This is a genomic window from Collinsella aerofaciens (assembly GCF_015560135.1).
Taxonomy (GTDB): Bacteria; Actinomycetota; Coriobacteriia; order Coriobacteriales; family Coriobacteriaceae; genus Collinsella; species Collinsella aerofaciens_AN.
Genome location: NZ_JADMRH010000011.1, coordinates 1 through 57,671, shown reverse-complemented (window position 1 = coordinate 57,671; position 57,671 = coordinate 1). Strand labels below are relative to the sequence as shown.

46 protein-coding genes and 1 tRNA gene (1 of these 47 running past the window's edge) are annotated in these 57,671 nt (G+C 61.0%); 29 read left to right on the top strand and 18 right to left on the bottom strand.

Going from position 1 to position 57,671, the window contains the following annotated elements; translation table 11 throughout:
- The 3 genes from I2H19_RS06180 to I2H19_RS06170 all read right to left on the bottom strand — a co-directional run.
- Positions 1 to 2,677 carry the 5' portion of a DEAD/DEAH box helicase gene (locus tag I2H19_RS06180; RefSeq protein WP_195621999.1) on the bottom strand. The gene continues 5 nt to the left of window position 1, outside the view, so the window shows 2,677 of its 2,682 coding nt (coding positions 1-2,677); it begins with the start codon at positions 2,675 to 2,677; its stop codon lies off the left edge, out of view.
- A 109-nt stretch (positions 2,678 to 2,786) separates the two neighbouring features.
- Entirely contained in the window at positions 2,787 to 3,626 is an 840-nt protein-coding gene (trmB, locus tag I2H19_RS06175; RefSeq protein WP_195621996.1) for a tRNA (guanine(46)-N(7))-methyltransferase TrmB, read from the bottom strand.
- A 118-nt stretch (positions 3,627 to 3,744) separates the two neighbouring features.
- Positions 3,745 to 4,617, bottom strand: a complete 873-nt coding sequence (locus I2H19_RS06170; RefSeq protein WP_195621993.1) for a methyltransferase domain-containing protein — start codon at positions 4,615 to 4,617, stop codon at positions 3,745 to 3,747.
- A gap of 267 nt (positions 4,618 to 4,884) precedes the next feature.
- On the opposite strand from I2H19_RS06170, the gene I2H19_RS06165 reads away from it, so the two are divergent.
- The 4 genes from I2H19_RS06165 to I2H19_RS06150 all read left to right on the top strand — a co-directional run bounded on the left by I2H19_RS06165 (position 4,885) and on the right by I2H19_RS06150 (position 9,389).
- Positions 4,885 to 5,607 carry a helix-turn-helix domain-containing protein gene (locus I2H19_RS06165; protein WP_195621991.1) on the top strand — a complete coding sequence of 241 codons (723 nt, stop codon included), beginning with the start codon at positions 4,885 to 4,887 and terminating at the stop codon, positions 5,605 to 5,607.
- Positions 5,607 to 6,506, top strand: a complete 900-nt coding sequence (locus tag I2H19_RS06160) for a DUF4097 family beta strand repeat-containing protein (protein WP_229089808.1) — start codon at positions 5,607 to 5,609, stop codon at positions 6,504 to 6,506. The genes I2H19_RS06165 and I2H19_RS06160 overlap by 1 nt, the downstream gene beginning before the upstream one ends.
- Positions 6,507 to 6,602: 96 nt before the next feature.
- On the top strand, positions 6,603 to 8,510 hold the full coding sequence (locus tag I2H19_RS06155; protein WP_195621986.1) for an elongator complex protein 3: 1,908 nt from the start codon (positions 6,603 to 6,605) through the stop codon (positions 8,508 to 8,510).
- The gene (locus I2H19_RS06150; RefSeq protein ID WP_195621983.1) at positions 8,511 to 9,389 is read left to right on the top strand and encodes a spermidine synthase; all 879 of its coding nucleotides are present in this window, start codon (positions 8,511 to 8,513) and stop codon (positions 9,387 to 9,389) included.
- Between the two features lie 26 nt (positions 9,390 to 9,415).
- Here I2H19_RS06150 and I2H19_RS06145 read toward each other — a convergent pair whose 3' ends face one another.
- The 9 genes from I2H19_RS06145 to I2H19_RS06105 form a co-directional block, all read right to left on the bottom strand.
- Entirely contained in the window at positions 9,416 to 11,857 is a 2,442-nt protein-coding gene (locus tag I2H19_RS06145) for a DEAD/DEAH box helicase (RefSeq protein WP_195621981.1), read from the bottom strand.
- A 116-nt stretch (positions 11,858 to 11,973) separates the two neighbouring features.
- Entirely contained in the window at positions 11,974 to 13,278 is a 1,305-nt protein-coding gene (locus I2H19_RS06140) for an ATP-binding protein (protein WP_195621979.1), read from the bottom strand.
- Positions 13,271 to 15,031 carry a TerB N-terminal domain-containing protein gene (locus I2H19_RS06135; protein ID WP_249934404.1) on the bottom strand — a complete coding sequence of 587 codons (1,761 nt, stop codon included), beginning with the start codon at positions 15,029 to 15,031 and terminating at the stop codon, positions 13,271 to 13,273. Before I2H19_RS06135 ends, I2H19_RS06140 begins: the two co-directional genes overlap by 8 nt.
- Positions 15,032 to 15,119: 88 nt before the next feature.
- Positions 15,120 to 15,905 carry a DUF554 domain-containing protein gene (locus I2H19_RS06130; RefSeq protein WP_229089807.1) on the bottom strand — a complete coding sequence of 262 codons (786 nt, stop codon included), beginning with the start codon at positions 15,903 to 15,905 and terminating at the stop codon, positions 15,120 to 15,122.
- Positions 15,906 to 15,954: 49 nt separating this feature from the next.
- Positions 15,955 to 17,385 (bottom strand): hypothetical protein, encoded by a 1,431-nt coding sequence (locus I2H19_RS06125; protein ID WP_195621978.1) that lies wholly within the window; start codon positions 17,383 to 17,385, stop codon positions 15,955 to 15,957.
- An 18-nt stretch (positions 17,386 to 17,403) separates the two neighbouring features.
- Entirely contained in the window at positions 17,404 to 17,619 is a 216-nt protein-coding gene (locus I2H19_RS06120; protein WP_138340698.1) for a hypothetical protein, read from the bottom strand.
- A 49-nt stretch (positions 17,620 to 17,668) separates the two neighbouring features.
- On the bottom strand, positions 17,669 to 18,268 hold the full coding sequence (locus I2H19_RS06115; RefSeq protein WP_022095047.1) for a hypothetical protein: 600 nt from the start codon (positions 18,266 to 18,268) through the stop codon (positions 17,669 to 17,671).
- Positions 18,269 to 18,359: 91 nt separating this feature from the next.
- Positions 18,360 to 18,869, bottom strand: coding sequence for a hypothetical protein (locus I2H19_RS06110; RefSeq protein WP_195621977.1), 510 nt, complete (start codon positions 18,867 to 18,869; stop codon positions 18,360 to 18,362).
- Complete coding sequence (locus tag I2H19_RS06105) at positions 18,866 to 19,162, bottom strand: hypothetical protein (protein ID WP_118376795.1); 297 nt, start codon at positions 19,160 to 19,162, stop codon at positions 18,866 to 18,868. Before I2H19_RS06105 ends, I2H19_RS06110 begins: the two co-directional genes overlap by 4 nt.
- Positions 19,163 to 19,508: 346 nt before the next feature.
- On the opposite strand from I2H19_RS06105, the gene I2H19_RS10075 reads away from it, so the two are divergent.
- Genes I2H19_RS10075 through I2H19_RS06090 form a run of 3 tightly spaced genes read left to right on the top strand, consistent with a single transcriptional unit; the run spans position 19,509 to position 23,134 of the window.
- Positions 19,509 to 21,110, top strand: coding sequence for an FAD-binding oxidoreductase (locus I2H19_RS10075; RefSeq protein WP_138340706.1), 1,602 nt, complete (start codon positions 19,509 to 19,511; stop codon positions 21,108 to 21,110).
- Positions 21,111 to 21,112: 2 nt separating this feature from the next.
- A complete protein-coding gene (locus I2H19_RS06095; protein WP_195621976.1) occupies positions 21,113 to 21,928 on the top strand; it encodes an electron transfer flavoprotein subunit beta/FixA family protein in 816 nt (271 codons plus the stop codon).
- Positions 21,929 to 23,134, top strand: a complete 1,206-nt coding sequence (locus tag I2H19_RS06090; protein ID WP_195621975.1) for an electron transfer flavoprotein subunit alpha — start codon at positions 21,929 to 21,931, stop codon at positions 23,132 to 23,134.
- Here the strand turns inward: I2H19_RS06090 and I2H19_RS06085 are convergent.
- Positions 23,131 to 23,943 carry an HD domain-containing protein gene (locus I2H19_RS06085; RefSeq protein ID WP_195621974.1) on the bottom strand — a complete coding sequence of 271 codons (813 nt, stop codon included), beginning with the start codon at positions 23,941 to 23,943 and terminating at the stop codon, positions 23,131 to 23,133. The genes I2H19_RS06090 and I2H19_RS06085 overlap by 4 nt on opposite strands.
- Positions 23,944 to 24,070: 127 nt before the next feature.
- On the opposite strand from I2H19_RS06085, the gene I2H19_RS06080 reads away from it, so the two are divergent.
- From I2H19_RS06080 to I2H19_RS10070, 4 genes are all read left to right on the top strand, one after another.
- A complete protein-coding gene (locus I2H19_RS06080) occupies positions 24,071 to 24,763 on the top strand; it encodes an AzlC family ABC transporter permease (protein WP_195621973.1) in 693 nt (230 codons plus the stop codon).
- Complete coding sequence (locus I2H19_RS06075) at positions 24,753 to 25,076, top strand: AzlD domain-containing protein (RefSeq protein ID WP_195621972.1); 324 nt, start codon at positions 24,753 to 24,755, stop codon at positions 25,074 to 25,076. The genes I2H19_RS06080 and I2H19_RS06075 overlap by 11 nt, the downstream gene beginning before the upstream one ends.
- Positions 25,077 to 25,226: 150 nt before the next feature.
- Complete coding sequence (locus I2H19_RS06070; protein WP_195621971.1) at positions 25,227 to 26,249, top strand: 2-keto-3-deoxygluconate permease; 1,023 nt, start codon at positions 25,227 to 25,229, stop codon at positions 26,247 to 26,249.
- 188 nt (positions 26,250 to 26,437) lie between these two features.
- Entirely contained in the window at positions 26,438 to 27,580 is a 1,143-nt protein-coding gene (locus tag I2H19_RS10070) for a GGDEF domain-containing protein (RefSeq protein ID WP_195621969.1), read from the top strand.
- 190 nt (positions 27,581 to 27,770) lie between these two features.
- On the opposite strand, the gene I2H19_RS06060 is transcribed toward I2H19_RS10070, so the two are convergent.
- Both I2H19_RS06060 and I2H19_RS06055 read right to left on the bottom strand, forming a co-directional pair.
- On the bottom strand, positions 27,771 to 28,706 hold the full coding sequence (locus I2H19_RS06060) for a DMT family transporter (protein ID WP_195621958.1): 936 nt from the start codon (positions 28,704 to 28,706) through the stop codon (positions 27,771 to 27,773).
- A 99-nt stretch (positions 28,707 to 28,805) separates the two neighbouring features.
- Positions 28,806 to 32,552 (bottom strand): phosphoribosylformylglycinamidine synthase, encoded by a 3,747-nt coding sequence (locus I2H19_RS06055; protein WP_195621956.1) that lies wholly within the window; start codon positions 32,550 to 32,552, stop codon positions 28,806 to 28,808.
- Positions 32,553 to 32,736: 184 nt separating this feature from the next.
- Here I2H19_RS06055 and I2H19_RS06050 point away from each other — a divergent pair, with 184 nt between their 5' ends.
- The gene (locus I2H19_RS06050; RefSeq protein WP_195621954.1) at positions 32,737 to 34,299 is read left to right on the top strand and encodes a cation:proton antiporter domain-containing protein; all 1,563 of its coding nucleotides are present in this window, start codon (positions 32,737 to 32,739) and stop codon (positions 34,297 to 34,299) included.
- A gap of 284 nt (positions 34,300 to 34,583) precedes the next feature.
- On the opposite strand, the gene I2H19_RS06045 is transcribed toward I2H19_RS06050, so the two are convergent.
- Entirely contained in the window at positions 34,584 to 35,333 is a 750-nt protein-coding gene (locus I2H19_RS06045; protein WP_195621952.1) for an SDR family NAD(P)-dependent oxidoreductase, read from the bottom strand.
- 225 nt (positions 35,334 to 35,558) lie between these two features.
- Positions 35,559 to 36,902: a homoserine dehydrogenase gene (locus I2H19_RS06040; RefSeq protein WP_195621950.1), complete on the bottom strand. Its 1,344-nt coding sequence runs from the start codon at positions 36,900 to 36,902 to the stop codon at positions 35,559 to 35,561.
- Between the two features lie 248 nt (positions 36,903 to 37,150).
- Here I2H19_RS06040 and I2H19_RS06035 point away from each other — a divergent pair, with 248 nt between their 5' ends.
- The 8 genes from I2H19_RS06035 to I2H19_RS06000 all read left to right on the top strand — a co-directional run bounded on the left by I2H19_RS06035 (position 37,151) and on the right by I2H19_RS06000 (position 45,106).
- Entirely contained in the window at positions 37,151 to 38,317 is a 1,167-nt protein-coding gene (locus I2H19_RS06035; RefSeq protein ID WP_195621948.1) for a substrate-binding domain-containing protein, read from the top strand.
- Between the two features lie 271 nt (positions 38,318 to 38,588).
- Positions 38,589 to 39,776, top strand: a complete 1,188-nt coding sequence (locus I2H19_RS06030; RefSeq protein WP_195621946.1) for an ABC transporter substrate-binding protein — start codon at positions 38,589 to 38,591, stop codon at positions 39,774 to 39,776.
- A 139-nt stretch (positions 39,777 to 39,915) separates the two neighbouring features.
- Complete coding sequence (locus I2H19_RS06025; RefSeq protein WP_040358647.1) at positions 39,916 to 40,797, top strand: branched-chain amino acid ABC transporter permease; 882 nt, start codon at positions 39,916 to 39,918, stop codon at positions 40,795 to 40,797.
- Between the two features lie 9 nt (positions 40,798 to 40,806).
- Entirely contained in the window at positions 40,807 to 41,886 is a 1,080-nt protein-coding gene (locus I2H19_RS06020; RefSeq protein WP_195622016.1) for a branched-chain amino acid ABC transporter permease, read from the top strand.
- A complete protein-coding gene (locus I2H19_RS06015; protein ID WP_006234439.1) occupies positions 41,876 to 42,736 on the top strand; it encodes an ABC transporter ATP-binding protein in 861 nt (286 codons plus the stop codon). Before I2H19_RS06020 ends, I2H19_RS06015 begins: the two co-directional genes overlap by 11 nt.
- Positions 42,737 to 43,450 (top strand): ABC transporter ATP-binding protein, encoded by a 714-nt coding sequence (locus tag I2H19_RS06010; RefSeq protein ID WP_006234438.1) that lies wholly within the window; start codon positions 42,737 to 42,739, stop codon positions 43,448 to 43,450. It begins immediately after the preceding gene.
- A gap of 174 nt (positions 43,451 to 43,624) precedes the next feature.
- Positions 43,625 to 44,302: a copper homeostasis protein CutC gene (locus I2H19_RS06005; RefSeq protein ID WP_195621945.1), complete on the top strand. Its 678-nt coding sequence runs from the start codon at positions 43,625 to 43,627 to the stop codon at positions 44,300 to 44,302.
- A gap of 3 nt (positions 44,303 to 44,305) precedes the next feature.
- Positions 44,306 to 45,106, top strand: coding sequence for a DUF4931 domain-containing protein (locus I2H19_RS06000; protein WP_195621944.1), 801 nt, complete (start codon positions 44,306 to 44,308; stop codon positions 45,104 to 45,106).
- Between the two features lie 27 nt (positions 45,107 to 45,133).
- On the opposite strand, the gene I2H19_RS05995 is transcribed toward I2H19_RS06000, so the two are convergent.
- Positions 45,134 to 46,132 carry a bile acid:sodium symporter family protein gene (locus tag I2H19_RS05995; RefSeq protein ID WP_195621943.1) on the bottom strand — a complete coding sequence of 333 codons (999 nt, stop codon included), beginning with the start codon at positions 46,130 to 46,132 and terminating at the stop codon, positions 45,134 to 45,136.
- A 274-nt stretch (positions 46,133 to 46,406) separates the two neighbouring features.
- Here I2H19_RS05995 and recJ point away from each other — a divergent pair, with 274 nt between their 5' ends.
- The 9 genes from recJ to rplT all read left to right on the top strand — a co-directional run bounded on the left by recJ (position 46,407) and on the right by rplT (position 57,346).
- Positions 46,407 to 49,694, top strand: coding sequence for a single-stranded-DNA-specific exonuclease RecJ (gene recJ / locus I2H19_RS05990; RefSeq protein ID WP_195621942.1), 3,288 nt, complete (start codon positions 46,407 to 46,409; stop codon positions 49,692 to 49,694).
- A gap of 15 nt (positions 49,695 to 49,709) precedes the next feature.
- Positions 49,710 to 52,070 (top strand): RelA/SpoT family protein, encoded by a 2,361-nt coding sequence (locus I2H19_RS05985; protein ID WP_195621938.1) that lies wholly within the window; start codon positions 49,710 to 49,712, stop codon positions 52,068 to 52,070.
- A gap of 88 nt (positions 52,071 to 52,158) precedes the next feature.
- Positions 52,159 to 52,842 carry an MBL fold metallo-hydrolase gene (locus I2H19_RS05980; RefSeq protein ID WP_324252737.1) on the top strand — a complete coding sequence of 228 codons (684 nt, stop codon included), beginning with the start codon at positions 52,159 to 52,161 and terminating at the stop codon, positions 52,840 to 52,842.
- Between the two features lie 194 nt (positions 52,843 to 53,036).
- Positions 53,037 to 53,903, top strand: coding sequence for a class II fructose-1,6-bisphosphate aldolase (gene fba / locus I2H19_RS05975; RefSeq protein ID WP_117766024.1), 867 nt, complete (start codon positions 53,037 to 53,039; stop codon positions 53,901 to 53,903).
- Positions 53,904 to 54,155: 252 nt separating this feature from the next.
- Entirely contained in the window at positions 54,156 to 55,589 is a 1,434-nt protein-coding gene (locus I2H19_RS05970; RefSeq protein ID WP_195621934.1) for a transglutaminase-like domain-containing protein, read from the top strand.
- A 39-nt stretch (positions 55,590 to 55,628) separates the two neighbouring features.
- Positions 55,629 to 55,715 (top strand) — tRNA-Leu (locus I2H19_RS05965).
- Between the two features lie 431 nt (positions 55,716 to 56,146).
- Positions 56,147 to 56,716 (top strand): translation initiation factor IF-3, encoded by a 570-nt coding sequence (infC, locus tag I2H19_RS05960; protein WP_195621933.1) that lies wholly within the window; start codon positions 56,147 to 56,149, stop codon positions 56,714 to 56,716.
- Between the two features lie 32 nt (positions 56,717 to 56,748).
- A complete protein-coding gene (gene rpmI, locus I2H19_RS05955; protein ID WP_006234422.1) occupies positions 56,749 to 56,940 on the top strand; it encodes a 50S ribosomal protein L35 in 192 nt (63 codons plus the stop codon).
- A gap of 46 nt (positions 56,941 to 56,986) precedes the next feature.
- Positions 56,987 to 57,346, top strand: a complete 360-nt coding sequence (rplT, locus tag I2H19_RS05950) for a 50S ribosomal protein L20 (RefSeq protein ID WP_006234421.1) — start codon at positions 56,987 to 56,989, stop codon at positions 57,344 to 57,346.
- Positions 57,347 to 57,671: the final 325 nt, after the last annotated feature.

Genomic DNA, 57,671 nt, shown 5'->3' with positions numbered 1-57,671 from the left:
CCTCGAGCAAATCCTCGATAAAGCCGACGCGGTAGTTCTTGAAGATGACCTCGCCGCCGTCTTGCGTGGCGTCCAGGTCGACATCGCCCATGATGCCAAAGTCGTGATCGCCATCCTCATCGGCAAAGATCTGATGCACGTGCCACACGTGATCGGTCTTTTCGTCGCTCTCGTCGATGGTAAACATCGCCGAGCTGCGGGCGTCGCCGTTGGTGAGAATCTCCTCGTGCTGCTCGTGATAGGCATCGAGCGCCTTTTGCCAGCGCACCTCGCTCATGCCCCAGTCCTCGTCGAGCTCGCCCAAGTCGCGCAAGTGTCCACGGGCGGCAAGGGTCACGCGGCGGAAGAGTGCGTTGCGCACCAGCAGGGTGCAACCGCGGCGGTCCGCCACGACCTCGTCGATGCCCTGGGGTGGTGCGGCGTCGAGTGCGGCCGGGTTGCCGGCGTTCTCCCACTCGTCAACCAGGCTCGAGTCGACCGAGCGCACCACAAAGCCCAGCCACGAAATGATGTCGCGCAAGCGCTCGTCGCGCTTTTCGATCGGTACGGTGCGATCGAGCGAGCGGTAGGCCTCAGCCAGGTAGCGCAGCAGAATGCCCTCGGAGCGGGCGATGCCGAGCTTTTGGATATAGCCCTTAAAGTCGCTCGCGCTCTCGAGCATGTCGCGCAGGACGCTCTTGGGCGAGAGCTGGTAGTCGTTGGCCCAAGGTACTTCCTGGCAATACTTATCAAAGGCTGCATCGAGCAAGTCTTCGAGCGGTTTTTCGTAGGTGACATCCTGGATGCGCTCCAGGCGCTCCTCATACTCGACGCCGTCTGCTTTCATCTCGGCCATGGCGCGATCACGTGCTGCGCGCTCCTGTGCGCGCAGCACCTGCTTGGGGTCCTCGAGTGTTGCCTCGACCATCGAGATGAGGTCCATGGTGTAGGTCTCGCTCTCGGGGTCGAGCAGCTCCAGCGCGGCGAGCAAAAACGGCGAAAGCGGCTGGTCGAGCGCAAAGTCCTCGGGCAGATCGACCGTCAGCGCGTAATCGATATCCGGTGCGGCGTCAGCCGGAGCGTCGGGCGCGGGCGGCACCTCGGTACGCACGACGACGCCGGAGTCGATGAGTGTGGCGAAAATCTCATCGGCACGAACCTCGAGCTTCGCCTTTTCCTCGGGCGTTTGCAGGCTTGTCTCGATGAGGTCGTGCACGCGGGCGCGAGCGTCACCGCCCTGCTCGACCACGCTAATCACCATGGAGTGCGTGATGCGAAGACGCGGTTTGAGCGTCTCGGGCTGCGTCTCGATCAGGCGCTCAAAGGTCTGCTTGTTCCAGGTGACAAAGCCCTCGGGAGCTTTCTTCTTTTTAATCTTGCGGAGCTTTTTGGGGTCGTCGCCTGCCTTGGCCATGAGCTTGGCGTTCTCGATCTCGTGCTCCGGGGCCTCGGCGATGACCATGCCCTCGGTGTCAAAGCCCGAGCGACCGGCGCGGCCGGCGATCTGATGGAACTCACGGGCGCGCAGACGACGCATCTTGTAGCCGTCGAACTTGGTGAGTGCGGTGAGCACCACGGTGTGGATGGGCACGTTGATGCCGACGCCGAGCGTGTCGGTGCCGCAGATGACGGGCAGCAACCCCTGCTGCGCCAGGCGCTCGACCAGCAAGCGATAGCGCGGCAGCATGCCGGCGTGGTGCACGCCGACGCCGCAGCCGAGCAGGCGCTTGAGGATCTTGCCGAAGGCCGTCGAGAAGCTCGTGCCCTTGGCAGCCTCCTTAATAGCCTCGCGCTGCTCCTTGCTGGCAATGCCAAAGTTGGCGAGTGACTGTGCCGTTGCGAGTGCGGCGTCTTGGCCAAAGTGCACGATGTAGAGCGGTGCCTCGCCGCGGCGCATCGCGAGCTCAACGGTGCCCTCGAGCGAGGTCGTCACATAGTCGTAGCTCAGCGGTACGGGACGCGGGGCGTCGACGACGAGGTCGCAGGTGGCGCCGGTGTGTTCCTCGAGCGAGGCTGCAATAGCGGTGACATCGCCAAGCGTGGCGCTCATGAGCATGAATTGTGTGTGGGGCAGGGTGAGCAGCGGTACCTGCCATGCCCAGCCGCGGTCGGGGTCGGCGAAGTAGTGGAACTCATCCATGGCGACGCAGCCCACATCGGCATCCTCACCCTCGCGCAGCGCGTCGTTGGCAAGGATCTCGGCTGTGCAGCAAATGACGGGTGCCTTGGTGTTGATATGCGTGTCGCCGGTGATCATGCCGACGTTATCGCGGCCGAGCACCTGCACCAGGTCAAAAAACTTCTCGCTAACCAGAGCCTTGATGGGGGCCGTGTAGTAGCAACGCTTGCCTTGCGCCATGCCCATAAAGAGCATGCCCAGCGCGACAAGCGATTTGCCCGAGCCGGTCGGCGTGCCCAAAATGACATGATCGCCGGCGGCAAGATCCATGAGGGCTTCTTCTTGGTGGTCCCACAGCTCGATGCCGCGGTCGCTCGTCCATTCGAAGAAGCGCTCGAAGGCCTGATCGGGCGTGAGCCATGGCTCGGGCTCGCTGCCGTCCTCGGGCTCCCACCAGGTGGGGGAGAGCGCTCCGAGCGAGCCGAACTCGGCCTCGGTGCCTGTGCCGCCCGAGAACGAGCTGGCGGCGCCGGCGCCGGAGACGGTGCTGGCGGCGGTATCTGTCGTGGTCTGTGCCATGTGGTTTGCTTTCTCTCGCGATTGTCCGCCAACTATTATGGCGTAGCGGCGGCGCGGGGCGCCAGCGCGAAAGAAAATGCAGGAAATGGGCGTGTGATGCTAGCGATCGTTAGCGTTCTTGCGGCAGGCGCTTCTTACCCTTGCGGGCGCGGTTCTTAAAGTTCTCAACGGCTTCTTCCATGCCGAGGGGCACGTAGGTGAGTTCATCGAGATCGTCGGGCAGATAGCAGGCGAGGCTCTGCTCCTGCGCCCGGCCTGCCGCGAGCTGCTCTTCGGTGGGCTCCGCACCGGGTGTGGCGCAGATGCCATAGACGACAGCGCCCATCTCGCGCGTTCGGCACTCGTATTCGGTCTCGGGATGCTCGGGATGGTCGCGGCGGACGTCGTCACTTACCCAAAGCGTGTCGTAGCCGGCCGCGGCAAACTGACCCAGGGCGTAGTCGCGCAGTGGTTTACTGTCGGTGCGCAGTGCGACGGTGGCGCCGGCAGCAAAGAGCGGACGGTAGAGCATCAGATGGTCGACATGGACAAGTCGCTTTTTGGCGTACTTGGCCTTGGGCTGCGGCGTGGGAAAGTTGATAGTGATGGCATCGAGCTCGCCTGCGGCGAACAGCTGCGGCAGCGATGCGGCGCCTCGGGGCAGCACGAGCGCGTTGGGCAGTTCCTGCTCGCAGATCTTCTGAGCGGCATAGGCGATGCAGATGGGCTCCTGGTCCATACCGATAAAGAGGGTATCGGGCTCACGGCGAGCGCGCTCAACCAGGTAAGTTCCTTTGCCGCAGCCTAGGTCGAGATGAAGGCGGCCGAAGGGCTTGCCGCCAGCCGGCGTGCATGCCTCACACCAGTGTCCGGCATAGTTCTCGGGGTTCGTCTCGATCGCATCGGCGTAGCGCTCCAGGCGCTCCTCGAGCACAAAGTTCTTAGGCGTGCGAACGTGGACGGCTCCCATGAGGCTCCTTGGTCATAAGTATGGAACGCATGGCTGCACGTTCCGGCAATGGGTTGGAAGAGGGCGGGCGCAATGTGCCCGAAAGTTGCGGTGCGGCTCGGCGGCGAGTCGTCGATGCCTACAGGCGCTTAAGAATCACATAGCGGTTGAGGTCGCCGCTGCGACCGTCGGCATGGAAACGCTCGAGCTCGCGCACGGGGACCTCGCCGCTCTTGTAGAACGTACGGACGCCGCGCACCAGGTCGGTGATCTGCTGATCGTCAAAGTGATGGCAATAGCGGTAGGCGTGGCGGTCGTTTTGCCAGCCAATGAGGTGGTCGCCGGCTTCAAACTGCGCGGAATCGTAACCCTCAAACGGCGGGGTGAGTTCGGCACGGGCTTCGGCTCGAACGGCCTTGCGCGCCATGCGCTCATCGTTCATAAACTCCCAAAAGCTGATGACGATGATGCCGCCCGGGCGCGTCTGCCGCACCAGGGCGTCGAGCACGCGTACGCGGTACTCGCACGACGGCACGTGGTGCATAAAGCCAAAGCAGACCGAGATGTCGGCGAGCGGGGCGTCGAAAAGCACGTCGGGTGTTTCGGCGGGGTTGAGCTTCATGAGGGCGTCGAGCACGTCGAGTTCCTGGAAGTGCAGGTTGGGAATGCGAAGCGCGTGGCCATGTGCATCGATGGCCAGGTCTTGGCACGAGTCGACGCCATAGAACTCAAACGGGCAGCTGGCATCTGCCGAGGGGTTTGCGCCGTCGACACCCTTGGCGGCAAGTGCGCCGCCGGCTGCAAAGTTCTCGAATCGCATATTGCCGCAGGCGAGATCGAAGACGCGGACGGGGTGCTCGATCGTGGCGACGTCGAGCTGCCCGAGCGCGATGTCCATGGTGCGCACCCAGCCGGGCCACGGGGCCTGGCGCGTATCGGAGAAGGAGGCGGAGTGCTCGCGATAGAACGTATTGTTGAGCTGGATGAGCGATGAGGCGAAATCGCGGTTCACGGCGCGGAACTCCCTCCGTTGGCGGTGCGAAATAAACAGTACGACCATACTACCGTTAACGCCGCAACGGGGACAACCGAGCTGCGGGTCATTGCTTTGTTTGGACACATTTCCGCAGCTCATATGCACCCGCAACCGCCGGTTGTCAAAAATCTCACTAGAATAGGTGGCATGATTTTGGCGGTGGCGGATAGATTTTTAACTGTGCAAGGCGCCTTAAGAACAAAAACGGTCCGGCGGCACGGCTGGCATCACATAGGAGGAACCATGAATGTAGAAACTGCGCAGCGGCTTGCCGACCTTCGTCGCAGCAAGGGTTTTAGCCAAGAAGGGCTGGCGCGAAAGCTGGGGCTGTCGCGCCAGGCAGTCAGTAAATGGGAGCGCGCGGAGAGCTCGCCCGATACCGAGAACCTAATCTCGCTCGCCAAACTCTATGGCGTGAGCCTGGACGAGCTGCTCAATCCGAGCGACGAGATCGAGGACGATATCGAGTTTGAGAACGAGGACCGCGCCCGTCAGCGCGAGGCCGAGGCGGCAGAGCGTGCTCGCACCCATGAGGCGGCGGCACGTGCCACGGAGGCAGCTACGCAGGCAAGTGATGCCGCGGCCAAGGCGGCGCAGGCGGCAAGCTGGAGTGCGCAGGCCGCCAATGCCGCTACGGTGCAGGCGACGAGTGGCACCGCGGTTGGCTCGACTCCGGTGAAGGGCCCGTTCCAGTCGTTCCCGTATTGGGCCGTGTGCTGGCTGCTGTTCTTTTTGCTGATGTTCCTGTTTGGTGCCGGCCCCTTTGCCGCACTGATCTTCTTTACGATCCCTATCTATCACTGGGTGGCGCGTGCGCTCGATGGTGATTGGGCGCGCGGGGATATTCAGGTTGGTCCGGCGTCGGTGGCGATCAAGGCCCAGGGGAAGGATACTTCTGCGGAACCTGATGCTGACGTGGCTACCACGACCACCGCTGAGCCATGTGCCAAAGAGGGTGACGAATGATGAAGTTTTCGCATGAATCCAAGCTGCGCCTGGGCGTCGGCATCGGAGCGTTCGTGCTCATCATCGGACTTGTCTTTGGCGTTTCGCGGACATTGATTCATTTTGATGGCCCGTGGGATCTCGACGATGTTGTATCTGGCTTGTCTGGTATGGACGATGCGCTTGACGAGGACGATCTTTTGGATAGCGGTAACTATTCCGCTCGGCCTCAACAGCTTTCGAGCGAAACGTTTGATGCCGACGCGTTCACATCGCTTGACTTGGACGTGACGTCGGGCACGGTCGAGGTCAAACACGTCTCCGGCGGGCCAGTGCGCGTAATTGAAAGCGGTCGCGTGGCAACGGGGACCGTTGCCTTCGATGCGGCAACCCAGAACCTGGCCGAAATCAAGGGCTCTACGCTCAAGATTCGCCAGTTCGATTGCGATGACGAGCGCGCCATTGACCGCACGGTTACCGTCGAACTGCCGCGCAAAGTTGCCGATAACATGGTGGGCATTACAGCGAATGTAGGATCGGGTGATCTGACGGTCGCGGGCATTGCGTGTCATGACCTCAACCTGACTCTGGACTCGGGAGACGTTGAGTTTACGGGCACCGTGACCGATACCCTGAATGCCGAGGTCGGTTCGGGCGATGTGACGTTCGAGCTTTACCCGGCCCCCACGAAGTCGATGGACGTGAGTGTGGGCTCGGGCGATGTGGAGATGACGGTTCCGAACTCGACGGGCTTTAAGGCGAGCCTCACCTTGGGCAGCGGCGACTTCGAGAGCGATTTCCTTCCGCTTGGCTACGACGGCGAGACCATTTTGAATCTTGAATTCGATAACGGTGACAAGTCTGCCACGTATCGTTTTGAGGTCGGTTCGGGCGACATGTCGTTTGATTCGGAGTATTGAGGCAGACAAAAGCCTAGGCGAAGATATAGACGCGCTGTTTGATGAAGGCGCCGAAGCCGAGATCGGCTCCGGCGCCTTTGCCTTTACAATGGGGGCATGGAACAGATTATCTTGAACATACTCGAGGCTCTGCGTCGCGGCGAGACCGTGGATGACAAAGCGCTCGTCAAACTGATACATGCCGAGGCGCGCCGTGAGGGTGCCGACAAACGCGATTTGGCCAAGCGCCGTCTGCTGCCGTTCTACCAGCGGGTTAAACGTGAGGAGCCGGCTCGTTGGGCTGGGTGGAATGTCGATGCCGAGCTGGAACGTCAACTGCTGCAGGTGCTGCGTATGAAGCCTCGTCGCACGGCTTCGGGCGTGGCAACCATTACCGTCATCACCAAGCCGTGGCCGTGCTCGGGCGATTGCCTGTTTTGCCCCAACGACCTGCGCATGCCCAAAAGCTATTTGCATGCCGAGCCGGCGTGTGCCCGTGCAGAGCAAAACTGCTTCGATCCATATCTGCAGGTGAGCGCCCGTTTGACCGCGCTTTCGCAGATGGGTCATGCGACCGACAAGATCGAGCTCATCGTTCTTGGCGGTACCTGGAGCGACTATCCGCAAGGGTATCAGATGTGGTTTATGTCGGAGCTCTTCCGCGCGCTCAATGACGATGCCGTGGCCGGCGTGGCGGCCAACCCCATGTTGGCGCGTCCGGGCATCAGCCGTGCCGAGGCAGGGCGCCTGCTCGATGACGCTCCCGCCGATGCCCTGCCGCCGGTGGTGGCGGAGCGTCGCGAGCGCTACCGGGCTGCCGGCATTGCGACAGACGAGGCCGAGCTCGCGAGCGGCGTTGCCGACGAGCAGGGGCGTGTGGATGCTGCCGTGGGCGGCTATAACCGCGCGGTGCGTCGTCTGTACGGCCCTGGTAGGCCGTGGGGCGAGGTCGCCGAGTGGCAGACGGCAACGATGGAGGAGCTTGAGCGTCAGCAGCGCATCAACGAGACGGCGAAGCATCGCGTGGTGGGGCTCGTTATCGAGACGCGCCCCGATGCCGTGACGCCGCAGGCCCTCACGCTCATCCGCCGCCTGGGCTGCACCAAGATTCAGATGGGCATTCAGAGCCTCGACCAACATTTGCTCGATATCAACGAGCGTCGTATTTCGGTGGCTCAGATCGAGCAGGCGTTTTCGCTTGCGCGCCTGTTTGGCTTTAAGATCCATGCGCATTTTATGCTCAACTTACTGGGCGCCACGCCGGAGGGGGACAAGCGCGACTACGAGCGCTTTATGACCGAGGGGGCCTTTATGCCCGACGAGGTCAAGGTCTACCCGTGTGCGCTCATCGAGGGCTCGCGTCTGGTGGGTTGCTATGAACGTGGCGAGTGGCGTCCCTATACCGAGGAAGAGCTGCTCGATGTGTTAGCCGACGACATCGTGGTGACGCCGGCGTTCTGCCGCATCAGTCGCATGATCCGCGACTTTAGTTCCGACGACATCATGGTGGGCAACAAGAAACCCAACTTGCGCCAGCTCGTTGAGAACCGCCTGGCTGCTCGGGGGAAAGGCGCGACGGTGCGCGAGATTCGCTATCGCGAGATTAGCACGGCGGGCGCCGACTTGCATGAGCTGACCCTTGACGAGGAAGTGGCGTACGAGACGCCGGTGACGCGCGAGCGTTTTTTGCAGTGGATGACGCCGCAGGGCAAAATCGCGGGCTTTTTGCGGTTGTCGCTGCCCGACCATTCGTTTGTTGCCGCACATGCGGACGAGTTGCCGACGACGCCGGACGAGGCGATGATTCGCGAGGTGCACGTGTATGGCATGGCGGCGCGCGTGGGCGACCAGGGCCAGGCGGCGCAGCATCACGGGTTGGGGCGTTTGCTCGTAGAGCGTGCGTGCGAGATTGCCCGGGATGCGGGTTATGCGCGTATCAACGTGATTAGCGCGATTGGCACACGCGAGTACTATCGCCATCTTGGATTTTATGACCATGGCCTTTATCTGCAAAAGGAGCTCTAGATGAACAAGCCGAGTGTTTCTGCCGGCGTCGTTGCCGGCGTTGCTCTGGGAGCCGCGGCGCTTGGTGCGGCCGCTGTCGCTGTTCGTGCTGCCTGTCTGCAGGTTGCGCGAACCCGCAATGGGTTGGCGCGTGTGAAACGCGTGCACGACGAGGGCGGCGACGAAGTCCGCGTATTGGTGCAAGGCGGCGTCTACCAAAGCGCGAGTTACGTTGGCGAGCGCTGGGCGGAGCCCGTCTTTGCGTACTATCGCGCGTTTAACGACGTGTTTGAGGCCGAGGATGCGATGCGCGACGCTTATGGTCACGGTATCGACCGCATGCTTATGCTGGGCGGCGGCGGGTTTGCCTATCCTAAATTCGCCCTGATGTCGCACGAGGGCTTGCGCATAGACGTCATCGAGTATGACGGAGAGATTACGCGTCTGGCGCGCCGCTGGTTCTACCTAGACGAGCTGGAGCGCGCGGCGGGCGATCGCCTGCGGGTGATAACCGCTGAGGCTCGCTCGTATTTGGGCATTACGAGCGTGGGCCATCGTCGCTACGACGTCGTTGTGAGCGACTGCTTTGGCGGTGCCGAGCCTGTGCGTGAGCTGGCGACGGTTGAGGCGTTGCGTTTAGTGCGGGGCAGCCTGAACCCCGGGGGTATCTACGTGGCCAATATCGTGAGCGCAAACGAGGGGAGCGACGTGACGTTCCTGCGCGACTGCACTGCCACGGCACTCGGGGTATTCGCCCACGCCTGGGTGGTCCCATGTGGCGATGCGAAGTTCGGCGGCGAGGAAAACTACCTGCTCATCGCCAGCGACGGTGACTGCGCCTTTGCCGAAGCCGTGCCCTTCGACACCGACTTCCTCGGCACCGTCCTTCACGACAAATAGGTCTCCCCGACCCAAAAAGACTGGTCTTAGGCGTGGTCGCGCCAGCCGAGAACGCGCTGCTTCATGCCTTCGATGTCGAGCACGCCTTCGGCAAAGCCTTTGCGCACGAGCTCTTCTGGAACGAATTCGTCGTACCGATCAAAATAAGGCACCTCGCCGGGATAGACGAGGTCGATGGGGTCGAAGTCTTTCTCGGCTTCGGCGGCGAGCACTTCAAAGAACGTCTCCTCGTCGGCCTTCATCTTAAACTGCATAAAGTACGGGCGTGACGGGTCGAGTCCGCGAAGGCCCAACTCAGCGGCGCATTTGATTTTAAGCATGCGCTCGAGTGCTAGGAAGGCGTAGCTGCCCAACCAGGGGAAGAGCACCCAGGTGTCGCCACCCAGATTGATGAGCGGCTTAGTTCCCGCGCCCGAAATCTCGGCGGTATGACGAGCCTGCGCCAAGCGAGCCCGTGCGTTGCCCATGAGGTACGGATATGTCGCGTGCTCGTTGAGCGTCTTGCGCATGCGCTCGAGTACGTGTGTATTGATGTCACCGGGGCAGTCGCCAAAGTAGGCCGGCACCCGGCCCTTGACCTGCGTGGCAAAGACGGTGTGGCGCTTCCAGTCCACTTCCTCGACAATCCAGCAGTGTCCGGCGATGGCGATGCGCTCACCGGGCGGTGGCGGGTTGACGATCGTGCCCAATTCGGCCGACTCGCTGCGAACGGTGAACTCCTCGTTTTCCTGGAATACGGCGTAGAACTTAAAGTTGTTAATGATGCGCTCGCCCGCGAGACCCACGATGAGTCCGCCGCCCTCGGTGACCTGGATATGGTCGATCTTAATGAGGTGACGCAGCAATACGCGATAGTCATCGGCCGAGATGCGATGGAAATAGCTCAGTGTGAGCACGCGCTGGGCAAGTTCGGCCGGCGTGAGCTCTCCGGTGCTGGCGAGGGTCGACATGGTCTGGTGATAGAGCAGACTGTAGGGGAGTCGATCGAGCTCAGGCGGCTCGACCCATTTTTCCTCGCGATAGAGTTGTACGAGCGCGATGCCCTGCAGGAGCTTCCAAGGAATGGTCTCGGGCATCATCGTGCGTGGCTCGGGTTCTTCCTCGCGCATGACAAACCACATCTCGGGCGGAAGGTCGCGACGGCCTGTGCGCCCCATGCGCTGCAAAAAGGAACTGACGGTAAACGGCGCGTCGATCTGGAAGGCACGCTCCAGACGGCCGATATCGATGCCAAGCTCAAGCGTAGAGGTGGTGACGGTCGTCTGTGCCTGCTCCTCATCGCGCATGAGTTCCTCGGCCGTCTCGCGCAGCGATGCCGAAAGATTGCCGTGATGAATGAGGAAACGGTCGGGCTCGTGCCGGTTCTCGCAGTAGCTACGCAGCATGGAGCACACGGCCTCTGCCTCTTCGCGCGAGTTGGCAAAGACCAGGCACTTGCGGCCGCGCGTATGCTCAAAGATATAGCCCATACCGGGGTCGGCGTTGTCGGGCGCCGTGTCGGTGGGGTTGAGAAGCGCCTGCTCGGTCGCTCGTGGGATGTCGACTTCGCCCTCGGGGGCCGAGGAAGTGCGACGGTCTTTGGGAGCGGCTTTGCCCCGTGCCCGCTCACGACGTTGACGGCGCTCCTCTTGTGTGAGCTGTCCGCTGTGACGCATGTCTTGGGCGCCGGCGGGCAGTGCCGCGGATGCCGCCTCGATGCGCTCGCACGCAAGCACTTCGGCCTCTTGAGGACCCGTGCTCTCGAATCCCCGCTGCTGTGCCTGGGGACCCGAGTTGTAGAAGTGCTCCATGGAGATGCGCCACACGCGACGCGGTTCCTCAAAACGGGGGATAACGCAGTCGCGTCCCGTTCCCTGCGAGAGAAAGGCGCCCGTGCGCTCGGGGTCGCCGATGGTGGCCGAAAGGCCAATGCGGCGGGGCTGCACGCCTGCCATGCGCGAGAGGCGCTCGATAAGACAGAGCGTCTGCCCGCCGCGGTCGCCGCGCATGAGCGAATGAACCTCGTCGATGACGACGTAGCGCAGGTCGCAAAACATGCGCGGGATCGCCATGTGCTTATGGATCAGGAGCGCCTCGAGCGATTCGGGCGTAATCTGAAGGATGCCGCTCGGCTTTTTGATGAGTTTGGCCTTGTGCGACTGCGAGACATCGCCATGCCAGTGCCAGACAGGGATATCGGCCTCTTCGCATAGGTCGTTGAGGCGGACGAACTGATCATTGATGAGTGCCTTGAGGGGGCCGATGTAGAGGGCGCCAACGCTTGCGGGCGGGTTCTCCCAAAACTCGGTCAGGATGGGAAAGAAGACTGCCTCGGTTTTGCCGGAAGCTGTGGATGCCGTCAGGAGCACATTGTCCTGCGTATTAAAGATGGCGTCTGCCGCTGCAACCTGGATAGAGCGCAGACTCTCCCAATCGTGGGAGTAGATGAAGTCTTGGATAAACGGGGCGTAGCGGTCAAAGGCGTTCACGGGGCCTCCTTTCAAAAACGAATCTCTCAACGCGGTGGGCAGTGGCTTGCTGCATTAATGCCTCGACGTTTGCCCAGATAAAACCTGCCAAAATAAACCTGTCCCTTTTTGGCAGGTTAGATGGTGAATTCGGCGAAGTTACGGTCGCCGCCTGCGGTATCGGTGTCGCCTGTTGCGGTTGCTGGCGCCAGCGCGTCACCGCCGACGCTTTGCAGCAGCTCGGCTACGTTGGCGTCGGGGTTCTGGCATAGGATGTCGAGCAGCTCGATAAAGTCACGAATAACTTCACGCGGCGTCAGATGCGTATCGGCTCCCACACGATCGAACTCGATCTTGAGGAAGTCCACCAAGTCGTTCTCGGTAAGCGTGGGCGTCCAGCCAAAGTAGCCGGCGTGAATTTGCATGAGTTTTTCGATCAGCACCAGCAGCTCCTCATAGGTGAGTGGCTGCAGGCGGATGATGGGTGCGAGCATGTCCTTAAGGTCCTCGCGCGCAAAGCGACCCTGAGCGAGCCGGCTGCGCAGAGCCTCGTAGGAGAACACGCCGCGGCGGCGGTCTTCGATGGAGGTTGGAGTGCCGCCCATGATCATGCCCAGGTACTGCGCCTTGCCCTGGAGCGTGTCGTTGTACATAGTCAGGATCTTCTCGTAGTTGTATTGGCGCGTGATCGCGTTGGGAATCTTGTACAGATTCACGAGTTCATCGATGAGCACCAGCATGCCCTTGTATCCGCTGCAGACCAAAAAGCGTGCAATGAGTTTGACGTAGTCGTACCAGTCGTCATCGCTGATGATGGTCGAGGAGCCCAGCTCGGCGCGTGCCTCGCTCTTGGTGCGGTACTCGCCGCGAATCCATTTGGTCACGCGGCTCATGGCCTCTTCGTCGCCCTCGGATACGGCCGTGCGATAGCGGCGGAGCATGCGGGTGAAGTCAAAGCCGTGGACCATCTCCTCGAGCGGGGCCAGTTGGGTATTGACGACCGACTCGTCGACGTCGGCACACGAGGCGACCCAGCGATCCAGAATAAGGTTGAGCGCACCGCCCTCGGGGCGCGTCTTGGTCGATATATTGCGGATGAGCTCGCGGTAGGTGGCAAGGCCCTGTCCTTGACCGCCCTGCAGGCGGCGCTCGGGCGACAAGTCGGCATCAGCGACGACGAATCCCTCGCCCATGGCGTGCGTGCGGATGGTCTGGAGCAAAAAGCTCTTGCCGGCGCCGTAACGACCGACCAGAAAGCGGAAGCTCGCGCCACCGTCGGCGATGAGACTCAGATCGGTGAGCAGGGCGCGGATCTCGACCTCGCGCCCTACGGTGATGTAGGGAAGGCCGATGCGCGGGACCACGCCGCCCTTGAGCGAGTTTAGGATAACGGCGGCGACGCGTTTGGGTACGCGGGGCGCTGCGGATGCGGTATCACTCATGGTCTAGGTATCCTCTCACGTCTGCTTCGTAATCCTCGATAATTTGCGGTCCTGCCGCGCCGAATTCGATAACGGTGTCGCCCACCAGGTCAAAGAGCGCTTCGTTGATGGTATCGACGAGCATGTCCTCGCTCTGCCCCGATTGCACTACCGCCGATTCCGCCTGTACTGCGTTGTGCTCGAGCAGCGCGCGGAGATAGGCGTCTGCGGCAGGCGTGAGTTCGTTCGTGGCGTCAGCGGGCGCAACAGCTGCGAACGCGGGCGTCGGCGCGAGAAGCGGTGCCACGACACCAAACTGTTCGGTGGATATGGTTGGCTCGTCGGTCTCGTCCTGCCGAATGGGTGCCGCGACCGCCTCGACAATCGCGTCGGCTACGGGCTCGGCTTCCGGTTGCCCTGAGTCCGCTGCCTCGGCTTCCACAGGTGCGCCGTCCTCGCGCTCTTCATCGATCAAAAGCGCTTCGCGCGTTTGCGCGGCGGCGCTTCGAATGTGCCCCAGCTGACTCAGATCGATATCGATCTTGACGGGCTGGTGTGCGGCGTCCCACGAAAGCCATGCCACAATCTCGTCATCGATAATCTTGGCCAGATATTTGGGGACCTTTTCTTCCTTAAGGGGATGGGCGGGGTCCAGCGCCAGGCGCAGGCGTTGGTCGCAGGCGCGCATCATTTCACCGAGCTTGCTGCTCTTTTGCCTGCTGCCGTGGATGCGCATGCATTCCCAAAAGCCGTTTTGGCAACGGTAGATATGGATAGGATCCAGGCGATATTCGCAGTCCTCGTGGCGCTCGGGCGCAAAGAACACGGCCGAGGCAAACATGGTATAGGGCATGGCCGTCTCCTCCCCAAACAAGCTCGCCACGATACCGGTCTTTCGGTGCGTGTCATAGTAACGCGCCATACGGACATACACGGCGCATGCCACGTGGCGCAGGTCGCGATGGTGGCTGCGATCGAGTCTTGAGTTATTGAGGTTATACGTGGAGAGGGCGTTGATAGCGGCCATGAGTCGCTCCTCGCGCGCCTCGTCGGGCGGAAGGGGGAGGATCGGCTCAGAGGATTTACGACGTTTGGGGGCCTGCCCGGACGGCGCCGGTGCAGGCGCAAGGTCTCGAGCTGCGCGCCGCAGCTCGATAAGGGCGTTATCGAACATGACGGTTTTAGAGTCGCGAAGCAGCTTGGGATCGAGCCCGTGGAACACGGCGTAATCCTGCAGCCACACGCGTGCAAACCGGTCGATACCGGGCTCGAAGGCACGATAAGCATCCCAAAAGGTCTTGATCTTGCTAAAACCATCGAGCGGGCCATCTACGCCAATGCCGCAGATCAGTTCATAGAGATACAGGAAGGCAAAGGACGTAGACGTTTCTTCGACGGTTCCGCGGCGTACCCGTGCGCGCCAGGTAAAGTACCCGCGCAGCTGGCGATCGCTCATGGCGTTGTAGGTTGGGAAGTACGACTTGAACGTACCGTTATAGGGGCAATCGTCCTCAAAGTCAGCCATCAGCTGGCCTTGGCGGTAGAAAAGTTCGGCTTCCGAAAGCCAGCGTCCCGCACCGCCTTTGGGGTCATCCTGCCAGCGCGATATCTCGCGCATCTTGCGGTACTGGTCGGGAAGGAAATTCTGCATCTGACGACCGGTTTTGAGAATCGGCTCGTCTGCGTAGACTTCGTTTGAGAAACGGGCGGACTGATGGGTCCGGGCCTCGGCCATAATGCGCTCGATGAGCATCTTGATGTCCTGGTCGGCCACCGCTTCTCCTCTCCTAACGCAGCTTCGGTGACCTCATATCATAGCACAGCATCAAACAGGTGTTCGAGATGCCGCTATGTAGATAGATTTAGAACAGGAGGGCGTAGATGACGGCTATGACAACGGAGGGGAGCATATTGGCCGTGCGGAAGGTCTGGGGACGGATGAGATTGACGCCGACGCAGAAGATGAGCATAGAGCCCACGAGCGATAGGCTGTCGAGGGCGGCGGTGGTCATGATGGGGGAGAGCGCGCCGGCAAACAGCGTAATCGTTCCCTGGAACACGGCGACGGGCAGGGCCGAGAAGATGCAGCCGCGTCCGAGCGAGGCCGTCATGGTGCAAACGATGATGCAGTCCAGTGCGCCCTTGAGAGCGAGCGTGGACCAGTCGCCGAGCAGGCCGTCCTGAATCGAGCCCACGATGGCCATGGCACCGATGCACACCGTGAGCGATGTCGAGACAAAGGCGTTGGTGAACTCGTTGTCACCCTCGCTGCCGGTTTTTCGCTTGAGCCATTCGCCAAGGTTCTCGATGGCGGCCTCCAAGTTGATGGCCTCGCCGATGAGCGAGCCGAGGGCGAACGAGACAATGAGCATGGTGGTACCGGTGGTCGCCAGCGCCTTTCCATCGATAAGGAGCATCTTTTGCATGGTGCCGCCAAGGCCGATAAACAGGACGCACAGCCCCGATGCTTTCATGAGCGTGTCTTGGATGCGCGGTGTAATGAAGCGACCGCCCGCTAATCCCAAAAGACCGCCCGCAACTAAAAGCACAACGTTGATGATTGTTCCCAAGCCCGGCATGAGCCCTCCCGTATTGATGCCAACGTGGCAATCGTAGCAGAGTGGAATGCGAGGTACATCGCGACTCATCTAATACGTTATATAAGTTGTATTAGCAACGACGCGCAGCATGTAAGCCTCAGGTGGTTGTCGGGACATAGGGATAGTATTCAAAGCGCAGTGTCATAAGCCGCTGCGGGAATTCAATAGCCGCGGCGATGATATTGGCATCGCGGGCACGATCAAACCCTTCGAGCTCGATCTGGTACGAGACGTCTTGCATAATGTCCAGACGTCGCCAGGCTAGGAGTGTGTCGCCATCGAATTCCAAGGTCTTGCCTCCGTCTGGAGCAACGGCGTATAGACGCAGCTTGGCGGTGGTTGCAGGGTCGACAGCTGTGACCTTTTTAATTTCGTTTCGAGTATTCTTGGCGCCCAACAAGGTGAGCAGTGTTGGGGCCACGACCTCGCCCGATGGCAAAAAGACGACTTCGATGGATTCGGGAAATGCGATGATAGCCGACTTGCGGACGGGCTGATTGGCGGCGGCAACTTCGATGTTCGCAGCGTCGATGACCTCTGTGTGGTCGAGCGCGGCAAGCACGCAGCAGTTACCTTCATCGATCTCTTGAGGATCAGCAAGCCCCAGACTGTCCGCGAGCTCGGGATCGTTTGGATCGGTAGCGGGCTCATTCGGTGCTTCGAAAGAAGCTGGGACGCTGTTTGTCGGCGACGGCGTGTCGCCCGCACCTGCTTCTTTATCCGCGCTCTCTTCTTGTATGGTTGCGTTGATGGGTTCGTCGTTTGGGGGGAGCGTCTTGGCGTCAAGCGCGGAGGGGAGAATTCCGATGGCTCCGGATCCGTTCCACTCCATTTCGAGAAGCGCCGGGTCGGCAAGAATGCGTTGCCTGCTTTGCGCGTGGGCATCGATTTCAATAGGGCCTGCCTCTATCCCTCGTGTAAGGCTGAGTGATCCGGCTGGCTTCTCGAAATGAGCGTCTGTGTCTTTGGTGCTGACGGCGTAGAACAGCAGGGACGCTTCTCCCGCCGCGATGGCATCGGTGCCGGCTTTGGTCAGCCGCAACGATGCCGTGAATGAGAGGGTGGGCTGCGTGTCGTCTGCATTCGCGGCGGCGCAGCCCAGACATATACCGCCTCCTTTCTCAAAAAACGTACCGTCGAAGGCGACCTTCGCTCCGTTCGCCGAGTCATCGACCGAAGCGATGTCGATGCGCATTTCTAAATTGCATGGATCGCCATCCGCATCGAGCACAACCGAGCGCCACGTGCAGACGGCGCACCCCGCCTGGGAGCCGTTTGCCTTGTTCGAACGCTTGATATCCACGACTATCGAGCCGTCCGTATTACGACGAAGGCATCCCGAGGTTGAGATCGCGGCCTGTGCGATCGAAAAACGCTCGCACGCAATGGTGCTCGACGGATTTGGAGCGGAACTTAGGGCTGCTGGTAAGGAGCCTGCCATGACGGGAGTCGCCCAAGCGGCGACAGGCGTTCCGGTTGCGAGCGCGCCGCAGAGTGCGACGACGGGCAAAAGGTTCTTCGATGCCATGGGGTCTCCTTAGCTAATTTAGTGCGGCCTGTCCATGTTTTGTTTCTGGCTGCGTTTGATGTGCAGACCGAGGCCGGCGGTTCCTGCGCCTGCTGCTGTGGCGCCTGCTGCCAAGAGCCATCGTCTGTCGCCTGTCTGCGCCAACGGTTCCTCACGGTCGCCGCGGTCGAGCTCCGAGAGGTCGACCGTCACTTGCGTGGCGGCCTGCGCCTGTTCTTGCTGGGCAAAGGCCATGGCTGGCCCAAACGCTAGGATGCTGACGGCGGCGGCCAGGGCGACGGCCTTATGCCGTGTGCGCACCGGGCTCGACCGTCCAGGTGATCGTCGCAACCTGATCGCCTTCGCCGGTTACGCGGAAGATGTCGCGCGTGACGCGGGCGACGTTTCCGCTTGTCTTGAGCTTGATTTTGTCCGTGCCGCCGGCAATGCCCTGGTAGCCCATGTCGAAGGCTGCATTCTTGGAAAGATCGAGGCCCGTCCCCTGCATTGCGGCGCTGGCGTTCTGGAGTGCGCCGTCGGGGCCGACCTTAAAGTCGATGGAGTTCTGCGCGGTTCCGGCCTTGGCGTCGGCGGCAATGGTCCAGGTGTTCATGGCATCGATCTTCATGTTGGTGACATGGATGCCGTAGGCCGAATGATTGTCGATGGTGGTCGCGTCTTCTGAGGGGCCCTGAAGCGTGCCGTCGGCCTTGGCGACGAAGGGAATAACCGTCGGAACTTTGAACTCAACGTTGTCGATCTCGGTCCTGACCATTACCTTCGTGGTTCCAACGCGCCCGGCTGCCATAGCTGGCGTCGGGGCGGCGCCCATTGCGAGCGCGAGCGCGAGCCCTGCGCCCACGACGAGCGCTCTGGCTCCGTTCATGTTCCTGGTGATGTCCATGGTCGTTCCTTTCTATTCGCCGCGGGGCCGTCCCCGCGATGATTGGACGAATGCTGGTGAATTGCGCGCGGTGTCGCGTCGGCCGGAAAAGCTAGTTCTCGGCTTGCTCAACCCGTACCTTGACGCGCGTCGGGTTGCCGTGACTGTCATAGGTCTTGGCGTCAAGCGCCTGGATCTCGATATACGCCTCGCCTTCTTTGATGTCGCCGGCGGGGCACGTCTCGATTGTCTTGCCAGTCTCGACCACACCGGATTCGTACATGGTCTCGTCGTTTTGGATGACGCGGAATCGCTGGGGAAATTTATTGTCTTGGACGTTTTGCACGTTGACGCGCAGCTTGCCGTCCTCCTGCAGCTGAGCGACCGGCGCGACCGAAATCGTCATCATGTTGTCGCGGACGATGGCGTCGAGTTCATCTTGGATTTCCTGACGCGTTTTGCCCTCGGCCGTCGTGACCGAAGCGCCCGCCTCGGGTACGGGCTGCGACTGCCAAGCGTATAGTCCTACGGCGACAAGGGCACAGACGATGGCCAGGCAGGCAGCGATGAGCTTCTTGCGACGACCCAGGCCTGCAAAGTGGGGTGGCTTCTTCGCGCTCATGCGGCATCCTTGGCGGTATAGATGCGCGCAAAGGTGGACGGGTCCGCTCCAAAGAGCATGTGAAGCATCAGACGGCGCGAGTAGACGAGCTCTTCGAAGTCGGGAGGGAGCTCGATGTCGTGGATATGCGCGATATGGTGGGCGAGCGCCGAGAACGACTCGGGGTCGCAGATCACATCGGTGGTAACGTGGTAGACCGCCGTATCGGGGAATGCCTCTTCGTCGAAAGGCAGGAGATGGGGATCGTCGTCGACTTCGATGGCGATGCCGTACTGGGGCCAGTAATATGCCATGGGAACCTCCCTGCTTCTGGGGCCAAAACTTCTGTCGGTTTTGGCTGTCGATGCCGACGGTATCAGCCGCTACTTGACCAATTGCTGACCAAATGCTTGACGGATTGGTGTCTCCGCAGGTAAAAGGCGGCAAAAAATACTCCAACTTTTTTCGAGTGACAATCGCGCGGTCGGCGACGGCGGGGCCATATGTGTCAAAAGCATCGTCTGCCGAGGAAATCAAGCCGCTCGCCGAATTGCACGAACGTAAAAATCGCCAATTATGGAGACGGTCTCGAACACGTCGACGAAACGATGCGGTAACATCTCCCTGCAAACACTGTAGTTAGCTAAAGGGGGAGTTCGCGTGTCTGCAACCATCAAACCCTTCACCGACGAGTTCGAAGAGTATGGTCGCGATGAGTCTCGCGCATCGGGCGAGGCCTCGAGCATCTCGTTTCCGACAACGGAAGACGAGGTCCGTGCCATTTTGGAAAAGCTCCATGCCGAGCGTGTCCCGGTAACGGTTCAGGGCGCCCGAACCGGCCTTGCCGCCGGTGCCGTGCCCCACGGCGGGCATATCCTCAATACTTCCCGTATGAATCGCTACTTGGGCCTTCGCCGCGATGAACAAGGCCAATTTCTGCTGCGCGTGGAGCCGGGCGTTGTGCTCTCGGAGCTGCGCAAGCAGCTGAGCAAGAAGGTGCTGCCGACTGCTGGTTGGGACCAGGCATCGCTTGAGGCCTACGAGGAGTTCCAAGAGGCCCCCGAGCAGTTCTTTCCCACCGATCCCACCGAGGCGTCTGCCTGTCTGGGCGGCATGGCGGCATGTAACGCCTCCGGTGCCCGCAGCTACGCCTACGGTCCCATGCGCCCACATATCACGGGACTCCACGTCGCGCTGGCTGATGGCGATTTGCTTGAGCTTCAGCGCGGCGAGGCTTTTGCCCAGGGCCGCCACCTGTCGCTCGTGACGGCAGCGGGCTGTACGCTCGAGCTCGATCTTCCCGGCTATACCATGCCCAAGACAAAAAATGCCTCAGGCTATTTCGTCGCTGACGATATGGATGCCATCGATCTGTTTATCGGTGCGTGTGGCACACTCGGCGTCATCACCGAGCTCGAGATTGCCCTGCAGGCGGCGCCTGCGGTCGTTTGGGGCGTGAGCTGCTTCTTTGACAGCGAAGACAAGGCTGTGTCCTTCACCGATTCTGTGCGTCCCGTCCTCTCCCACGCGGCTGCCATCGAATATTTCGATGCGGGCGCTCTGGATATCCTGCGTCGTCAGCGCGAGCAGTCGACGGCGTTTGCCTCGCTGCCGGCGCTCGACAAAGAGGCCATGGTCTGTGTCTACGTGGAGCTCGACTGCGATGACGAGGCCCAAGCGACCGAGGAACTGTACCACCTGGGATGGGTGCTCGAGTTTGCGGGTGGCCGCGACGATGCGACATGGGTCGCGCGCACCGAGGTTGATCGCGAGTGCCAGCGGTTCTTCCGCCATGCGGTCCCCGAGAGCGTCAATATGCTTATCGACGAGCGTCGCCGCACGGATCCCACCATTACCAAACTGGGATCGGACATGTCGGTGCCCAACGCGTGCCTTGCCGATGTCGTTGCGCTCTATCGCCGCACACTGGCCGAAAGCGGGCTTGAATCTGCTGCTTGGGGGCACATCGGTAACAACCATCTGCATGTGAACATTCTGCCGCGCGATGCGCAGGACTACCGTCGCGGTGGCGAGCTGTTTGCCCAGTGGGCTGCGGAGGTAACGGCTATGGGCGGTGCCGTTTCTGCCGAGCACGGCGTCGGCAAGATCAAAGCGGGCTTCTTAGAGACGATGTACGGTCACGAGGCCATGGTCGAGTCGGCGCGGCTCAAGCTCCAGCTCGATCCCGACGGGCAGCTGGGTCGCGGCAACCTGTTTTCGGAGAAGCTCTTGGATGAGCTCGTCCAGAAAGGGGGCGCGTGAAGATGAGCGATTTCCATATGGCGGTGTGCGTCAAGGCCGTGCCGGGCAGCACCGAGGTCAAGATGGACCCCAAGACCAATACCATCGTGCGCGATGGCAAGCAGACGGTCATTAATCCCTTTGATGCGAGCGCTTTGGAATGCGCGCTGGCGCTGAAGGACGACTTTATCGGCTTTGGCATGGATGTGCGCGTGACGGTGGTGTCGATGGGCATCCCCGCGACCGAGTCGCTGCTGCGCGACTGCATCGCTCGAGGCGCCGACGACGCGCTGCTGCTGACCGATCGCGCCTTTGCAGGTGCCGATACCCTGGCGACCACCTATGCTCTCAAATGCGGCATCGAGGTGCTCGACGAGGACTTCGACCTGCTCATCTGCGGCAAGATGGCGGTGGATGGCGATACGGCCCAGATTGGTCCCGAGCTCGCCGGTGCCTTTGAGATTCCCTGCGTGACCGACGTGAGCTGCGTGCAAAGCGCGGGCTTTACGACGTGTGGCTCGCTGGCGCTCGTTCACGGATGCGATGCCGGCGAGGAGACGGTGTGTCTTGAGATGCCGTGCGCGATGACGACTGCCAAGGAGATTGGCCAGTTGCGTATGCCGAGTATTGCCGGTATTCGCGCGGCGGAGGAGGCGGACGTGTGCGTGGTCAGTGCCGCTGACGTGAACGCCGACCCCGCGCGTTGCGGTCTTGCCGGGTCGCCGACACAGGTCGTGCGCTCGTTTGTGCCCGACCGTGACCAAACGTGCGAGGCCGTTGAGGGGACGGCGTCCGAGCAGGCGGTAGAACTTGCCAAGATTATCGAGGGGATGGCATAGATGAGCGGACTGATTATCGATAGCGAAGCCTGTATCGGCTGCGGTCGCTGCGTTCGCGCCTGCGCCTCGGGCGGCATTGTGGTGGAGGGCGAGCGTCCCAATCGCTGCGCCCGCGTGACCGAAGGCTGCATCTTGTGCGGCGGGTGCGTCGATGCCTGTCCCGTCAACGCTATCTCGATCGAGCGAGACGAAGCTGCCGGCGCGGCAGACCTTGATGCATATCGAGACATTTGGGTATTCGCGCAGACCGACGAGCACGATACGGTGAATCCCGTTGCCTATGAGCTCATGGGCAAGGGCCGCGAGCTTGCCGATGCTCGTGACTGCCGTCTGGTGGCACTGGCCGGCATGGGCCCCGAGGGTTCTCTCGGCGACCTGGAGCATCTGGTTTGCGCGGGCGCCGACGAAGTCCTGGCCTGTCGCGACGAGCGCCTGCGCCAAAACGATGCGGAGGTCTACGCCCGCTTGATCTGCGATTTGGTAGCCGAACGCAAACCCGAGGCCATCCTATACGGTGCGACCGCTTTTGGCCGCGAACTGGCACCCGGCGTTGCCGTGCGCTTGCAGACGGGCCTTACGGCTGACTGCACCGTACTTTCGATGGATACGGAGACGGGACTGCTGCAACAGACGCGTCCGGCGTTTGGCGGCAACCTAATGGCCACCATCGTCTGCCCCAATCATCGTCCCCAGATGGCAACGGTTCGTCCCGGCATCTTTAAGGCGCCCGACTTTGACTACGGCCGCTCCGGCACGATCACCCAGATATCGCTTGCGGATGATGCTAAGGCTCGTGTCGAGATCTCGATTCCCGCCGAGGAGTGGGGGCAGCAGGCCTCGATCGCCGATGCCGAGCGCTTGGTCGTGGTGGGCCGCGGCATTGGCTCCAAGAAGAATCTGCCCCTGATGCGAAGGCTCGCCGAGGCTCTGGGAGCCGAGCTTGGTTGCACGCGACCTGTCGTGGAGGCCGGCTGGTTGGAGTATCGCCATCAGATTGGCCAGACCGGCGTATCGGTTTCGCCCAAGCTTCTCGTGAGTATCGGTGTTTCGGGCGCCATCCAGCATCTTGCCGGCATCGGTGGGGCGGAGTGCATTATCGCCATCAACGAGGACCCGGATGCCCCCATTTTTGGTGCTGCCCAGTACAAGGTTGTTGGGGACGCCGTCGAGGTCGTCGAGGAGCTGCTGGCCCAGCTTGAGCGCTAGGCGCTTGCTAACCAGTCGCGCATCTCGTCCTTTAGGCGGCTCCAGGTTGCCTGCGTGGCGGGGTCGGTAAAGGGCTGTGTAATGCCAAAGGGCGCGTCGAGCAGGCGGTGGATATCGCCCTGTTCGCGCGCCAGCGCGCGGCTTGCTGGATAGACGAGCTCAAACATAAAGCAGATGAGTCCCACCAGGTAGTCTGCGGGCTCGTTGCGTTCATCGCGTGCGACGCAGCGGTGCTCGTCAAAGGCGGCAAGTGTCGGCGACGAGAAACGACTGCCGAGAAACGTCTTCTCGTCCACCTTAAGGATGGTGTCGACGGTGCTGTCGGCGATGGTGCGCATAATGTCGATCTTGTCACCATCGCGCACGATATCGCAGAAGCTTCGCGTGCGCACGTCGAGCTGCGCGGGTAGACGGAAATCGCTGTGATAGGCAATGCTCGCTCGGATGAGCTCATCTTCTGCCGGGTCATCGATAAAGTCGCGGATGCTTGTTACGGCGGGTGCATCGGCGGGATTCTCGCCAAAGAGGACCTCGATGCCCAGCGCCGCATGGCTCATGCTCTCGGCGTCCTTAAAGGTGTCCCAGCGTCGCAGCTGCTCAAAGCGGCCCATATCGTGTAGCAGGCCGCAAAGCCATGCCAGGTCAATATCTTCTGACGACCAGCCCTGCTCGCGCGCTACGGCATCGCATGCCTCGGCCACGTGGTACGTATGCTCGATTTTGAGCGCGATGCGTGGGTTAGCGGCATCATAGGCATCGGTGTAGCTTTTGAAGGCCGCGGTCGCCCGGCCCCGATCGATAGCTGTCATAATGACTTCCTAAAAAGTTTGCGTTGTTCGATCCGGTGGCAATTGTAGGTGAACTCGGTTGCTGTCGGATGATGATTCTGCCGTGTCGCTACATGCGGTTCGGAGACCTTGTCAGGATGAGAAGCGTATGGTGCTCAAAATCGTTAGAACCGTCTGGCCAGTGATGCTTACCTATGTTGCAATAGGCGCGCCGTGCGGAATGATCATGGGGCAGACGGGAATGGAACCCTGGATGGTCTTTGCCCTGAGCAGCACGTTTGTGACGGGCAGCGGCCAGTTTATGATCTGCAACCTTTGGCTGGCGGGCGTACCGGCACCTTCGATTATCGCGAGCGTTGCCGCCATCTCCTTGCGCTTTGCGCTTTACTCGGCATCGATCGCGCCGCATCTGAGGGGTGCTTCGAAGCGTCAGACGCTGGCTGTTGCCGCGACACTTACCGAGGAGGCATATGGCATCTCGCTTGCCAAGCTGATTGAGGGGGAGGATTGGGGCCCGCGCGAGTCCTTTGTGCTCAATGCGATCCTCATCGCAACATGGGGCGTTTCGTGTACGACGGGCGCCATCGTCGGCGCCGTTGTCGATGTTCCCACCGCCATTGCAGCCTTTGTCTGCACCTCGCTCTTTATCTGCCTGCTCTTTTCGCAGCGGCGGTCGCGCGGCAACGTTGTCGCGGCGGTTTCGGGCGCGGTGTCCGTCGCCGTATGCAAGTTCTTGGGCCTCGCGAATATTGCCGTGCCGGCAAGCGTCGTGGCCGGCATTGCCATTGCGCTGGCGTGCGATGCTGTATTTGACGGAAGAGGTGCCCGCGATGCCCGTTAACGAGTTCTTGGTTCTGTGGCTGTCGTCGTGGGCTGCTATCGCGTTCTTTCGCATCGCGCCGGCGTTCGCCTTGCGCGGGCGGACCCTGTCGCCCCGCATTACCGAGGCCCTGGGCTATATCCCGCCCACTGCCTTTGCCGCGCTGGTCGCCAACGACTTGGTGAGCCCCGGCGCGTTCGACGCGGGACTCTGGCCTGCCTTGGTTCCCTGGATTGCGGCCGCCGGCGTCGTGGTCGTGGCGGTCAAGACAAAATCGATGCTGTGGTGCTGCGTCTCAGGCATCGTACTCTATATCGTCTTGAGCCTTATATAGGGGTGGCGTCGCGGGCGCCGAATCTCGTTCCATCCCAACTTGTCGAATTTTTCACCGAGCTGGTCTATTTCTTCTGGTACCATGGTCAAACTTTACTGTAGCAAAGCGTGACGTGGGCTTTTGTACCCCGTCAGCGGAAATGGGGGTTTCATGGCACAGGAAGCAGCCGCCAACGAGCAAAAGAAGTTCAGGGTCCCGCGCATCCCGGGCGACATCATGATCTATCCGATGATCGTCGGTCTTTTGCTCAACACCTTCTGCCCGCAGGTTTTTGAGATCGGCGGCTTCTTTACGGCTGCCTGCCGCGGTGGCTCCAATACCATCGTTGCCGCGATCCTGCTGTTTGTGGGCGCCGGCATCAGCTTTAAGTCCACGCCGGGCGCCATCAAGACCGGCATCGTCGTGCTGATCCCCAAGCTGGTCGTCGCAGCGGCTCTCGGCCTAGGCGTGGCATATTTCTTTAACGACAACTTCCTGGGTCTGAGCTCCGTGTCTATCATCGGCGGCATCACGTTTTGCAACATGGCACTCTATACGGGCATCATGGGCGAGTTCGGCGATGAGTCCGAGCAGGGCGCCGTCGGTATCCTGTTCTTTACGGCCGGCCCTGCCGTCACGATGATCATCTTGGGTGTTTCGGGTCTCGCCAACATCCCCGTCGGCACTATCATCGGATCCATCCTGCCGCTTGTTATCGGCATGGTCCTGGGCAACTTGTTCCCGTTTATCAAGAACCTGCTGGTCCCCGGCGCCAATCCCGCGATCGCTGTAATTGGTTTTCAGCTCGGTGCGTCCATGAGCCTTTCGAGCTTCATCGCCGGTGGCATTTCGGGCATCCTGCTGGGCCTCATCACGCTCTTTATCGTCGGTCCCATTACCTTTGCCTTCGAGCGCCTGTGTGGTGGCAACGGTAAGGCGGCTGTGGCATGTTCCACCATTGCCGGCACGGCCATGACCACGCCGGTCGCCCTCGCCGAGGTCGCTCCGCGCTATGCCGAGCTTGCGCCCACCGCGTATGCGCAGATCGCCACCGCCGTCATCATCACGGCAATCATGGCCCCGATTCTGACCGGCTGGGTCGATAAGAAGTTCTGCCACGGCGAAGAAGATCTGTCGGTCGAAGGCGTCGAGGCTATTGAGGAGGCCGTCGCGACCGACATCGACGGCGAGTAACGGCCGTTACCGATAATTGATTCCGGCGTGCAATTCGCGCCGTCAGAGCGCCCGAACGAGAGCTGTCTTACAGCAACGTTCGGGCGCTCTGCTATTATTCCCTTTACCCCTGCGGAGTAAGGGGCGTTTATTGCCCAGACACGAATCGGGCGATTCTGACCACTTGGATATTGAAGGGAGGGCGTCTAGTGGTTAAGGCACTCAAGATCGAGATATTCCTGCTGTGCATGATTATTCTTATCGGGCTTGCCGTGCGAAGCCGTCGCTCCCTGTTCTCGAGCACCCAGCAGCTTTTGTTTAGCATGCTGGGCTACACGTCTGCTGCCTACATTTTCTTCGATATGATCTGGACGCTCTCGGACGGCGTGAGCACTCCTGTAGGCATCACGGCCAACTGGATTTCCAACGCGGTTTCGTTTTCGCTGTTCGCCATCGCGTGCCTCATTTGGTTTTTCTATTCCGAGACGATGCAGGGCTCACGGCTCCTGACCACGCCCTACAGGGTGGTACTTTTAACGTTGCCAACCGCATTGGTGGTCGTGCTGGCATTTACCAGCTACTGGACGCACGCTATGTTCTATATCGATGCGCAGGGCGTATATCGTCGCGGCTTTGCTTATATGATCCAGCCCATCGTGAGCTACTGCTACGTCATATATACGTCCTTGCATGCCTTTATTCAGGCTCGAAAAGTCGAAAGCCTGCAAAAGAAGGCCATTTATCGCACCCTCGCCTTTTTTGCGGTTCCCGCTCTGGTGGGCGGTACCTTCCAGGTTTTGTTTTCGGTACCGGGCCTTTGCGTCGGTATAACGCTGAGCATCCTGCTGCTCTACATCATCTGCCAGGAGCAGCTGATCTCGACCGACCCGTTGACTGGCCTTAACAATCGCAACCGTTTTGAGACCTATATGCTGTCGCTGTTCTCGGGTACTGACCAGGCCGATGGTGTGTATCTGCTTATGATGGACGCTGACGGCTTTAAGCAGATTAACGACCGGTATGGACATGTTGAGGGCGATCATGCCCTCCAGGTCATATCCGCTACGCTCAAAGAGGTCTGCTCGGCGTCTGGTGGCTTTATCGCACGTTATGGTGGCGATGAGTTCGTGGTGCTTCAAAAGGCGACGGCGGAGCAGGACATCATAGACCTGTGTTCGGCGATTAACGACGAGCTCGCTCGTGCCGAGGTACCGTATGCATTGCGGATGTCCATCGGTTACGCGCGGGTCGGCGATGGTATTGATACCTGGCAAAACCTGCTTCGCGCCGCCGACACGGAACTCTACCGTGTCAAGGCCGAGAAAAAGAAAGCCGGCGTTCAGATACGCTAGGAAAAGGGGCACACGACCGTTGCGATGGTCGTGCGCCCCTTTTGCGTTTGTGGGGGCCACCGGCCATAATGCCCGGGCGCGGTGCGGCAAGGCGGGCGTCTGCCGCTGCGACTCGGTACGAAATCAACGAGAACCAGTGTGCTCCATTAAGCTAAAGTATGCGAATGCCCTCCCTAAAAAGGTGAGCTCGCTAGGCTTTTTTGGGTTTGTTGACGATGATGATGCCGCCGCAGACCAACAGCAGGGCAACGATGACGGTAACGGGGCTCGTGCCAGCGCCCTCGCCGAGCAGCAGCGCGCTCAGCACCACACCAAAGACCGGGTTCATAAACCCAAAGACCGACACGCGGCTGACGGGGTTGACGGCAAGCAGGCGCGACCACAGCGAGTAGGCGACCGCGGAGATAAGCGCCATGTAGATGATGAGCACGATGGCGGGGACAATCGCCGTGGGGGAGAGCGCGCCGCCCATCAAAAAGCCGATGGCGGTGAGGACCAGGCCCCCGACCAAGAACTGCCACCCGGCAAGCAAGACGCCGTCGTGCTCGCGCGAGAAGATGCCGATCAGGCAGGTCGAAAGGGCACCCGCGACGGTGGAGGCCAGGATAAAGCCCTCGCCGTCGAGCTTAAAGCCAAAGATGCCGTCCGCGCCCGAAAGGTTGACGAGCGCGACACCGGCAAAGCCCAGCGCACAGCCAAGCACCTTGGCCGTATTGAGCTTCTCGGTGCGAAACGCCAGGGCGGCAAAGAGGATGGCTAGGAAGTTGGCGCTGGCCTCGATGATGGAGCTCGACATGGCGCTGGCGCGCGAGAGGCCCAGATAGAAAAAGAAGTACTGACCGATGGTCTGAAAGAGCGACAAGATAAAGATGGGCTTGATGTCGCGAGCCTGCGGAACGAGTGGACGGCGCTGAGCCGCGCTCATCCCAACGATAACCAGAGCGCCGGCAAGCGTAAAGCGTAAACCTGCAAAGAGCAGCTGCGAAGCGCTATCGTGCGCTGGGATACCAAAGAGTGCGTAGCCGATCTTGATGCAGGGAAAGGCCGATCCCCAGAGTGCACAGCAAACAAGACAACCCAGGATGAGTCCGGGCAGGGTGGCGAGATACGGCTTGCGGCTTTCCATGATGTCCTTCCTACATGCGCGAAGCAAAAAAGAACCCGCCACCGGGCGTGCCGGTGGCGGGTGTTGTTACCCGAAGGGATTGTACCCGATGGGAAAGTTTTAGGCGAAGTAGGCCACGCCGCTCTCAAAGATCGGCATGAACTTATCGCCGGGGACATGCTCGGGCACGTTGCGGTACAGGTTGTCGCCGCGACGCTCGGCATGGCCCATCTTGCCCAGAACGCGGCCGTCGGGGCTCGTGATGCCCTCGATGGCGAGTGCGGAGCCGTTGGGGTTGACGGAAAGATCCATGCTGGGCTTGCCGTCCTCGCCCACGTACTGCGTGGCGACCTGGCCGTTGGCGATCAGCTGGGCGAGCACTTCGTCGTTGGCGACAAAGCGGCCCTCGCCGTGGCTGATGGCGACGGTATAGGGGTCGTCGAGGCTGCACTGCGACAGCCACGGGGACAGGTTGGACGAGATACGGGTACGCACCAGACGGCTCTGGTGGCGACCGATGGTGTTGAACGTCAACGTGGGCGCATCGGGCGTGGCGTCGACGATGTCGCCGTAGGGCACCAGACCGAGCTTGATCAGGGCCTGGAAGCCGTTGCAGATGCCCAGCATCAGGCCATCGCGGGCCTTGAGCAGGTCGCGGACTGCCTCAGTGACCTCGGGAGCGCGGAAGAACGCCGTGATGAACTTGGCGGAGCCGTCGGGCTCGTCGCCGCCCGAGAAGCCGCCGGGGATCATGACGATCTGGCTTGCGCGGATGCGGCGGGCAAGCTCGTGGGTGCTCTCGGCGACGGCCTCGGGCGTGAGGTTGTTGATCACGAAGGTGTCGGCCTCGGCACCGGCGGCACGGAAGGCGCGGGCGCTGTCGTACTCGCAGTTGTTGCCGGGGAACACGGGGATGATCACGCGCGGACGGGCGATCTTGGCGCCGCTGTACACGTGGATGTCCTTGGCACGGAAGTCGATGGTCTCGACCTCGGGGGTCTCGTCGGCGCTGCGGTAGGCAAAGACGCCCTCGATGCCGCTCTCCCAGGCCTCCTGGAGCTCGGCGAGCTCGATGACCTCGGAGCCGGTGTCGATGACATAGCCCTCGACGGTGGTGCCCAGGGGCTCGACGACAACGCCGTCGGCGACCTCGGGCAGCTCGGCATCCTCGGCGAGCTCGACGATAAAGCTGCCGTAGAGCGGGGTGAAGAGGCTCTCTACGTCTACATCCTCGGCAAGCTCGATACCGATCTGGTTACCGACGCACATCTTAAAGAGGCTCTCGGCGCCGCAGCCGTAGCCGGGCGTGGAGACGGCCAGGGCGTTGCCGGTAGCAGTGAGCGCCTCGACGGCGTCAAACGCCGCGAGCAGCTGCTGAGCGTCGGGGCGGTAGTCCTCGCCATAGGTGGCGGGGGCGATGCGGACGACGCGGTGCGTGAGGCCCTTGAACTCGGGCGAGACGGCGCGGGCGGCCTTGCCCACGGCGACAGCGAAGCTGATCAGGGTCGGCGGAACGTTGAGCTCGCCGGTCTCGTCCTCAAACGAGCCGCTCATGGAATCCTTGCCACCGATGGCGCCGGCACCCAGGTCGACTTGGGCCATGAGGGCGCCCAAGACGGCTGCCGTGGGCTTGCCCCAGCGCTCGGCCTCGGTGCGCAGACGCTCGAAGTACTCCTGGAAGGAGAGATAGGCGCGCTTGTGCTCAAAGCCGGCGGCAACGAGCTTGGCAATGGACTCGACCACGGACAGGTAGGCGCCCGCAAACTGGTCGGCCTCCATCAGATAGGGGTTGAAGCCCCATGCCATGGCGCTCGCCGTGGTGGTCTCGCCGTCCACGGGGAACTTGGCGACCATGGCCGAGCTTGGGGTGAGCTGCGTCTTGCCGCCAAAGGGCATGAGCACGGTCGCGGCGCCGATGGTGGAGTCGAAGCGCTCGGAAAGGCCCTTGTTGGAAGCGACGTTGAGGTCGGTGACGAGCGAGGTCATGCGCTCGGCGAGCGTGGTGCCGGCCCAGCTGGGCTGCCACACGCTGCGGGCACAGACGTGGGCGACCTGGTGCTTGGGCGCACCGTTGGAGTTGAGGAACTCGCGGGACAGATCGACGATGGCGACGCCGTTCCAGGCCATGCGCATGCGCGGCTCGGCGGTAACCTCGGCGATAACGGTCGCCTCGAGGTTCTCCTCAGCGGCGTAGCCCATGAACTCCTCGACGTCACCGTCGGCGACGGCACAGGCCATACGCTCCTGGGACTCAGAGATAGCGAGCTCGGTGCCGTCCAGGCCGTCGTACTTCTTGGTCACGGTATCAAGGTCGACATACAGGCCGTCGGCAAGCTCGCCCACGGCGACCGAGACGCCGCCGGCGCCAAAGTCGTTGCAGCGCTTGATCAGACGGCAGGCATCGCCGCGGCGGAACAGGCGCTGCAGCTTGCGCTCGACCGGGGCGTTGCCCTTCTGGACCTCGGCGCCCGATGTCTCGATGGACTCGGTGTTCTGGGTCTTGGAGGAGCCGGTGGCGCCACCGATGCCATCACGGCCGGTGCGGCCGCCCAGCAGGATGATCTTGTCGGTGGGGGCGGGGCACTCGCGACGAACGTGGTTTGCCGGGGTAGCGCCCACGACGGCGCCAACCTCCATGCGCTTGGCCACGTAACCGGGGTGATAGAGTTCGTTGACCTGACCGGTGGCAAGGCCGATCTGGTTGCCGTAGCTGGAGTAGCCGGCGGCAGCAGTGGTCACGAGCTTGCGCTGCGGCAGCTTGCCCTCGAGCGTCTCGGAGACCGGGACGGTGGGGTCGCCGGCGCCGGTGACGCGCATAGCCTGGTACACGTAGCTGCGGCCCGAGAGCGGGTCGCGGATGGCGCCGCCCACGCAGGTGGCGGCACCGCCGAAGGGCTCGATCTCGGTCGGGTGGTTGTGGGTCTCGTTCTTAAACAGGAACAGCCAGTCCTGGTCCTCGCCGTCGACATCGACCTTCACCTTGACGGTGCAGGCGTTGATCTCCTCGGACTCGTCGACATCGGTCATGACGCCGGTCTTCTTAAGGTACTTGGCGCCGATGGTGCCCATGTCCATGAGGCAGACGGGCTTGGCGTCGCGACCGAGCTCGTGGCGCATCTCCATGTAGCGATCGAAGGCCTGCTGCACCACGGCGTCGTCGATCGTCACGTCGTCCAGGACGGTGCCGAAGGTGGTGTGGCGGCAGTGATCGGACCAGTAGGTGTCGATCACGCGGATCTCGGTGATGGTGGGGTCGCGGTCCTCATCGCGGAAGTACTGCTGGCAGAAGGCGATGTCCGCCTCGTCCATGGCAAGACCGCGCTCGGAAATAAAGGCGGCAAGGCCGGCCTCATCGAGCTCACGGAAGCCGTCGAGCACCTCGACGGGCTGGGGCTCGGGGGTCTCCATGTACAGCGTCTCGGGCAGGTCGAGCGTGGCGATGCGCGCCTCGACGGGGTTCACCACGTAGTGCTTGATGGCATCGATGGCGGCCTCGTCCAGAGCGCCCGAGATCATATAGACCTTGGCGGAGCGCACGGCGGGGCGCTCGCCCTGGCTGATGAGCTGCACGCACTCGCTGGCGGAGTCGGCGCGCTGGTCAAACTGGCCAGGCAGGAATTCGACGGCAAAGACGGCGCCATCGCTTGCGGGGAGCTCGTCGTAGGTCACATCGACCTGGGGCTCGCTAAAGACGGTCGGCACGCAGGAGCGGAAAAGCTCCTCGTCGATGCCCTCGACGTCGTAGCGGTTGATGATCCTCAGGGCCTCGATGCCCTTGATGCCGAGAATTTCGGTCAGCTCGCCCTTGAGCTGCTGAGCCTCGACGTCGAACCCGGGTTTCTTCTCCACGTAGATACGAGAGACCATTGGTTCCTGCCTTCCTGATCGGTTGGGCGTACGGTACGGTATGCGGCAGCGGTCGGTTTACGGGGCAAGCCTCGCGGTCGCCTTGAGCCACATGTTTGTAAACCTCACTATGATACGACAGCTCGCGGCGCGTTGAGGACGGCGAGGGTGCTACAGTGGGGCTCAAACAAGAGAAAGGCATCACATGGCATTCGTTTCGCTCGCCATCATCGCACTCGTGGCCTTTGCAAGCCCCTTCATCGCCTCGGCGATTCCCGGAAAGCCCATTCCCGAGACGGTCTTTTTGCTCGTGCTCGGCGCGGTGCTGGGACCCCATATGCTCGACATTATCCATGTAGATGCCGAGGTCTCGCTTGTGTCCGAGCTCGGTCTGGCCTTTTTGTTCCTGCTTGCCGGCTTTGAGATCGACCCCAAGAGCATCACGGGCGTCGAGGGGCGCTACGGCTTGGCGACGTGGGTCGTCACGTTTGGTATCGCCTGGCTTGCCGTGCGCTTTACCCCGTGGTTCTCGGTCAACCATTTCGACGGTATCGCCGTGACGCTTGCCCTCACTTCTACGGCGCTCGGAACGCTCGTGCCCATCATGCGTGAGCGTTCACTTGCCGGAACGCGCGTGGGCGACTCGATTCTCGCGTATGGCACTTGGGGCGAGCTCGGTCCCGTGCTCGCCATGTCGGTGCTGCTGTCTGCCCGCACTGGCATCCAAACGCTCGTAATCCTTGGCTTGTTTGCGGTGGTTTGCGTGTTGCTGGCCGTGGTCCCGAGCCGCTCCAAGCGCGTCGGCAGCCGCTTCTTTGCGTTTGTCGAGGAACGCGCCGATACCACGTCGCAGACCTTCGTGCGCCTGACGGTGCTCATCCTGGTCACACTCGTGGCTTTCTCGGCCGTCTTTGATCTCGACATTGTGTTGGGCTCTTTTGCCGCCGGCTTTGTCTTGCGCTACATCATCCCCGAGGGCAACCATACGCTCGAGACCAAGCTCGACGGCCTGGCCTACGGCTTTTTGATTCCGGTGTTCTTTACCGTATCGGGCGCAAAGATCGACCTGACGGCCGTGGCGTCGCGCCCGGGTCTGCTCGTGGGCTTTATCGTGGCGTTGCTGATTATTCGTGCCGTGCCCATTCTTATTTCTATGAGCATTTGCCCTGCGACGCGCGATGTGTCGGCGTATGGTCGCATTACCGTGGCCCTGTACTGCACCACGGCGCTGCCGATCATCGTTGCCGTGACGAGCGTTGCCGTCAACGCGGGCGCGCTGTCGCAAGACATCGCATCGGTTATGGTTGCCGCCGGCGCCATCACGGTGTTCTTGATGCCATTGCTCGCGCAGCTCTTCTACCGCGTGGTGGATGCCGCACCGGTCGCCGCCGTGGCAGAAGTTGCCGAGCATCCATCCGATGCGCTCGACATCCTGCGCGCCCACCACGACTTAGCGAGCTTGCTCGCGCGCGAGCATGAGCTGCTGACTTCGCATGGCCATGGTCGCGTATTCGAGGGCCTGCCTACGCTCGATACGATTGCCGAGCGTCTTTCCGCCGAGGCGGCGAGCGGCCACATCGATGCCCGCATCGTGGACGCGGCGCACCTGCTTGCCGATAAGACCTATGGTGATGAGGTCGACCCGTCCGAGCTGACTCCGCGTGAGCGCCGCCGCCTGGAGCGCGCCAAGCTCGCCGTGCGCGAATACCGCCGCCGCATGTTGGAGCTCTATGCAAGAGAAGAAGCCGAGGACGACGACGGCAAGTAGTCGATACTCTCTCGGGGAAGCCGCGTCCCGCTTTGAAGGCTCGGAACGGGATGTGGTTTCCGAAACGGGGGCCGTTGGGAAACTGTGTCCCGGAATGGGCGCTCAGAGTGGGATGCAGTTTCCGCAAGGAGGTCCTGGGGGAAACCGTGCCCCGTTCTGATCCGAAATACTGGGACATAGTTTCCCTTTCATAACAGGAGAAGGCGCGCTGTCTGCAGTTGATTCAGACGGCGCGCCTTTTTGGTTGAGCTATGTTGAAGCTTGAAGCCAAAGCTTGTGGCTCCTTAGGAGCGGGCGGCTCCGTCGACGGGGAGTACGGCGCCCGTGACGTAGGAGGACATGTCGCTCGCCAGGTAGACGAAGGCGTTGGCGACGTCCTCGGGCTCGCCCATGCGGCCGAGCGGAATGGTGGCGATGATGGGCTTGATGACCTCTTCGGGCAGGTTGGCGACCATATCGGTCTTGGTCACGCCGGGCGCGACAGCGTTGACGCGAATGCCCATGGGGGCGAGCTCACGCGAGAGCGACTGGACCATGCCGTTGACGGCGAACTTGGACGTGGGATAGCCAACGCCGGAGGGCTGACCGTACTTGGCGACCATCGAGCTCGTGGTGGTGATGGTGCCGCCGTGACCGGCCTCGGTCATGATCTTGGCAGCGGCCTGGTGGCCGTTAAAGACGGCGACGACGTTGAGGTCCATGACCTTGGCGAACTCTTCGGCTGTGTACTCCAGAAGTGGCGAGCGCTGGGAGATGCCGGCGTTGTTGACGACCGTGTCCAGGCCGCCTATGTCGGCTGCTGCCTGGGTAAAGGCCTCGGTTACGGCCTCGAGCGAGGTGAGATCGCAGGAACGGCCCCAGACCTTGGCCTCGGGATAGGCTGCGGTCAGCTTCTCGACGGCGGCATCGGCGGTCTCCTGGCGAGAGCCAAAGACCGTGACGGCGGCGCCTTCCTCAATAAAACGGCAGGCGATGGCGTAGCCGATACCGCGCGTGCCTCCGGTGATGATTGCTTTCTTACCCTCGAGCAACATGGTGCCTCCATTCTTCGGGGGTGTGGACATACGCAGCACAGCATAGTGGCGACCCAAAACGAGCACGTCCGCTTATCGGTGAACGGTACCCCCGGTTGTCAATGAGCGGTCAAGTTGTTCAAACGTAAGCCACGCCAATGCGCCCCCAGCTCGCAAACAAAAAGGGCTCCCGTCCAAGACCGGACGGGAGCCCCTCAACATATATGTCGTATACCGAAGACCGAACTAGTTGGCCATAACGCCTTCGGTCCAGGCCTCGACGTCCTCAATGCGCAGGACGTTGGCGACCTCGGCCACGCAGTCGACGCCTGCAAGCTCGGCGGCGGCAGCTTGGACGTCCTTCTCGAGCGCGCGGTGCGTTAGGAAGATGACCGAGCAGGTGTCGGTGACGCCCGACTTGCCATCCTCGACCTGATTGATGAGCGAGATCGAGATGTTGTGCTTGGCAAAGATATCGACCGTCTCGGACAGGGCGCCCACGCGGTCGGCGACCTTCAGGCGCACATAGTACTTGGTCTGGAGCTCGTCCATGGGCTTAAAGGCGAGGTTGTGGCCGTAGGGCTCGATCTCGGGCAGCGGTGCAACGCCGCGGCTGATCTGCTCGGACAGCGACAGGATATCGCCCACGACGGCGCTCGCGGTGGGGAAGGAGCCTGCGCCGGCACCGTAGAACATGGTCTCGCCCACAGCGTCGCCCACCACGTAAACGGCGTTCATGGCGCCGTTGACCTTAGCGAGCATGTGGTCGGCAGGGATCAGCGTGGGGTGCACGCGGACGTCGACGCCGGCATCGGTGTTGCGGGCGATGCCCAGCAGCTTAATGGTGTAGCCAAGCTCGCGGGCCTGGGCGATGTCCTCGGCGCCGATGGTGCGGATGCCTTGCTGGTAGACGTCGTCGGTGGTCACGCGGGTGCCAAAGCCGATGGAGGCGAGGATGGCCGTCTTGCTGGCGGCATCGAAGCCGTCGACGTCGGCAGACGGGTCGGCCTCGGCATAGCCCTTGGCCTGCGCGTCGGCGAGCACGTCGGCGTAGTCGGCGCCCTCGGCGTCCATGCGCGACAGGATGTAGTTGGTGGTGCCGTTGAGGATGCCGGCGATGGTCAGGATCTTATTGCCCACCAGGTCGTGCTCGAGCGTGCTCACGATGGGGATGCCGCCGCCGCAGCTGGCCTCGCACTTAATCTGCACGCCGCATGCGCGTGCCTTCTCGGCGAGCGTCTCGACGTGGCGGCCCAGCAGCGCTTTGTTGGCAGAGACGACGTGCTTGCCGTTCTCGAAGGCAGTGGTGAAGATCTCGGTCGCGGGGTGCTCGCCGCCGATCAGCTCGACGACGATATCGACGGCGGGGTCGGTGACGACGTCGTGCCAGTCGCTCGTAAAGGCCTCGCGCTCAACGCCGGCGGCCTCGGCCTGCTCCCAGGCAAGCGCGCAGGCGCGGGTCAGCTTAAGATCGATGCCGTAGGCGGCCAGATACTCATCGTGGTGGCTCTTGATCAGGCGTGCCACGCCGCCGCCGACGGTGCCTAGACCGATGAGACCGACGTTCACGGTGCGCAGGGGTTCGCTCATAGATAGCTCCTTCGTGCATCTGTATGGATGATTGACCAGTTAAGGTTGAGTGCATTCTAGCGTGAACCGAGGGCGCGTGCTTGCCAGGCAACGGGAGCCGCACAAAACGCTACCCCCGAAACGCTGCGGAAACATTGGAAACACGCTCGCTACAAACGAAGTTCCGTAACAAACTGTCAACGTTTGCACCATAAGGTTTGCCCTGTACCGCAACACGGCCGCATGGCGGCCAGCGAAAGGGGGACCTTATGTTCAACATCAACAATGCGCTCAGCCGTAGAACCTTTTTGGCCGGCGCCGCGGCGCTCGGCAGCACCGCCGCACTTGCCGGCTGCTCGTCGGCTGGCTCGGATAGCGGGTCTGCCGACGAGGGCGGCGCGTTCAAGATCGGCGTCATCGGCCCTCTGACCGGCGCCGCGGCAACCTATGGCGTCTCGGCCGAGAAGGGCGCCAAGCTCGCTGCCAAGGATTTCTCGACCAAGGACCTCAAGCTCTCGCTTAAGTCCGAGGACGACGTCGCCGACGGCGAGAAGGCCATCAACGCCTTCAATACCCTGTGCGACTGGGGCATGCAGGCACTCGTCGGCCCCGTCACCACCGGTGCCGCCGTCGCCGTCTCGGGCGAGATTGCCGACGACATGCTCATGGTCACGCCTTCTGCCTCGTCGCTCGACGTCACCAAGGACAAGACCACGGTCTCCCAGGTCTGCTTCACCGATCCCACCATGGGCACGAGCGCCGCGAAGTTCTTGGCCGAGGAGTACGCGGACGCCAAGATCGCCCTGTTCTACAACTCCGGCGATACGTACAGCTCGGGCGTCGCCGATGCATTCGCCGAGCAGGCCAAGGAGTCCAAGCTCGATATCGTCGATACCGAGACCTTTAAGGACGATTCTTCCACGAGCTTTACCAACCAGCTGACCAAGGCCAAGGAGGCCGGCGCCACGCTCATCTTTGCGCCGATCTACTACACGCCGGCGTCCGTCCTGCTCAAGAACGCCAAAGACATGGGCTATGACATGACGCTCATGGGCACCGACGGCATGGACGGTCTGCTCTCCGTCGAGGGCTTCGACACCTCGCTTGCCGAGGGCGTGCTGCTCATGACGCCGTTCTCCGCCGATGACGAGAAGAACGCCGACTTCGTCAAGTCATACAAGGAGGAGTACGACGAGACCCCCAACCAGTTTGCCGCCGACGCCTACGACTGTGTCCACGCGATCGCCGAGGCTATCGACAAGGCTGGCATCGACACGACGGCCGACGGTGCCGACATTGCCGCCGACCTTGCCAAGGCCATGCGCAAGATCAAGATCGATGGCCTGACCGGCGAGCTCACCTGGAACGATGAGGGCCAGGTCGAGAAGCCCGCTACGGCCTATGTGATTCAGGACGGCAAGTACATCGCCGCCTAAGAGCGTATAAAACGGAACTGGTGAGGCTCTTTTATTCCGGGCGAGGACGCTTGTAACAGAATGGAAACATTACTTTTACACAATAAAGTGGCAGACCTGCATAAAGCGGTAAAAATACGCAGAAATATGGATAAATATCTGAGTCCAAAGAAAAGTTGAAATAATCGCCACTTTTCTTAACTAAAGCGTCTACTATTTTGCGAACGCCGAACACGGCGAAGGATGGCCTGTCGGGTAACCGAAACCCGACGAGATTTGAGAGGAGAGCCGCATGTCGAGCCTCACCGGTAAGTCATTGAACCCTGTTATGAATCGCAGGAGCGTTATCGCGAGCGCAGCAGGCCTGGGGGCGATGTCCATTCTAGCTGGCTGCTCCTCCAACGGCGGCGATAGCGGTTCCGCTTCGAGCGACGCTTCGTTTAAGATCGGTACCATCGGCCCGCTGACCGGTGCAAATGCCTCCTATGGCAAGTCCGTTACTCAGGCCGTCGAGCTTGGCTGCAAGGATTTCTCCACCAAGGAACTTCCGCTTGCCAGCAAGGCCGAGGACGATCAGGCCGACGGCGAGAAGGCCGTCAACGCCTTTAATAATCTTCTGGACTGGGGTATGCAGGCCCTCGTCGGCCCGACCACCACGGGTGCATCGGTTGCCGTTGCCGCCGAGTGCGGCAAGGACCCCGAGACGTTCATGATCACCCCGTCCGCGTCTTCCGAGGACGTCACCAAGGGCAAGGATTGCGTCTTCCAGGTTTGCTTTACCGACCCCAACCAGGGCGTCAACGCTGCCAAGTTCCTGGCTCAGAAGTATGCGGACGAGAAATTCGTGCTCTTCTATAACTCCGGCGACGCCTATTCTTCGGGCATCGCGGATGCCTTTAAGGCCCAGGCCGCTGAGTCCAAGCTCGAGATCGTTGACGAGGAAACCTTTAAGGACGACTCTTCCACGAGCTTCACCAACCAGCTCACCAAGGCCAAGCAGGCCGGCGCCACCATGATCTTCGCGCCGATCTACTACACGCCGGCGTCTGTCCTGCTCAAGAACGCCAAGGACATGGGCTACGACGTCAAGATGATGGGCTGCGACGGCATGGACGGCATCCTGGGTGTGGAGGGCTTCGACACCTCCCTTGCCGAGGGCCTGCTGCTCATGACCCCGTTCTCTGCCGACGACGAGAAGAACGCCGACTTCGTCAACGCCTATAAGGACGCTTATGGTGATACCCCCGACCAGTTTGCCGCCGACGCCTACGACGGCGTGCACGCTGTGGTCGAGGCTCTCAAGGAGGCCGGCCTGGGCGTCGACGCCGACCCGACCGAGGTCGCCGAGAAGCTGCCCGAGGCCATGCTCAAGATCACCGTTGACGGTCTGACCGGCAAGCTTTCCTGGAACGACAAGGGCCAGGTCCAGAAGGACCCCACGGCGTACGTCATCACCGACGGCAAGTACGTACAGGCCTAATAGGCCGCCTTACATAGAGCGGTTTTGATCCCAAGCAGGGGAGGTTTTGGCCTTCCCTGCTTGCTTGGTATCTAGGGACAGTGTAACGTCCCTGTTTCATACATTAACTGGAAACCTATTCGAAAGGGGGATGTGGAACATGACGGTCTTTATCCAATACCTGGTCAACGGCCTGTCCATGGGCAGCGTCTACGCCATCATCGCGTTGGGCTACACCATGGTCTACGGTATCGCCAAGATGCTCAACTTCGCTCACGGCGATGTCATCATGGTCGGTGCCTATGTCTCGTTCTGCGCCACGTCGTATCTCGGCCTCCCGGGCTGGGCATCTGTAGTTCTCTCTTGTGTGGTCTGCACGGTTCTCGGTGTTCTCATTGAGGGTCTGGCCTATAAGCCGCTGCGCCAAGCAGGCCCGCTGGCCGTTCTGATCACGGCCATCGGCGTGTCTTACTTCCTGCAGAACGCCGCGCAGCTTCTGTGGGGCGCCACGCCCAAGAACTTCACTTCGCTCGTCACCTTCCCGGTGCCGGAGTTCTTGGCCAAGTTTAACGTAAGCGCCGTCTCGCTCGTCACCATCGTCGCCTGCCTGGTTATCATGGCCGGCCTGATGTTCTTTACAGGTAAGACCAAGATGGGCAAGGCCATGCGCGCCGTGTCCGAGGACAAGGCCGCCGCTCAGCTCATGGGCATCAACGTCAACCGCACCATCTCGATGACGTTCGCCATCGGCTCCGCCCTCGCTGCCATCGCCGGCGTGCTCCTGTGCTCCTACTCGCCGGTCCTGCAGCCCACCACGGGCGCCATGCCTGGTATCAAGGCCTTCGACGCTGCCGTTTTCGGCGGCATCGGCTCCATCCCCGGTGCCTTTGTCGGCGGCATTCTCATCGGCATCATCGAGGCGATGGCGCAGGCTTACATTTCCACGAGCCTTGCCAACTCAATCGTCTTTGGTGTTTTGATCATCGTCCTGCTCGTCAAGCCTGCCGGCCTCTTGGGCAAGTACGTCCCCGAGAAGGTGTAGGTGAGCGTTATGAAGTTTCTTAAAGACAAGCAGACGCGTCACGACTTTGTCACGTACGCCATGTGCGTTGTGGCGTTCGCCATCGTGTTCTTTATGCAGTCCAACCACATGATCCCGCGCATGATCGCCGGTCAGCTGGTTCCCATCACGGCCTATATCGTCATGGCCATCTCCCTTAACCTCGTCGTCGGCATCGCGGGCGACTTGTCGCTGGGCCACGCGGGCTTTATGAGCGTCGGTGCCTATACGGGCATCGTCACTGCCGTCGCGCTGGAGAGCACCGTTCCGTCCGATCCGATGCGTCTGATCATCAGCATTGTGGTCGGCGCTATCGCCGCTGCCATCTTGGGCTTCTTGATCGGTATTCCGGTCCTGCGCCTGAGCGGCGACTATCTGGCCATCGTGACCCTCGCTTTTGGCGAGATTATCAAAGAGGTCGTCACCTGTCTCATTGTGGGCGTCGATTCCCGCGGCCTGCATGTGATCTTTAACATCACGGGTAACTCCACGATCGACGACCTGCACCTGCTCGAGGACGGCACCGCCATCATCAAGGGCGCGCAGGGCGCATCGGGCGTGTCGACCTATTCGACCTTCCTTGCCGGCGCAATCCTGGTTATGGTCGCGCTCGTGATTGTGCTCAACCTGGTTCGCGGCCGTACCGGTCGTGCCATTATTGCCGTGCGCGACAACAAGATCGCTGCCGAGTCTGTGGGCATCTCCGTCACCCAGTACCGCATGATCGCCTTCGTGGTTTCCGCTGCCCTCGCCGGTGCTGCCGGAGCTCTGTTCGGCGGTAACTTCTCGCAGCTTTCCGCTACTAAGTTCGACTTCAATACGTCCATCCTCATTCTGGTGTTCGTGGTCCTGGGCGGCCTGGGCAACATGCGCGGCTCCGTTATCGCCGCGGCGCTGCTCACGGTGCTCCCCGAGCTGCTCCGTCAGTTCTCGGACTACCGCATGCTCATCTACGCCATCGTATTGATTCTGGTCATGGTCTTTACCAACAACCCGCAGCTCAAGGCGTTCTTCGCACGCATTAAGGACCGCTTTGCTTCCAAGAAGGAGGTGGCAGCCGATGCCCAGTAAGTTTGAGTTCAACAAGGGCAAGATGGTCCCGTATCCTTCTGGCGCCATCGTTCCCGACCGCGACTTGGGCCAGCGCCCGGCGCTCGAGTGCATCCACCTGGGCATTGAATTCGGCGGCCTTAAGGCGGTAGACGACTTTAGCCTAACCATCGGCAAGACCGAGATCGCCGGTCTCATCGGCCCCAACGGTGCCGGCAAGACCACGGTCTTCAACCTGCTCACCAAGGTGTACCAGCCTACGCACGGCACCATCCTGCTCGACGGTGAGGACACTTCGGGCAAGTCGGTCTACCAGGTCAACCGCATGGGTATTGCCCGTACGTTCCAGAACATCCGCCTGTTCAACACCATGACGGTGGAGGACAACGTTAAGGTCGGCCTGCACAACCAGGAGCGCTACTCCGGCTTTGAGGGCGTGCTGCGCCTGCCGACGTATTGGAAGCACGAGAAGGCCGCCCACGAGCGCGCCATGGAGCTGCTGTCCATTTTTGACATGGAGCACCTGGCAAATGAACAGGCCGGCTCGCTTCCTTACGGCGCTCAGCGTCGTCTGGAAATCGTCCGCGCGCTTGCCACCAACCCCAAGCTGCTGCTGCTCGACGAGCCTGCCGCCGGCATGAACCCGTCCGAGACCGCAGAGCTCATGGCGAACATCGTCAAGATCCGCGACACCTTCGGCATCGCCATCATGCTTATCGAGCACGACATGTCGCTCGTCATGAACATCTGCGAGGGCATCTGCGTGCTTAACTTTGGTAAGGTTATCGCCAAGGGCACGGCAGAGGAAATCCAGAACAACGACGCCGTTATCGAGGCATATCTGGGTAAGCAGGATAAGGGGGAGAACTAAATGGCAGAGCCGATGCTTTCCGTCTACAACATCAACGTCTGGTACGGCGCCATCCACGCCATCAAGGACATCTCCTTTAACGTTAACGAGGGCGAGATCGTGGCCCTGATCGGTGCCAACGGTGCCGGCAAGTCCACAACGCTCAAGACCGTCTCGGGCCTGCTGCGCTCCAAGACCGGCTCCATCAAGTTTATGGGCGAGGACATTACCCATACGCCTGCCGACAAGCTGGTGGGTAAGGGCTTGGCCCAGGTTCCCGAGGGTCGTCGCGCCTTTTTGCAGATGACGGTTGAGGAGAACCTGGAGATGGGTGCCTATACGCAGCCCAAGTCCACGGTGGCTCCGGGCCTGGAGCGCGTCTACGAGCAGTTCCCGCGCCTAAAGGAACGTCGTCGCCAGGTCGCCGGCACCCTTTCAGGCGGCGAGCAGCAGATGCTCGTTATGGGGCGCGCCCTTATGAGTAACCCCAAACTGCTTATGCTCGACGAACCTTCCATGGGTCTGGCGCCGATTCTGATCGAACAGATCTTCCAGATTGTCGAGGACCTGCACAAGGCCGGCACCACGGTGCTTCTGGTTGAGCAAAACGCGCAGATGGCGCTTTCCATCGCCACGCGCGGCTACGTGCTCGAGACCGGCAAGATCACCATGACCGGCACCGGCCAAGAGCTCCTGCACGACGATAACGTCCGCAAAGCCTACCTCGGAGGCTAACCCACCTAACAAAAGGGGCGCTGACTATCTCAGTCAGCGCCCCTTTTTAGTTGCGGTGAAATAGGGACTGAATACGGGCTCCAGAGGCCAAAAGAGTCCCTATTCCACCGCAACTTCATGGGGATGTGTGACAATGCCCGTCGGAAAACATCTGCTGTCTTTGGGGGTCTATCTATGCTGTACGAGTTTTGTGCCGAGAACTTTGAGTGGGTGCCGGCAGCTATCGATGCCGGTGCAAAGCGCATCGAGCTGTGCGACAACCTTGCCGTTGGTGGCACCACGCCTTCTGCCGGCGTTATCAGCGCTACAGTCAGCTATGCTCACGAGCATGACGCGCGAGTGATGTGCATGATTCGCCCGCGTGGTGGCGACTTTCATTACAGCCAGAACGAGCTACGCATGATGGAGATGGATCTGGGCCTTGCCGTGAGTGCTGGCGTTGACGGCCTGGTCTTTGGATGCTGCAAGCCTTGTGCCGGCGGCTGGGCGCTCGACGAGCTCACCCTCGGCGCCCTCGTCATGGCCGCGGGCTGCGCGACCGAGGAGTGCAAACGCGAGTCCGTCGACATCACCTTCCACATGGCATTTGACCAGCTCTCGCCCGAGGCTCAGCTTGACGCGATTGACACGCTTGCCGACTGCGGCGTTACGCGCATCTTGACGCACGGCGGAGCGGCCGGCACGCCGATTGAGGGTAATTTCGATCATCTGGCCCGCTTAATCGAGTATGCGGGCGATCGCCTGACCATCCTTCCCGGTGGTGGCATTACCACGGCCAACCGCGATGAGGTCGCGGCGGCGCTGGGCGTGTCCGAGCTCCATGGCACCAGAATCGTGCCGCTGGAGGCGTAGCCCGTGGCGCTCGTATTTGATGTCCAGCAGGCGAGCGGCAAGCCCGACGACAACCGCCGCCCGGGCACCGCGTGCCCCTTCTGCAATACGGAGGGACTTGCCAACATCATCCAGCGCGATGGTGATTGCATCTGGCTCGAGAATAAGTTCAAGACCTTGCGGGCCACTCGTCAGACCGTGTTGATCGAGTCGGCCGATCACGATGCCGACCTGGTGACCTATGCGGCGGACAAGCTGCATCATGTAATGCGGTTTGCCCTGGGCTGTTGGCAGCAGATGATCGAATCCCAGCAGTACCGCAGCGTGCTCATGTACAAGAACAAGGGCCCGCTTTCGGGCGGAAGCCTGGTACACCCGCACATGCAGATTGTGGGCCTGGAGCAAGAGGACGGCTACGCGGCGCTGACCTCGGCCAACTTTGCAGGCATCGATGTTTGGCGGCGGGGGAGGGTCGCGGTCAATATCTCGACCGAGCCGATCATGGGATTCTTTGAGGTCAACGTCTCAGCTCCACAGGGAATCGCCGCTAGCGACGACGCCCGCGATCAAACCGAGGCCGATCTATTCGCCGATGCGATTCAGGTTGCCCTGTGCTATATCCTGCACGAGCACCACGGCGGTCGTGCGGAGTCGTACAACTTGTTCTTCTACCACATGGGCGGCCGAACCATTGCCAAGGCACTTCCGCGTTGGGTGGTATCGCCCTACTTTGTGGGCTATCGTCTGGCCCAGGTCAATGCCGAGACCACGCTCGATATCGATGCGGAGCGCCTGCGCGCACATCTGGAAGCGCTCGCGTCGTAAGGCGAGCGTTCGCGCACTGCGGACGGCCTAGCGTGCCATTGCGTCGCGGCCGGCCTCGACACGCTTGCGCTGTTTGGCGCGCTCCTCGCCGGTCAGGCGCTCAAAGAGATGTCCGATAATCGAGGCCAGCACCTGTTGGAACAGCGTGCCGCACATGACGGGAAACACGACCTCGCCGGGAAAATACTGCGTGGCGATGACGGCGCCCGAAGAGATATTGCGCATGCCGCAGGTAAAGCACATGGTGGTCGTCTCGCTATACGGCAGGTGCAGGGCGCGGGCGACCAAGATACCGATGATAAAGCCGCTGATGGCGAACACCAGGATAAAGAACGCGACTTCCAAGCGCTCGACGTTCATGTGCAGCACGTAGTCGCTCATGGCGGTGGAGTTGGACGCGATGACGCCCATCATCATGAACTTGCAGGCGGGCGAGAGCGCGGGAGAGAGCTTTTCGTGGCCCCAGCCATGCGTGAGTTCGTTGATGACGATACCGAGCACGGCGGGGATGGCGATCATGAAGGCCATGTTCCGCATCATGCTCGGCACATCGATCGAGACGGTGGCGCCCAGCAGGAGCTTGAGCGTGAGCGGAATCGTCACGGGTGAGATGACCGAGGACGTCAGGATAATGGTGAGCGCGAGCGGGCCGTTGCCGCCGAACATACTGATCCACATAAAAGCGGTGACGGCTACGGGCACGCTGTACTCGAGCACGATGCCGCAGACAAGGTTGGGATTGGAATCAAAGAACAGCGAACCCATGGCATACGCCGCGATGGGGATGAGCACTGCCGAGACCAGCAGCGCCAGAATCAGGTGCAGCGGACGACGGAATACCTCGGCAACCTGATGGAAGGTGTTGCTCAGTGCGCCCTGAAACGTCATAAAGGCAAACAGGGCGGGAACGATGGGCTTGAGCACGCCGATTTGCTGGGGAAAGAGCACGCCGAGTGTCACGCAAATCGGGACGATGACCTGCATGTGCCCCGCGAGGAACTTACCCAGTCCAACCCATTGCTTCATATATCCTGCGACTCCCTTTGCCCATGAATGCATATGAATGGATATGCTAGACGCTTGCATACGTTCGTGCGGCAGAAACGCTCGTTTGTTTCGAGGATATTACCGCCTTCGTTTACCGAAACCGGGGCGTACTGCGGCGTTTTGCGTCCGTACTGCACGGTATAATAAATTCGTTCAACAGATCTGCCTGCCGAAGCGGGCATACACAGAGGACTCATCGCTATGAACCGTGAGAGGTATCGCGGCGACCTGCCCCTATCGGGGGTGGGTGCCTATGTCATCGCTTAAGACGACGCACCGCTGGGCGGTTGCTCAGCAAAACCCCGAGCTCGAAAAGGAGCTTGCGACGGGTCTGGGCATTCCCGGGCTGGTGGCGCGCATTATGGTCGCGCACGGCATTGGCTCCATCGAGGAGGGCCAGCTGTTTTTGACGCCCTCGCTCGACCGCGACTGGGCCGACCCACTCATAATTCCGGGCATGTCGGTCGTTGCCGACCGCGTTGAGCGTGCTATTCGCAACCACGAGCACATCGCCGTCTTCGGCGACTTCGATGTCGACGGTATTACGTCGACTTGTCTGCTGACCGAGGCGCTGCGCACGTTTGGCGCCGATGTCACGCCGTTTATTCCGCATCGCTTTGACGAGGGCTACGGTCTTTCGCGCGCGGCACTCGACCGCGTTAACGAGCTCGCTCGCCCCCAGCTGATCGTGACCGTCGATAACGGCATTGCCGCCAAGGAAGAGGTTTCCTATCTGGAGAGCCTGGGGATCGATTTGGTGGTCACGGACCATCACGAGCCCTCCGACCAGGTGCCGCAGGGTGTACCCCTGACCGACCCCAAGCTCGAGGACGAGGGCCCCTCGCGCGAGCTCGCCGGTGCTGGCGTGGCGCTCAAGCTGGTGCAAGTCCTGGGTGAGCGCCTGGGCAAGCCGTCGTATTGGCGTTCGCTAATCGAGGTCGCGGCGCTGGGCACCGTGTCCGACATGATGCCGCTCACGCCCGAGAACCGCGCGCTGGTTGCCGAGGGCATCCGGCAGATGCGCGTAACCGCTCGCCCCGGCTATATCGCGCTTGCCTCGCTCGCCAAGGCGGACCTTTCGAGCATTACGGCGGATGGCCTGTCATTCTCGCTCATTCCCCGCTTAAACGCTGCCGGTCGCATGGCCGATCCCAAGCTGGCGCTCGACCTGCTGCTTGCCCACAATCCCATCGAAGCAAGCGCGCTGGCGGCTGAGCTCGAGGAAATCAACCGCCAGCGCCGTGAGATCGAGGCGGAGCTCACGCGCGATGCCATGGCAAAGGTCGAGGAGACCTATGACGGCGGACGCGCGATCGTCGTGGGCGGTGAAGGCTGGCACGAGGGCGTCAAGGGCATCGTGGCAAGCCGTCTGACCAACCGCTATCACGTGCCGGCACTGCTGTTCTCGATCGAGGACGGTATCGCGCGCGGCTCTGGTCGCTCGGTGGGCAATGTTAACCTGTTTGACGCCGTTGAGCGCTGTTCCGACCTGCTGATTCGTCGCGGCGGACATGCCGGTGCGGTGGGAGTGACCATCGAGGCATCCAAGCTCGATGAATTCCGTCGTCGCCTTTCCGCCGTGCTATCGGAGATTCCCGCCGAGGACTTTGAAGACATCGACGAGGTTGCCGCCACGGTCGACCTTTCCGAGCTGAATATCGAGACTATAGAGCAGATTTCCCGTCTTGAGCCGTTTGGCCAGGGCAACAAGGTGCCGCTGCTGGCCGCCGAGGGCGTGACGATGTGCGATCGTGCCGTGGTGGGCAAAACCGGCGAGCACATGCGCTTTGTGGCGACCGATGGCGCCGCGAGCGTGCCGGCCATTATGTTCCGCGTGCCGCAAATCGATAAGCTCATCAACTGCGATAGCGCTGTCGACTTGGTGTTCGAGGCCGTTGCCGAGCATTGGCAGGGGCGTGTGAAGCCCAAGCTCATGATCAAGGATGTCTTGGTGCGCGATACCACGGCGTCCAATATCGACGATCCGGCATGTGAACTTCGCCGCGGCGTGCAACCGGCGGATTCTGGCCTGCGCCTGGAGTCGCGTAAACGCGAGACGCTCGCCCAGCTTTCTTATGCTGAGCTCACGCGCTCGCTTATCCATAGCTTTATCGGCTCGAACCAGCCGCACCGCGCGCAGGTCGAGGCGCTCGATGCCCTGGCCGATCACCAAAGTGTTCTGGCCGTTATGGGAACGGGGCGCGGCAAGTCGCTTATCTTCCACGTGCATGCCGCGCGCGAGGCGGTCCTTCGCGGGCGTGCGAGCATCTTTGTCTATCCGCTGCGCGCGCTCGTTGCCGACCAGGCCTATCACCTCTCGTCGACGATGGCAGCGCTTGGCATTGGCGTTGGCGTGCTGACCGGCGAGACCGTGGAGGCCGCACGCGATGACGTGTTCGCCGGTCTAGCTTCGGGCCGCACCGGTATCGTGCTCACGACGCCCGAGTTCCTGTCTATCCACCGTGACCGTTTCGCGCGTTCGGGCCGCATCGGCTTTGTCGTTATCGATGAGGCACACCACGCCGGCCTTGCCAAGGGCGGCGACCGTAGCGCCTATCTTGACATGCCCGATATCCTCAAAGCCCTGGGCGACCCGGTCGTTATGGCTGCGACGGCCACCGCGACGGCTCCGGTCGTGGCCGAGCTTGCCCGCATGTTGCCGATCACTCGCACGGTGGTCGACGAGACGGTGCGCGAGAACCTGCAGCTCGAGGACGACCGCGACCTTGCGAGCCGCGAGAACCGTTTGGTGTCGATCGTGGCGACGGGGGAGAAGACCGTCATTTACGTCAATTCGCGCGACCAGTCCGTGGCGCTCGCCAAGACGTTGCGCAAGCGTGTGCCCGATTGCGCAACCCATATCGCGTTCTATAACGCGGGGCTTGCGCGTTCCGATCGCCGTCGCGTGGAGGAAGCATTCCGAGACGGAAGCCTCAGCTGCATCGTTTCGACCTCCGCCTTTGGCGAGGGTGTCAACCTGCCCGATATCCGCCATGTCGTGCTCTACCACATGCCGTTTGGCGCCATCGAGTTCAACCAGATGAGCGGACGCGCCGGTCGCGACGGGCAACCTGCCGTGATTCACCTGCTCTATTCGTCGCGTGACGCTCGCATTAACGAGCGCCTGCTCGACTGCTACGCGCCCGAGCGCGACGAGCTCGTCACGCTCTATCGCGCGCTGCAGACTATGTGGCGCTCCAACCGCGGCAAGACCGGAGCCGACTCATTTAGTGCGAGCGATATCGACATCGCGCAGATGTGCCTTGCCATCGATGCCCGCACGCCGGTTGACGAGCGCTCGGTGGCAAGCGGTCTGGGAATCTTCGAAGAGCTTGGCTTCTGTCGCGTTTCGGGGTTTGATGACACCCGTCGCATTGCGATGGCCGAAAACCCCGGCCGTGTGCAATTGAGCAGGTCAATCCGCTATTTGGAGGGCTTGCGCTCGCGCATGGAGTTCTCGGCTTTCCGGAGTTGGGCGCTTGATTCGTGCGCTTCTGATATGCTAGCCAAAGTTAACCGCCCGATCGTACCGCGGGCCTAGGGGAAGGGGACCTCGATGGATGCCGCAGCCCGTACCGCCCATGATTCCACCCTCCAACCGTTCTCGGAGATGGAGCACTATAAGCATGCCGATGAGCTGCCGCCCGAGATTATGGCGGACAGCTACGACAAGCTGGAGCGCCTGTGCCTCAAATATATGAATGAGGACGACTTCTCTAAGGTGGAGCAGGCCTATTGCTTTGCTGCCGAGAAGCACTGCAACCAAAAGCGGCGCTCGGGTGAGATGTACATCAACCATCCCGTCGAGGTGGCTATCATTCTGGCCGACCTCAAGATGGACTGCGATGTGGTGTGCGCCGCGCTGCTGCACGATACCGTCGAGGATACCGAGACCTCGCTCGCCGATGTTTCCGGTCTGTTTGGCGATACGGTGGCCGAGCTCGTCGATGGCGTGACCAAGCTCACCAACATCGAAGTCGATAGCATGGACGAGAAGCAGGCGCTTACGCTGCGCAAGATGTTCCTCGCCATGTCCAAGGACATCCGCGTCATTATCGTTAAGCTTGCCGACCGTCTGCACAACATGCGCACCCTTGCAGCTCTGCGCGAGGACCGTCGCCTGTTTAAGGCCCGCGAGACCATGGACGTGTATGCGCCCCTGGCCGACCGTCTGGGCATGAGCTCTATTAAGTGGGAGCTCGAGGACCTGTCCTTCTTCTATCTGGAGCCCGATGCCTACCAGCGCATTGCGCGCATGGTGGCTGAGTCGCGCGAGGTTCGCGAGCGCTATCTGGCCGAGACCATCAAGACGCTCACCGACGAGCTCAACCGCATTGGCCTGGAGGGCTTCCAGATTAATGGCCGCTCCAAGCACTATTGGTCCATCTACCAAAAGATGAAGCGCAAGGGCAAGGAATTCTCCGAGATCTACGACCTGGTGGCGCTGCGCGTCATCACCCATTCGGTGCGCGATTGCTACTCCACGCTCGGCGCGGTGCATACGCTGTGGCACCCCATGCCCGGTCGCTTTAAAGACTATATCGCCATGCCCAAGGTCAATAACTACCAGTCGCTCCACACGACGGTTATCGGTCCCACGGCTCGTCCGCTCGAGATTCAGATTCGAACCTATGAGATGCATGAGCAGGCCGAGTACGGCATTGCCGCCCACTGGCTCTATAAGAAATCGGGCGGATCGTCTGCTTCCAAGACCAATGACGCTCAACGTTTGGACGATCAGATCAACTGGCTTAAGCATTCGCTCGATTGGGCTGCGTCTGATGAGATCACCGACGCCAAGGAATACCTGCATTCGCTGAAGGTCGACCTCTTCGATCAAGAGATCTTCGTCTTTACGCCCAAGGGCGAGGTCATGGCGCTTCGTGCCGGCTCCACGCCGCTCGACTTTGCCTACGCCGTTCACACCGAGGTGGGCAATCACTGCGTCGGCGCTAAGATCAACGGTGCGGTGGCCCCGCTCACGCATGAGATCAAGACGGGCGACCGCGTTGAAATCCTGACCAACAAGAGTTCCAAGCCGTCGCGTGATTGGCTCAAGATCGTTAAGACGCCTTCCGCCAAGTCAAAGATCCGCCGTTACTTCGCTGCCGCGACCAAAGACGATGACGCTGCTGCCGGCCGCGATATACTGGCCAAGGACCTGCGCAAGCGCGGGTATGGCATCTCTACGCCGCGATCCACGCGTGCGCTCAACGCCGTGGCGGAGCAGTTGAACTTCAAGCAGCTCGAGGACCTGTTTGCCGCCGTGGGCGCCGGCAAGGTTGCCCCGCGCGCCGTGGGTAACAAGGTCGAGCAGATTTTGGACCCCAAGCCCGAGGAGCAGCTCACCAAGGCCGAGGCTATCGCCGAGGTCGTGAAACAGCCGGCCCGAGGCTCCAACCGCAAGCCGCAAAAGCGCGGCAAGAGCGCCAGCAACGGCATTATCGTCAAGGGCGAGAGCAACAGCGGCCTGCTGGTCCGTCTGGCACATTGCTGCAATCCGGTGACGGGCGACGATATCGTCGGCTTCATCACGCGCGGTCGTGGCGTTTCGGTGCATCGCGCCAACTGCCCCAACGTCAAGGGTCTTATGGAGCATCCCGAGCGCATGATCGAAGTGGAGTGGGACGGCGCAGCCGACACCCTCTTCCAGGTCGAGATCGTGGTCGAGTGCCTGGACCGCATGGGCCTGCTCAAGGATGTCACCATTGCCATTGGCGATGCGGGCGGCAATATCCTTTCTGCCGCCACGTCGACCAACCGCGAGGGTATTGCAACCCTGCGCTTTATGGTCGAGATCTCGGACGCGAGCGGTCTGGATCCGCTGCTGGCTTCCATCAGCAGTGTCGATTCGGTCTACGACGCTCGCCGTCTTATGCCCGGCGAAGGCGGAGCTCAGCTCAAGCGCCGTGTGTAGGTGCGAGAGCCTCTCAGCATCATAGATATTGGTTACGTTCGAGGCATCGTTTGGTGCCTCGAACGTATTTTAGAAGGAGGGTATGCGCATGGGCGATATGACTTTGGACCTGACACCCCGAGGTGCAGCTTCGATTGAGGCACTCGTCAACGGCCCGATTCAGACCAACTGCTACGCCGTGATTTCGAATGACGAGTGCTTAATCGTCGATCCGGCGTGGGAGGGCGAGCGTCTTGTGGAGCATATCCGCACCGCGCATCCCGAGGTTCGCGTACTCGGCTCTGTCTGCACGCACGGTCATGCCGACCATGTTGGCGGGGTCGCCGGGGTTCGAGCTGTCGTTGGCGACAGCGCACTATATGAGTTGTGCGCTAAGGACGTGACGGTGCCTCGCGCAAATATCGAGGAGCAGCGCGCCATGTGGGGTATTGAGACGCCCGATCCGGGCGAGCCGACGCGGCTGCTTGCCGAGGGCGATACGATTGAATTGGGCGATATCTGCCTGCAGGTGATCGAGACGCCGGGGCATACGCCGGGCGGCATCGTCCTGTTCGCCGCGACCGAGCAGGGGAACATCGCCTTTGTGGGCGACACGCTTTTCCCGGGCAGCCACGGTCGTACCGATCTTTCCGGCGGTGACGAGGCGGCGATTATGCGCTCGCTCTCCAAACTTGCCAAGACGCTTCCGCCCGATACCGTTTGCTTGACGGGCCATGGCGATTCGACCACGATGGCGCGCGAACTTATGCAGAATCCGTTTATGCAGATGTAGGCTCGAAGCCGTCTTTCGAACCACGAAGACCGCTCAATCGTCAAGCTATTTTCCCCAGTGGGTCGATTCTGTGGGGCAAACGGTCAAAAATTGTCCAATCGGATGGTATTCGTGAACAAACGAACGTTTATGCTCGGGTATGTCGTGGTAAAATCTCAGGCGTTATCGGAGCAACCTTACAGGAGGTTTCTTTTATGCTCGTCAACGCAGCAGACATGCTCAAGAAGGCCGAGGCCGGCAAGTACGGTCTCGGTGCCTTCAACACCAACAACCTCGAGTGGACCCTGGCTATTCTCCAGGCCGCCGAGGAGGCCAAGTCTCCGCTGATCCTTCAGTGCACCGCTGGTGCCGCTAAGTGGATGGGCGGTTTCAAGGTCTGCGCCGACATGGTCAAGGCTGCCGTCGAGGCCACGGGCGTTACCGTTCCCGTCGCCCTTCACCTCGATCACGGTTCTTACGAGGACTGCTTCAAGTGCATCGAGGCCGGCTTTACGTCCATCATGTATGACGGCTCTCACGAGGAGACCTTCCAGCTTAACCTCGACCGCACCAAGGAGCTCGTTGAGCTTGCCCACTCCAAGGGCATGTCCATCGAGGCCGAGGTCGGCGGCATCGGCGGCACCGAGGACGGCGTGACCTCCAACGGCGAGCTCGCTGACCCCGCTGAGTGCAAGCAGATTGCTGACCTGGGCGTCGACTTCCTCGCCTGCGGTATCGGCAACATCCACGGCGTGTATCCCGCCGACTGGGCTGGCCTTTCCTTCGAGCGTCTGGGCGAGATCAAGGCTCAGACCGGCGACCTGCCCCTCGTTCTGCACGGTGGTACCGGCATCCCCGAGGATCAGATCAAGAAGGCCATCTCCCTGGGTATCTCCAAGATCAACGTTAACACCGATCTGCAGCTCGTCTTCGCCAAGGGCGTTCGCGAGTATATCGAGGCTGGCAAGGATCAGCAGGGCAAGGGCTTTGACCCCCGCAAGCTCCTCAAGCCTGGTCGCGACAACATCGTTGCCCGCACCAAGGAGCTCATGGAGGAGTTTGGCTCCGTCAACAAGGCGTAAGTAGCGGTTTAACTTTCCCGTCGGAGGCCCCGTTCACCCTACGCTTTTCCCTTGCGCTCACCTGGCTTTGCCAGAAGTCGCGCAATGGGAAAAGCTCCGGGCGAACGGGGCCTCCTTTGTTAACTCGCTGCAGGGTTACGAGGCTGAATTCATTTTTGCTACCGTTCAGCGGCGTTGATGGCTCCTTTGTTGGGGCTTTCTATTTATCTCGCTACAATGGGCTTCGAGAGTTCTAATGACTTGGAGTTTGGTATGGCTGTTATTAATGTGCTGCCTTCGGATGGGAAGGTTATTGACGAGGGTCCTGTTGGTTGCTCTATTGATGTTTGCTGTGATGACTTTCGCCATCTCGATATTGGACTGCCGCCCGAGATTCTTCGACTCAAGGATGCCGGATATTTGACGCAGGCTGTTGCGGCTTGTGATCGTCTTTTGAGGCAGAATCCTGAGCCTTCCCTGGCAGCCTGCGTTCGTGCCGAGCGGTATCGCATGCTTGAGACGCCGCTTCATTTTTCGGTGTCGCGCGATCGAGCTATTGCGATGATTCGCGAGGAGTGGCCTGAGTTTACCGAGGAGCAGTTTGACGATCTGATTGACCGTAAGCGTATTGACTGGCGCTTTATCGATGGCGAGCTGTTCGTTCTCGACAACTTCCTCGATTCGCTTCGCGTATATCCCAAAGAGGTCCCCGGCATGCGTCCCGATTCTACGGACGGAATAGCACTGCGCGACGAGATGCTCAAGGAGATGGAGTCACAAAACGGATTGGCTCGCGTCATTACGCTTAAAGCGTCCGTGTCTGTCCCCGGCGCTCTGGAGGGGGAGACCGTTTGCGCTTGGCTTCCCGTCGCGGCTGCCTGCCGTCAGCAGTCTCGGGTCGAGATTCTCGACATGACGCCGGAGGGTGCTGTTGCTCCCGCGAACGCTTCGGCGCGTACCGCCTCGTGGTCTTCTTCGAGTGAGCGCTCATTCTCGGTGACTTATCGTTATCACATCGATGCTGCTTATTGTGATGTCTACGGTGGCACACTTCCGGTTCATCCGCGTATGGACGCGCCTCTGCCCGAGGATATTTCCGAGGACCGTCCGCACATTGCATTCACGCCGTATCTGCAGCAGCTGACGGCCGGTGTTGTTGACGGACTCGAGGATCCGCTCGATCGCGCTCGTGCTATCTATGATTATCTGACGCAGCATATCGACTATCGCTATCAGCCGCCGTACTTGCTTTTGGGATCTATTGCCGATGACTGCGCGCATTCGCTCCGCGGCGATTGCGGCGTTATGGCGCTCACGTTTATCACCATGTGCCGTATCGCGGGCGTGCCTGCCCGTTGGCAGAGCGGCCTGTACGTTGCGCCCGATTCGGTGGGGTCGCACGACTGGGCAGAGTTCTATACGCCGCAGACCGGTTGGCTCAACGCCGACGTGTCATTTGGATCTTCTGCTCACAGGATGGGGGAGGAGTGGCGCCGCCGTCACTACTTTGGCAATCTCGACCCATGGCGTATGGTGGCCAACAATCGATTCCAGGCAGAGTTTGAGCCCTCTTTCGACGGCATGCGCGAGGACCCTTACGATAACCAGATGGGTGAGGCTTCGGTCGACGGTCGCGGATGCCGTCAGCGCGAGATGCTACGCACGGTCGAACTCATCGAAATGCTCGAAGTTCCATTTTCGGACTAATCGGTAGAAAGCTGTGATAAACTAACTCACGCATTGCGTGCCCGAGTGGCGGAATTGGCAGACGCAGTGGACTCAAAATCCACCGTTGGCAACAACGTGCGAGTTCGAGTCTCGCCTCGGGCACCATACATGCAAGTGAGCGTTCGAGGGGGTTGCGGCCCCCTTTTTCGTGCCGAACTCGCGTGAGCGCGCGAAGCGTTAAGCAAACAGGCCTGTGGCCTGTCTGTAGCGGAGCGTGGCGAGGGCGCCACGCGCCCGAAGCCCGGGGCTTCGCGAAGCGAAGGCCCTTCGAGTCTCGCCTCGGGCACCATACATGCAAGCGAGCGTTCAAGGGGGTCAAGGCCCCTTTTTCGTGTACGTAATGTGATAACGCGCTGTACGTGTTATTATTCGCAAGGCGTTGTTCCCGCAATGCCCTAAAGAGGAACCCGAGGGTTCCCACCTTTTGGCGCCAATGAGCAGCTGACTGGTCATACAACTTAGATTACCTTCCTCAAATCGAGGAAGTCTATGTGTACGACCTGGTTGCTGAGAAGCGCCGGGTTATTTTTTTATGAATGGAGGTAGGGAAAATAGCTAAGTCTGATGACACCCGCATCAACGACGAGATCACTGCATCTTCGTGCCGTTTGATTGGCGTCGATGGCTCTCAGCTCGGCCTGTTCGCCATCCGCGATGCCCAGCGCGTCGCCGACGATCAGGGTCTCGACCTGGTCGAGATCGCTCCCAACGCGGAGCCGCCGGTCTGCAAGGTCATGGACTACGGTAAGTTCAAGTACCAGCAGGCCATGAAGGCCAAGGCTGCTCGTAAGAACCAGTCCAAGGTCGAGGTCAAGGAAATGAAGTTCCGACCCAAGATCGACGTTGGCGACTACGAGACCAAGAAGGGCCACGTTCTGCGTTTCCTCAAGAAGGGCGCACGCGTTAAGATCACCATCATGTTCCGCGGCCGTGAGATGGCTCACCCGGAGCAGGGCCTTAACGTTCTCGAGCGTCTCGCCGAGGATCTCAAGTCTTACGCTACGGTCGAGTCCAAGCCTAAGATGGAAGGCCGTAACATGCTTATGCTGCTCGCCCCGATTAAGGGCGCCTTCGATGAGGATAAAGCGGCAAGCGATACCAAGTAACTAGTGTTCTGTAACCGATTAAGGAGTATTTCATGCCTAAGATGAAGTCCCACAGCGGCACCAAGAAGCGTTTCCGCAAGACTGGTACCGGCAAGCTTATGCGCGCCAAGGCTTTCAAGAGCCACATCCTGAGCAAGAAGTCCACCAAGCGTAAGCGTGGCTTCCGTCAGGAGACCGAGATCGCCGCTGCCGACCGCAAGGTCATCAAGTCGCGTCTCGCCTAAGTTCGCTTTCCCGTTTTTCGTTTTACCGTCTAGGAGTTGATAGAACATGGCACGTATTAAGCGCGCTGTTGCCGCCAAGAAGAAGCGCCGTACCGTTATGCACCGTGCGAAGGGTTACTACGGTGCCGCTTCGCGTACTTACAAGCATGCTAAAGAGCAGGTCCAGCACTCCCTGCAGTATCAGTATCGTGATCGCCGCAACAAGAAGCGCGAGATCCGTTCTCTCTGGATCACTCGTATCAACGCTGCTGCTCGCCTGAACGACATCTCTTACTCTCAGTTCATGCACGGCCTGAAGGTTGCCGGCATCGAGCTCGACCGCAAGGTCCTGGCCCAGATGGCTTACGAGGACATCGAGTCCTTCAACGAGCTGGCTACCATCGCCAAGAAGGCTCTCGAGGCCTAATAGATTCTCTTGAATCGCTAGGGGAGTGTCGCGTTGTGCGCGGCGCTCCCTCTTTTTATCTGAAGCGCTGGTTTATATAGCAAAAGCGCGGGTAGATAGACACTTACAGGTGACCGATCTTTATATATCTCTTAACCGAAGGGTCATCATCTGATACGTGCAGTATTTCTGCACCAGCCTTTCTATGACTTATATAGGAAGCGATGTATTGTGTAGGACTTGTGAAGAGTGGAATTCCCGCCCACGGCGCCCCTCCGGTCTGGCAATATATCTCCTTGCCGCGCGGCCCGGTCGGACCGGATGAGCCGCAAAGCGTGCACCTTGA

Excerpts from the sequence above, each read along its gene's own strand:
- trmB (WP_195621996.1), bottom strand. The coding sequence starts at position 3,626 with ATGGGAGCCGTCCACGTTCGCACGCCTAAGAACTTTGTGCTCGAGGAG.
- I2H19_RS06165 (WP_195621991.1), top strand. The coding sequence starts at position 4,885 with ATGAATGTAGAAACTGCGCAGCGGCTTGCCGACCTTCGTCGCAGCAAG.
- I2H19_RS06160 (WP_229089808.1), top strand. The coding sequence starts at position 5,607 with ATGAAGTTTTCGCATGAATCCAAGCTGCGCCTGGGCGTCGGCATCGGA.
- I2H19_RS06155 (WP_195621986.1), top strand. The coding sequence starts at position 6,603 with ATGGAACAGATTATCTTGAACATACTCGAGGCTCTGCGTCGCGGCGAG.
- I2H19_RS06150 (WP_195621983.1), top strand. The coding sequence starts at position 8,511 with ATGAACAAGCCGAGTGTTTCTGCCGGCGTCGTTGCCGGCGTTGCTCTG.
- I2H19_RS06140 (WP_195621979.1), bottom strand. The coding sequence starts at position 13,278 with ATGAGTGATACCGCATCCGCAGCGCCCCGCGTACCCAAACGCGTCGCC.
- I2H19_RS06130 (WP_229089807.1), bottom strand. The coding sequence starts at position 15,905 with ATGAGTCGCGATGTACCTCGCATTCCACTCTGCTACGATTGCCACGTT.
- I2H19_RS06125 (WP_195621978.1), bottom strand. The coding sequence starts at position 17,385 with ATGGCATCGAAGAACCTTTTGCCCGTCGTCGCACTCTGCGGCGCGCTC.
- I2H19_RS06120 (WP_138340698.1), bottom strand. The coding sequence starts at position 17,619 with ATGGCCTTTGCCCAGCAAGAACAGGCGCAGGCCGCCACGCAAGTGACG.
- I2H19_RS06115 (WP_022095047.1), bottom strand. The coding sequence starts at position 18,268 with ATGGACATCACCAGGAACATGAACGGAGCCAGAGCGCTCGTCGTGGGC.
- I2H19_RS06110 (WP_195621977.1), bottom strand. The coding sequence starts at position 18,869 with ATGAGCGCGAAGAAGCCACCCCACTTTGCAGGCCTGGGTCGTCGCAAG.
- I2H19_RS06105 (WP_118376795.1), bottom strand. The coding sequence starts at position 19,162 with ATGGCATATTACTGGCCCCAGTACGGCATCGCCATCGAAGTCGACGAC.
- I2H19_RS06095 (WP_195621976.1), top strand. The coding sequence starts at position 21,113 with ATGAGCGATTTCCATATGGCGGTGTGCGTCAAGGCCGTGCCGGGCAGC.
- I2H19_RS06090 (WP_195621975.1), top strand. The coding sequence starts at position 21,929 with ATGAGCGGACTGATTATCGATAGCGAAGCCTGTATCGGCTGCGGTCGC.
- I2H19_RS06085 (WP_195621974.1), bottom strand. The coding sequence starts at position 23,943 with ATGACAGCTATCGATCGGGGCCGGGCGACCGCGGCCTTCAAAAGCTAC.
- I2H19_RS06080 (WP_195621973.1), top strand. The coding sequence starts at position 24,071 with ATGGTGCTCAAAATCGTTAGAACCGTCTGGCCAGTGATGCTTACCTAT.
- I2H19_RS06075 (WP_195621972.1), top strand. The coding sequence starts at position 24,753 with ATGCCCGTTAACGAGTTCTTGGTTCTGTGGCTGTCGTCGTGGGCTGCT.
- I2H19_RS06070 (WP_195621971.1), top strand. The coding sequence starts at position 25,227 with ATGGCACAGGAAGCAGCCGCCAACGAGCAAAAGAAGTTCAGGGTCCCG.
- I2H19_RS06060 (WP_195621958.1), bottom strand. The coding sequence starts at position 28,706 with ATGGAAAGCCGCAAGCCGTATCTCGCCACCCTGCCCGGACTCATCCTG.
- I2H19_RS06055 (WP_195621956.1), bottom strand. The coding sequence starts at position 32,552 with ATGGTCTCTCGTATCTACGTGGAGAAGAAACCCGGGTTCGACGTCGAG.
- I2H19_RS06050 (WP_195621954.1), top strand. The coding sequence starts at position 32,737 with ATGGCATTCGTTTCGCTCGCCATCATCGCACTCGTGGCCTTTGCAAGC.
- I2H19_RS06045 (WP_195621952.1), bottom strand. The coding sequence starts at position 35,333 with ATGTTGCTCGAGGGTAAGAAAGCAATCATCACCGGAGGCACGCGCGGT.
- I2H19_RS06040 (WP_195621950.1), bottom strand. The coding sequence starts at position 36,902 with ATGAGCGAACCCCTGCGCACCGTGAACGTCGGTCTCATCGGTCTAGGC.
- I2H19_RS06035 (WP_195621948.1), top strand. The coding sequence starts at position 37,151 with ATGTTCAACATCAACAATGCGCTCAGCCGTAGAACCTTTTTGGCCGGC.
- I2H19_RS06030 (WP_195621946.1), top strand. The coding sequence starts at position 38,589 with ATGTCGAGCCTCACCGGTAAGTCATTGAACCCTGTTATGAATCGCAGG.
- I2H19_RS06025 (WP_040358647.1), top strand. The coding sequence starts at position 39,916 with ATGACGGTCTTTATCCAATACCTGGTCAACGGCCTGTCCATGGGCAGC.
- I2H19_RS06020 (WP_195622016.1), top strand. The coding sequence starts at position 40,807 with ATGAAGTTTCTTAAAGACAAGCAGACGCGTCACGACTTTGTCACGTAC.
- I2H19_RS06015 (WP_006234439.1), top strand. The coding sequence starts at position 41,876 with ATGCCCAGTAAGTTTGAGTTCAACAAGGGCAAGATGGTCCCGTATCCT.
- I2H19_RS06010 (WP_006234438.1), top strand. The coding sequence starts at position 42,737 with ATGGCAGAGCCGATGCTTTCCGTCTACAACATCAACGTCTGGTACGGC.
- I2H19_RS06005 (WP_195621945.1), top strand. The coding sequence starts at position 43,625 with ATGCTGTACGAGTTTTGTGCCGAGAACTTTGAGTGGGTGCCGGCAGCT.
- I2H19_RS05995 (WP_195621943.1), bottom strand. The coding sequence starts at position 46,132 with ATGAAGCAATGGGTTGGACTGGGTAAGTTCCTCGCGGGGCACATGCAG.
- recJ (WP_195621942.1), top strand. The coding sequence starts at position 46,407 with ATGTCATCGCTTAAGACGACGCACCGCTGGGCGGTTGCTCAGCAAAAC.
- I2H19_RS05985 (WP_195621938.1), top strand. The coding sequence starts at position 49,710 with ATGGATGCCGCAGCCCGTACCGCCCATGATTCCACCCTCCAACCGTTC.
- I2H19_RS05980 (WP_324252737.1), top strand. The coding sequence starts at position 52,159 with ATGGGCGATATGACTTTGGACCTGACACCCCGAGGTGCAGCTTCGATT.
- fba (WP_117766024.1), top strand. The coding sequence starts at position 53,037 with ATGCTCGTCAACGCAGCAGACATGCTCAAGAAGGCCGAGGCCGGCAAG.
- I2H19_RS05970 (WP_195621934.1), top strand. The coding sequence starts at position 54,156 with ATGGCTGTTATTAATGTGCTGCCTTCGGATGGGAAGGTTATTGACGAG.
- infC (WP_195621933.1), top strand. The coding sequence starts at position 56,147 with ATGGAGGTAGGGAAAATAGCTAAGTCTGATGACACCCGCATCAACGAC.
- rpmI (WP_006234422.1), top strand. The coding sequence starts at position 56,749 with ATGCCTAAGATGAAGTCCCACAGCGGCACCAAGAAGCGTTTCCGCAAG.
- rplT (WP_006234421.1), top strand. The coding sequence starts at position 56,987 with ATGGCACGTATTAAGCGCGCTGTTGCCGCCAAGAAGAAGCGCCGTACC.